Raw genomic sequence first — 45,036 nt, 5'->3', positions numbered from 1 at the left:
CAGACCAGGGACATGCGCATCGGGCCGTCGCGCGTCGAGATCAACCGCAACTTCGCGACCAAGCTGTGGAACGCGGCGCGGTTCTGCGAGATGAACGGCTGCGACACGCGCGAGGATTTCGATCCCGCCAAGGTCGCGCACACCGTCAACAAATGGATCGTGGCGGAAACGGCCAAGGCCGCCGCCGAAGCGACTGATGCGCTGGAAGCCTATCGCTTCAACGATGCGGCCGGCGCGGTCTACCACTTCATCTGGGACATCTATTGCGACTGGTATCTCGAGTTCATCAAGCCGCTGCTCAACGGCACCGACGAGGGCGCCAAGGCGGAAGCGCGCATGACCGCGGCCTGGGTGCGCGACACGGTGCTGAAGCTGCTGCATCCGTTCATGCCCTACATCACCGAAGAGTTGTGGGCGCGCACCGTGGAACATTTGACGCCGCGCCCGACGCTTCTCATCGAAGCCGAATGGCCCAATCTGTCGAGCCTGCCGGCCAATGAAGCGGCGCGCGCCGAGATGAACTGGGTCATCGAACTGGTGCAGGGCGTGCGTTCGGTCCGCTCCGAGATGAACGTGCCGCCAGCCGCCAAGATCGCGCTGGTCTTGAAGGACGCGAGCCCGGAAACCAAGCAGCGGCTCGATACCCATATGTCGCTGCTGTCGACGCTGGCGCGCCTGTCGACCACCGGCACCAGCGACGGCATCCCGCCGGGCTCGGCGCAGTTCGTGATCGGCGAAGCGGTGGCGGCGCTGCCGCTCGGCAACGTCATCGATTTCACCAAGGAGCGCACCCGTCTCGAAAAGGAGCTGAAGAAGGCCGACGACGAGATCGCCCGCTTCCAAGCCAAACTCGGCAACGAACAGTTTGTGTCGCGCGCGCCCGAAGAAGTGCTTCAGGAACAGCGCGACAAACTCGCCGACGCCGAAGCGCTGGCGCTACGGCTGAAAGAGGCGGTGGCGCGGCTGCAATAACTGCCGCCGCGTCAGCCGTCACAGGAATGCCCAATTGCACGCCGGAACGGCGGGCTCGGCGCGGCCGTTTCCACCTCGAACCATTCGAGGAGCAAACCATGCGCAAAACCTTGTTGGTGACGGCGGCGCTCTTTGCCTTCGCTGCAACGAATTCGGCCGCTTTGGCGGACGGCTGCAGTGGCCGCAGCCATGCGACGGGCAGCATTGTCGGCGCGGTCGGTGGTGGCTTGATCGGCAACGCGGTAACCCACGGCGATGCTGTGGGGACGGTTGGCGGCGCCGTTGCAGGCGGTCTGGCGGGTAACGCAATCGCCCGCGATGTCGATTGCGACCGCGGCCGTCACTACGACCGCCATCGCCGCAGCTACTATTGGTATAACCACCATGGTGATCGCGTTTACGAAGAACATTACGACCGCGATCGCGATCGGCACGATCCGTATTACGATCGGTAAGTGATTTTCCCGTTTCAGCGTTGTAAAATGCCCCTCGTCCGAACCTCGGGCGGGGTGCATTGGTATTCGGTGCCTTGCAGACCGCGATAGCGCTTCCTATCTTTTGGTCGCAGCATTGCTCAAGGATGTTCATGCCGACCCTGTTCGACCCGCTCAAGGCGGGTGCTTTCGAGTTGCCCAACCGCATCATCATGGCGCCGCTGACCCGCACCCGCGCCACTTCCGACACCCGCGTTCCGATTGAGTTGATGGCGGAATACTACCGCCAGCGCGCTTCGGCCGGTCTCATCATCACCGAAGCGACCAGCGTCGATCCGATGGGCGTCGGCTATCCGCGCACGCCGGGCATCTGGACCGAAGCGCAGACCGAAGGCTGGAAACAGGTGACCAAGGCGGTGCACGACGCCGGCGGGCGCATCGTGCTGCAGCTCTGGCATGTCGGGCGTATTTCCGATCCACTTTACCTCGAAGGTGCCGCGCCGGTATCCGCGAGTTCGGTGAAGCCGCAAGGCCATGTCAGTCTGGTGCGGCCGGAAAAGGAATACGTCACGCCGCGCGCGCTCGAACTCGACGAGATCCCGAGCCTGATCGCGTCGTTCCGGCACGGCGCCGAGAACGCCGAGAAGGCCGGTTTTGATGGCGTCGAACTGCATGGCGCCAATGGCTATCTGCTCGACCAGTTCCTGCAGGATTCGACCAACAAGCGCGGCGACCAGTACGGCGGCTCGGTGGAAAACCGCGCCCGGCTGATGCTGGAAGTCACCGATGCGGTAACCGCGGTGTGGGGCGCCGATCGCGTCGGCATGCATCTGGCGCCGCGCGCCGATGCCCACGACATGGGCGATTCCGACCGCCTCAAGACGTTTAGCTATGTCGCGCGCGAACTCGGCAAGCGCAAGCTGGCGTTCATCGTTGCCCGCGAGGCGCGCAAGGACGACTCCATCGGCCCGCGGCTGAAAAAGGAATTTGGCGGCGTCTATATCGTCAACGAAGGCTTCGACAAGGCAGGCGCCGAACAAGCGCTGAAGGACGGCATCGCCGATGCGGTCGCGTTCGGCAAAGCGATCATCGCCAATCCCGATCTGGTGGAGCGTTTCCGCACTGGTGCGCCGCTGAACGACTGGAACATGGCGACGTTCTACGCGCCGGGCCCGGAAGGATACGTCGATTATCCGGCGCTGGAGACCGTCTCCGCCTGATTGCTGGCGTTACTTCGAAAAACCGGCCCTGGCGATTGCTGGGGTCGGTCTTTTATTCCGTCTCCGGACGAGGCGAGACAATTTTGATGCTGAATTGGGGCCTGAAATGCTTGCCAGGGGGACCTGGGGGAGCTAGGGAACGTGCGCCTCAGGCCGAGATATTCAGGACCGCAAAATGCCCACTTTCGACAAGTCCAAGCTTCCCTCGCGTCACGTCACCGAAGGCCCTGAGCGGGCTCCGCATCGCTCCTATTATTATGCCATGGGCCTGACCGAGGAGGAGATTCACCGTCCCTTCGTCGGCGTCGTATCGGCCTGGAACGAGGCGGCGCCGTGCAACATCGCTCTGATGCGGCAGGCGCAGGCGGCCAAGAAGGGCGTCAAGGAAGCCGGCGGCACTCCGCGCGAGTTCTGCACCATCACCGTCACCGACGGCATCGCCATGGGCCATGAGGGCATGCGCTCCTCGCTCGTCAGCCGCGAAGTCATTGCCGACAGTGTCGAGCTGACCATGCGCGGCCATTGCTACGACGCGGTGGTCGGCATTGCCGGTTGCGACAAATCCCTGCCGGGCATGATGATGGCGATGCTGCGCCTCAACGTGCCGAGCGTGTTCCTCTATGGCGGCACCATCATGCCTGGTCGCCACAAGGGCCGCGACGTCACCGTGGTCGACGTGTTCGAAGGCGTCGGCAGCCATTCGGCCGGCAAGATGGACGTCTGCGAACTCACCGAGCTTGAGCGCCATGCGTGCCCCGGTGCCGGTGCTTGCGGCGGCCAGTTTACCGCCAACACCATGGCCTGCGTCTCCGAAGCGATCGGTTTGGCGCTGCCGTATTCGGCCGGTCCTCCGGCGGAAATCCTGGCGCGCGACGACTATGCCTTGCTCAGCGGCAAGGCGGTGATGAACCTGATCGACAAGCGCATCCGCCCGCGCGACATCTGCACCAGAAAAGCGTTCGAGAACGCGGCGGCGCTGGTGGCGGCGACCGGCGGCTCGACCAACACCGCGCTGCACCTGCCGGCGATGGCCAACGAAGCCGGGATCGACTTCGACCTGTTCGATGTCGCCGAAATCTTCAAGCGCACGCCCTATCTCGCCTCGATGAAGCCGGGCGGCAAATACGTCGCCAAGGATTTGTGGGAAGCGGGCGGCGTGCCGATGCTGCTGAAGGTTTTGCTGGATGGCGGCTATATCGACGGTTCGTGCCTGACCGTGACGGGCAAGACGGTGGCGGAAAATCTCGCCGATGTCGTGTTCAATCCGAAACAGAAGGTGATCGTCGATCTCGATCATGCGCTGGCGCCTTCGGGCGGCGTCGTCGGGCTCAAGGGCAATCTGGCGCCGGAAGGAGCGATCGTGAAGATCGCCGGCCTCAAGCACATCAAGCACAAGGGCCCCGCGCGCGTGTTCGACGGCGAAGAAGCGGCGTTCGATGCGGTGCAGCGCCGCGACTACCAGTCGGGCGATGTCATCGTCATCCGCAATGAAGGTCCAAAGGGTGGGCCGGGCATGCGCGAAATGCTGTCGACCACGGCGGCGCTGTACGGGCAGGGCGTCGAAAACATCGCGCTCGTGACCGACGGCCGCTTCTCCGGCGGCACCCGCGGCCTCTGTGTCGGCCATGTCGGGCCGGAAGCGGCTGACGGCGGACCGATCGCGCTGCTGAAGGACGGCGACATCATCACCATCGACGCCGAAACCGGGCGCATCGACGTGGAGGTGTCCGACGCTGAATTCGCGGAGCGCAAGAAAACCTGGAAACCGAAGGCCCCACTCTACGCCTCGGGCGCGCTGTACCGCTATTCGAAGAACGTCGGCCCGGCCCGCTACGGCGCGGTGACGACGCCGGGCGCCAAAGACGAAGTGACCTGCTACGCGGATATCTAAAGGCTGAGCTTCAATCCGACCATCACGTTGTGGGTCCGGTATTCCACCGGGCCTATGACGCTGAAGTCGGTGTGGCCGGCATCGACGTAGCGGTATTCACCGAACGCCGATAAGTGGCCGACCAGCGGGTATTCGACGCCAGCCAGCGCCTGATAACCGAACTTGGTCCGCGTCTCGTGCGGCCCGGTGACGGCATTGCCGAAATTCACCGCAACAGCGCCGACGCCGGCGCCGATGTACGGCTTCAGCCGCATGCCGAGATCGACGTGATAAATGAGGTCGGCCATCACGCTGGTGCCGCCGAGATGGGCCGAACAGCAGTCGTACTGGTTCTGCGAATGCATGATGTCGCCGCGCAGATCCCACGATGAGCCGAGAAAATTCACCAGATTGAGGCCGGCGGAAACGCCGATATTGTAGCCGGTGTTGAGCTTGTAGCCGACGCCCCCGACGTCGAGCCACGACGTCCACGAGCCGCCGGCAGAGCCTTGGATGTAGCCCTGGCCGGGTGCGGCCGCGGTGCAAACCGCTACGCCGAATACTGCCGCCAGGAATTTGGCCGAGGCCCGCATCTTAACCACCGCGCTTGACTGGCAAAATAACTGTCAAGAGGGGGCGCAAGTTCCTTGAAAGGCGTGGCGTCCCGGCATCGGTCGTCTCTCGACTTGAAGCGTCCGGCGGCTACAATTGCTGTCAAATGGTCCGGGGTGGGGCATGGGGCATCATTGCGGGTGGGATCTCGACTGCGTGCTTGGCCGATTCATGGCCGTCGCGACAGCGGTCCTCTGCGCCTGCGCGATCGTGCTGGCGACATCCTCGGTGGTTCAGGCGCATTACCGAGCGATATCTTATGGACCGCCGGCGCCGCTGAAAGCGGCCATCCTTGCCGCGCCGGCACCGCCGCCGGGTACGCAGCTTTGGTTCTCCGACCAGTACAGGCCCGGCGACCCGCATCTTGTCAGCATCGTCGCCGGCGGCGACGTGATGATGGGCTCGAGCGACATTTCGCTGAATCCGGCGATCGTGCCCGGCGTCGATGCCGCCAGCCTGATCGGCTCCGAGCTCGCGGCGATCTTCCGGCGTGCTGATGCGTCGTTCATCAACCTCGAGGGCCCGCTTTACGACGGCAGCGAACCGAGCCCCAAGGCGGGCTGTGGGCGCTGCTATGCATTCCACAGTCCGCCCTATTATGCCGACGTGCTGGCGTCGCTCAGACTGGCCGCGGTCAGTCTCGCCAACAATCACAGCGGCGACTACGGTGCGGCTGGGCGCGCGGCGACCATCGCCGAACTGAAGCGACGGGGCATCGGTTTTGCCGGGCTCGATCAGAACGGCGCTCAAACGGCACGTTTTGCCTTGCGCGACGGGCGGCAGGCGGCGGTGATCGGTTTCGCACCCAACGACGGCACGCTCGACATCAACAAAATTGAAGACGCTGCCGCTCGGGTGCGCGACTTGAAGCAATCGCAGGCGCTGGTGATCGTGTGGTTTCATGGCGGCGGCGAGGGCTGGGACCATGCCCACGTCCCGCAAGGGCATGAGGAATTCGCCGGTGAGGATCGTGGTGACGTTATTGCCTTCGCGCATGCGGTGATCGAGGCGGGCGCCGACATCGTGATCGGCTCCGGGCCGCATGTGCCGCGGGCGGTAGAAATCTATCGCGGCCATCTGATCGCCTACAGTTTGGGCAACTTTTGGACCTATGAAGGCGTGTCGGTCACCGAAACGCGCGGTCTTGGCCCGGTGATGGAAGCCTGGCTGGCTCCCGACGGCACCATTGCGGGGCTCACGCTCCATTCCACCCGCCAGACCGGCACCGGCGTGCCGCGGCTCGATCCCGATGACGAAGCGGCGCGCTATGTCTATTACCTGACACGCACCGATTTCCCCCAAACCGCCGCGATCCTCACGCGCGCCATGGGCGAAAAAGCCAAGGCACTCGCGGTCGTTACGCCGACGAATTGAAGCAACTCCCTTCGATGGTTACGAAAATGACGCGGGAGCAGAAATAGGGCCCGCCGTCGGGCAAGTGAGTCGCCGGCGACGTTAAGCATGGGACGGGTGGGTCTTGCCCTCCCGCCGGGGCCCCCGTAAACTTGCAGTAGAATGAAGGGGTTTCCGGGGGCCATGAAACTGTCCACCGTTGCTGCCGTCGTGGCGGGCGTGATGGCGTTCAGCGCCGCTCTCGCCAATGACGACCAATTGGCCTGGTTCCAGAGCTCGAGCATCTTCCACTCGGGCCTCAGGGATGCGCACACCATCGCGCTAACCTTCGACGACGGTCCCGCGGGCCGCACCAACGATGTTCTCGACGCGCTGAAGGCTCATAACGTGCGGGCGACGTTCTTCGTCGTCGGCAACACCGCCAAGACGCACCACGCCACGCTGGCGCGCATCACGGCCGAGGGCCATCTACTCGCCAACCACAGCGCCACCCATCCGATGCTGAGGGGCTCGTTCGACGCCGAACCGGAAAAGCTGATCAGCCAGATCCGCATCACCCACGACGAAATCGCGCCGTTCATGAAGCCGGGCGACAAATTCTATTTCCGTGCCCCCTATGGCTACTGGCGTTCGGCGCACGCCAAAATCCTCAACGCCGATCCGGTGCTGAAGAACTACATCGGCCCGATCTACTGGGACATCGGCGGCCAGATTTCGATGCGAGACGGCTACATCATGAGCGCCGCCGACTGGGATTGCTGGCGCCACAAATGGACGGCGCAGGCCTGCGCCAAGGGATATTTGCGCGAAATCCGCCGCTCCGACGGCGGCGTCGTGCTGATCCACTCGATCTACGCGAAATCGGCCGAACTGACCGACACCATCATCGAAGCGATGCTGGAAGAAGGCTATCGCTTCGTGCGGCTCGACGACGTGCCGGAATACCGCCAATACGAGACGCCGCAAACGCCGCCTGCCGTCGCCGCCAACGAAGACCTCAGCCGCAAGCTGACGCTCGTGCGCAGCGAGGACATCAAGTAATTACGGGAACAGCTGGTACAGCCAGGTTTCGGTGAGCGCTTTGCCGTTCTGCTGCAGCACGCAGCGCATGTTGACCGGATCGTGGCCGTCGAACACCGCGTCGAACACGGCGCGCCAGCGCTTGGTGCCGACGACCTTGACCGAATAGGCACTGGTGACGCGTCCGCGCGACAGCGTAACGACGGGCTTGAGATCGTAGCGCGGCGCCATGTCAGACAGCGCTCCGCCTTCGAAATCGATGGCGAACTTGAAGCCGGGCTGGCCCTGCGATCCGGCAATCCCGGCGCGGCCGCGGCGCGTCGCCACGACATGCGCGACCGACTTGGGCAGGAACGGCTCGGGGTCCTGCCAATAAAGCCGGTAATCGAGCGTCAGCGATTTGCCCGCCGCCAGCTTGGTCTTCGGCACCCAATAGGCGACGATGTTGTCGTGAATTTCGTCGCTGGTGTTGATTTCGATGAGTTGAACGGCGCCTTCGCCCCAATTGCCGCGCGGTTCGACCCAGACGCTCGGGCGCTTGTTGTAGAAGGCGCCGTCGTCCTGATAGTTCTCGAAGTCGCGATCGCGCTGGATCAGGCCGAAGCCGCGCGGATTGTTGTCCATGTAGGAGTTGGTCTGCACGCCAGGCGGATTGGCGAGCGGTCGCCAGATGCGTTCGCCCGAACCCGTCCACAAGCACAGCCCGTCGCTGTCGTGAATCTCGGGGCGCCAATCGTTGCCCTGATGGCGGTTGCTTTCGCTATACCAATACATGCTGGTCAGCGGCGCGACGCCAAGGCGTTCGATGTCGGCGCGGGCGAACAGCTCGGCGTGAACGTCCATGACGTCGCCATGTCCGTGGCGCACATCGAATTTGTAAGCGCCGGCAATGGAGGGACCTTCGAGCAGGGCATAGATGGTTACCGGCGCATCCGGTGTCGCGCCTTCGGCGATCCAGAAATTGGTGAAGATCGGAAATTCTTCCCGGCTCGCTGCCGCGGTGTTGACGGCGATGCCGCGGGCCGATAGCCCGTACTGGTCGTCGCTGCCGGCGGCGCGGAAATACGAGGCGCCCTGAAAGGCGAGCCAGTCGCGTTCGACATTGCGCCCGTTCATGACGCGAAAACCGGAGAAGCCGGCGTTGTGCGGCAGCGTCTTGTTGAGGCCGGTATTGCCCCAATCGAAATAGCGTGGGTCGTAAACGATGGGACGGGCACTATCGCCGCCGATCAGGTTGATGTGAACGGGTTCGCGCACTGTTTCACGCAGGTTGAAGAAGCGGATCGGGTAGGGGCCTGGGCCGTTCGCCCATAACGCGAACTCAGGACGAAAGCGGATTTTCTGGGCGACGTCGAAATTGATCGTCTGCACAATTTCCTGGGCCGGGCGATCGGGCGATTTGTACGAGGATCCCACGCGCGCCCGCGCCATATTTCGCAAACGTTCGAAGCTGAAAGGGTGCGCCAGCCCCAAGCTGAGGCTCGCCGCCTGCGGTTTGGGCGCCGCGGAGGCCGCAATCGACCACGGCACCAGTCCGGCCACGAAAGAACGTCGGGAAATCGGCAACGCGTTATCCTTTTTGGTCAGATTGCGGCGTGATTCATCGAACACCGAATGTCCTTAAAGATAATCGAAGGAATGGGACATTTCTGTGTAGTGCACCCGTGTACCCAAAAATCTCCCAATACGGACGAATTGTCGCCACGAGCGGTCTCTACATACGATTGCGTCACAGCGTAACAAGCCTCTGTGACAGGTGACAAATCTGTGGCATTTGCGGACCTCACCGCCGCACCGGTGTTTATTAAACGACGCACCGCGCCAACGAGAAGGAGAGACCATTGGAACGTGCGCCCGATACCGCTCGCCGACTGCCGACGGCCCTGACCGCGCCGCCGCCGCGTCCGCGCGCGATGCCGACGCAAGAAATCCTCATCTGGACTCCGCGCCGTATGCTGGGCGTCCTCTATCGCGCCTTCATCGAAGGGCTGGTGCCCTCGCGTGACGTGCGCGCTTCGCGGCGGACGTGACCCGCAACGCTGGCGGTCTTTCCACACTTCGCTGGCTCTTTCTCGGCTTGGTCCTGGCGACCACGGCCGCGGCGATGTCGCGCCTCTGGGAAATCCTGAGGATCGACGGTCTCACGGCCCTCGAAACGGTCTTTCTGGTGCTGGTCTCGATCCTGTTCGCCTGGATCAGCGCCTCCTTCTGGGTCGCTGCGCTCGGCGCTTATGCGCGCTGGCGAGGGTTGGTCGACTTTACGCTCGATCGCCCCCTCGCCGACACCCCGTTGCACTCGCGCACGGCCTTGCTGTTTCCGGTCCGCAACGAAGACACCGCCCGCCTTATCGCCGGAATCCGCACGGTGCGGGAATCCGTTTTGTCGGACGGCTTCGGCAACAGCTTCGATATCTACATCCTCAGCGACTCCAACGAACCCGCCAGCATCAGCGCCGAAACGGCCGGCTGGGAGATGTTGCAGGACGAAAGCGGACCGGCCGTCTTCTATCGCCATCGCGACGATAACAGCGGCAAGAAGGCCGGCAACATCGCCGAGTTCTGCCGCAACTGGGGCGCGCTCTACGACTACATGGTCGTGCTCGACGCCGACAGTCTGATGACCGGCGACACGCTCGGCGCCCTGGTGCGCCTGATGGATGCAAATCCGCGCGCCGCACTGATCCAGGTCGCGCCCCAGCTCGTCGGGCGGGATTCGCTGTTCGCCCGCATCCAGCAATTTTCCTCCAGCGTCTACGGACCGATCTACGCCACTGGATTGTCGCTGCTCCAAGGCCCTGGCGGCAATTATTGGGGCCACAACGCGATCCTGCGCATCCAGCCGTTCATGGAACATTGCGGACTGCCAAAACTGAACGGTCCGGCTCCGCTCGGCGGCGAAATACTCAGCCACGATTTCGTCGAAGCGGCGTTGCTGCGGCGGGCCGGCTGGCATCTGCATCTCGTTACCGAGCTCGAAGGCAGTTACGAAGAGCCGCCGCCGACGCTGATCGATCACCTGATCCGCGACCGCCGCTGGTGCCAGGGCAATCTGCAACACCTGCAGCTCATTTTCGGACAAGGCTTCACGACCGAAAGCCGCGGCCATTTCTTCAACGGCGTCATGAGCTATGTATCGTCGCCGCTGTGGCTGGTGATGCTGATCGTCTCTGTGTTCGTCGTCACCGAACAACCCGACATCGCGCCCGTCATCTATGTCGGCCGTTATCCGGTTCTCGCGCTTGGCGTTTCGCATACCTTCGATTTCGTCTCGCTGGTCGTCGCGATGGTGGTGCTGCTCTATGGGCCGAAGCTCTTTGCCCTCGCCCTGGTGCTGCGCGATCCAGCGCTGCGGGCCGCGCATGGCGGCGGTTGGAACACCTGCGCCAGCGTGTTGCTGGAAGCGGCTTTCTCGACGCTGCTGGCGCCGATCTCGATGCTTTCGCAAAGCGCGTTCGTGGTGCGCATCATGCTCGGCGAGACCAAAGGGTGGGGCGGTCAGTTCCGCGGCGAGCGACGCGTCGAAACCCTCGTCATCGCCCGCGCCTTCGCGCTCCATACGCTGATCGGATTGGCTTCCGCGGTCGCCATCTACGAATGGGTTCCGGCAACGTTGTGGTGGTTCGTGCCGCTACTCGCTGGGCCGATCCTCGCCATTCCTCTCGTGCGCGTCACCAGCAGCACGAGCGCCGGGATCGCAGCTCGACGTTTGGGCCTGTTCATTACTCCGGCAGAAACGGGGCGAATTGCCGTCGCCGATCGGGTGCGGGATTTGATGGCCGCCTAAGCGGTCTCGCGAGCACTGCGCCGACGAACGAGGCCGGCGATGGCTTCCACAAGTTCCATGGTTGGGGCCGGCTTCTGCACCAACGGCACATGACGCCACGCCTGGAAAACGGGATCGTCCGTTTTGACGCTGTAGAAGATGAAGGGGACCTCGCGCTCGGCCAACAGGCTCGCCACCGGCGCGGCGTTGTCATGGCCGAGGTTCAGGTCGAGAGACGCCGCGGAGATGTCGTCGCTTCCGGCGTGTTCCAGTGCTTCCGCAAGGCTGTGGTAAGGCCCCAGAACCTGCGCGCCTTCTTCTTCAAACAGCGACTGCAATTGCATGGCGATGACAAACTCGTCCTCGACAACAAGAATGCGGGCACCGCTCAGCCGCCCTGCCTCGGTGGTGCCGTCGGCTGCGATCGTCGGACCCAATGGACTTCTCCTTCTTTCTCTTCGCCTAACAATTCACCACATCGCCGAGCGTTCCCATTTCCTTACGGAACTTCGAAAATATGACGCGTTACCAGGATGCAGGAATACAACAGCCTTGGCGCTGGGGGCCGCCTATCATCGATATCGGACCGACTTGTCCTGACGGCACAGGGGTGTAGCCTCACGGCACGATCTGAAGGGGGATTCGTCCATGAAGAACACCGGTGTTGCCGCCGCCACGTTGACCGCCGTCTTGGTGATGACGGGCGCGTCCGCCGTGGACGCCAGCGAGCAGGTCGCGGTGGGCTACGATCACCTTTCGCAAGGTGATCTCAATGCCTTCAGCGGGCGCGGCGATATTTTGGTTTCGTTCGGCAATCCCGGGCTGCAGGCGCAGATTAGCGGCGGCGACAAGCATCTTGACGTCAAAGGCGTCTCGGTCGACTTGACCGACGTTTCGGCGGACGTGTTCTTTCGCGACCGTATGGGTACTTTCGGCGCGTCCGTCGCCTATCACCGGCTTGGCGCTGGTGTGAACATCAACGGCCTCACCGCCTCCGGTTCGGTCAGTGCGGAGAGCTATGGCGTATTCGGCGAGTACTACTTCAACAAATTGCTGACCTTGCGTGTTAAAGGCGGCGCCTACAGCGGTGATTTTGAAGGCTGGTACGGCGGCGCCGGGGCCTCGATCTATCCCGGCAGCAACATGGCTTTGGCCGTGACCTACGACTACGTCTCGATGACCCACGGCGGCCACACGTCCATGCCGGGTGCGAGTTTCGAGGTGCTTCCCTACGAAGAGTGGCCGGCGACCGTGGGCCTCAATTACACCCACGAAGTCGAGGGCGGCGGTACCGATACGATCGGCATTGTGCTCAAGTGGCACATCGGCGCCAATGGCAGCGACCTCAGAGCTTGGGACCGCTCCGGCCCCGTGCAGTGGAACGGCGCACTGAACGTCCCATATTAGGTCACCGACGCGATTTCGGTCATTTTGGTGCCAGGCGACGCCTGTCGTTGGCCAAATTGGCCGCCCTGACGTTGGCCGGGCCGCAGATGATCGCCAGCAAATGCGTATCAGACGCAGATCGCGATGATGGGTTTAGCCGACGATGTCTGGTGGAGCGGCGACAGGTCGCCGGTTTAGTCGTGCGGGCGAAGTACCAGATCGGAACCATCGACCATCCGCGTCAGCCCTGCGGTCGCGCCCGATGGCGTTTGACCTTGGTCGGCCGGCGGTGTGCCGGCGGTCGCCACGTTGCCGTGGTTGACGGGCTGGAGCGCGACCCATTTGAAGGGATTGGACGCATCCTGACGCTCGATCCAAAGGAACCCGGTTGCGTTCCACGACACGATGTCGTTGCGCAGGTTGTCGAGCACCAAGTCCCCTCTGTCGGTAGCAATCGTCAGCACGGCATGGCGCCCAGCCGTGGGGGAATAAACCACAGCCAAGCGCAGCGCTGGCGCCGGGAAGCCCGCATCGATCAAGGTCTTGCGCTTGGTGACCGCATAGTCGTCGCAATCGCCGTAGCCGTCGGTTGGGATCGTCCAGTATTCGGCGCGTCCGTAATGGCGTTCATCGTCCTGGGGCCAAATGTCGTTGTTCACCTGGCGGTTAATGCGCTGGAGGCTGCGCCAGACCTGATCCGTCAGGACGATCGTCGCAGGAGCGTCGGCGGGGCTGGTGCACTGGCCAGCAAAGCGCAAGCAAAATGCCACAAAGCCGGGCGGTGCGGGCGCCTGAGCCAAGCTCACGGGCATTGCCGTGGCCTCGGGCATGGCATCGGGCGCGTATGTGGCACATCCGCCCAGAAGGGCTGCCGCTAACACGACGGCGTACTTCGCGACCCAGTTCATCGTCCGCCCCACGGATTTCGCAGGGACGAGCGTAGGGGCGGGGCTTTTGCGGCTGAGTTAGGCTATGCCGTTGTACTTGAAACGAAGTTTTCCATTGTTTGTTTAAAATCCAAGGCATCGGATCAACCATTAAACCGAGACAAGGTGCGCCTAGAAGGGGTTGCGCATCCGATTGGTTTCGATTTTCGAGTTGGGATATGTGTAAGCGGGGCTTGATGATCGACCGCTATGGAAGATTTTTCGCGTTGGCTGAGGCGACTGATCGGAAAATCGCGCGCACCAGCCCGTGTTCCAGATGGAAGCTGCGTCTACGCCGTGGGCGATATCCACGGCCGCGCCGATCTGCTTGAGTTGCTGCTGGAGAAAATCTGGGCTGATGCCACCACCGGCACACTTATTTTCCTGGGTGATTACGTTGATCGCGGCCCAGCGACAAAAGCAGTCGTCGATTGCCTGATCGGCTTAGAGCGGCCGGGCTGGGACATCATCAAGTTGCGCGGCAATCACGAGCAGGTCATGCTCGAGTTTCTCAATAATCCCGAAACCTACCAGGCGTGGCGCAGTTTTGGCGGTGCCGAGACGTTGCTGAGCTATGGCATCCGGCCGCCGATGTTCTCCGATGCGAAAGAGCTGGAGAAAACACGCGACGCCCTCGCCGCGGCGCTACCCCCGGCACACTTGGTGTTTCTAAACGGCCTTCCGTACTTTCAATTGGTGGGAGATTACTATTTCGTCCACGCGGGGATACGCCCGGGCGTTTCACTTGAGCGGCAGTCCCCTGACGATATGCTTTGGATTCGAGAGGAATTTCTTCTTTCCACGGTCGATTTCGGCAAAATCGTCGTTCATGGCCATTCGCCAAGTGAACGTCCAATAGTGAAACCTAATCGCATTGGTATCGACACCGGCGCCTATGCGACCGGAAGACTTACCGCGGTCAAGTTCATTGCAGAGAGTTGCACGTTCCTTCAGGTTGATGACAAATAATCGCCGCGAAATTCTGGCAGAACACTTGCACCAGTTTGATGGGTGTCCAATTCAGGTACATTAGACAAACATGAGCCGCTTCCTGCACTCTCGGATCGCGATCGCCGTCATGTTTTTTTTGCTGGCGACGCTGCACGCTACGATCGCGCAAGAATTGCCTGGTCCGAGCCGGATTTTACCGCAGACCACACCGACGACATCGGTGCCGGCGAGCTATATTCCGGTTGCGCCGGCAGCCATCACCGATGAGCACTATCGCCTCGGTACTGGCGACAAACTGAAGATCACCGTCTACGGCGAGGAAGATCTCAGCGGTGAATTTCTTGTCGACGGCTCGGGGCAGGTGCAGATTCCGCTGGTCGGGCAAGTCAAAGCGGCGACGTTGACCATCCACGAATTTGTCGCCGAGGTCGTCAAGGCGCTGCAGGAAGGGTATCTGAAAGACCCCAAGGTCAGCGTCGAGGTCTTGAATTACCGGCCCTTCTACATCATCGGCGAAGTGAACAAGCCCGGCGAGTATCCGTTCGAAAGCGGCTTGAACGTGCTGGGAGCCATCGCGTTGGCGGGGGGCTACACCTATCGCGCCAACGATAATGAAGTTTATGTCCGCCGCGCCGGCCACGACAACGAAGAAGAAGTCCCCGCCAGCGCCAACACCAAGGTCTATCCCGGCGACATCATCCGGGTGAAAGAACGGCTGTTCTAGCCCACGGCCGTTCTCTCCCCGCGATATCCACGACTGATTATTGTCTCGGATGGGGTCCTGGCCGCAGAGGCGAGCCAGCAAGTCTTTGAAAATAAATCGACAAGATTTTACCGAGACGTCTTCGCAAGTCGCCAGGACTCGGCATTCCCGTCGCTTTGCTTTTCCCTGTCTTTGAATTCCCGAGGATCAAGGCTATCTTCGGGTGGTGATGGCGGCCGTTGGCCAGCACCGGGGGGAACAAGATGGCGCAATTCGGATTGGCGCGGTCGGTTGGGTTCGTAGCCGCGGCGACGCTGTTGCTGTCGGTGGCGCTTCCCGGTGATGCTACGGCCGGCAAGCGGTCGACCCCCTTCTCGTCGGCACCCGTCAACAACGTCGTCGACCTTCCGCCGAATTGTCCGATGTCGTGCGTTCTTCGCATCGCCGGCAAGGCCGCATCGTCCAACGTCTCGGTGGTCGGGAAACAAGCGACGAGCGTTCCGCGCTACCTGAAGGAGCGGTGGCCGTTGCTGGATCAGATGCTGGCGAACCTTCTGAATGGCCAGAGTGGCGCCTGTGAGCAGGTGGAATTGGCGTTATCGACTACGCTGCAATACGGCATTTCCCAATATGGCGTTAGCCAGACTCGCGACATGACCGCGGCATTGATCGTCGAAGCGGAACACGCCGGCATCTCGCCCTATATTGTCGGATCGGCGCTGGCGCGCGCCGCCTCGGCTTTGAAAGCCACCAACCGGGTTGCCGCCGACGCGATTGCCGCCACCGTGGCGAACGAAGGACTTCCCTGCGAGCGGTACGGTTTCGACCAGAACTCGAAGTCACTTGGCGTTCCCGAAATTGCCAAGGTGACCGAGGTGACGCCTGAGGTAACACCGGAACCGACAGGCGGCACGGAATCCGGCGGCGGCGGTGGTGGCGGTGGCCCGCACGATGGCGGCTTCATCTTCGTTCCAGGCGGTGGCGGTGGTGGCCCGGGTTGCTTGACCGCATCCTGCACGTCCTATTGATGCGGTGACATTCCCGAACTTGGATCATGAACCCCGCTGCTGCCGACATTATTGCCGATTTCACCTATGTGCGGCGGCGTGACAGCGGGATGGAGCGCGTCGCGCGGACGCTTTTCTCTCCCACGGCGCTTCATCCGCTGAATTTGGAGCAGGTCTGGGCAGGTGCCGGCACGCTGCCAATTCTTGTGGCGCAGTTGTTTCGCCTTCCGGCGTTGGCGCGGCGCAATACCGAGAAGACGTTTCTGTTCACCGGCTATCCGCCCTCATTGTTCTTCCCGCTGAACAAGGTCGCCTGCGCCCTCTATGTTCATGACATTTTTCTTCTGACGCGTCCGGCCCCGTTGAACCTGGCGGCGCGCCTGTATTTGGCGCCGCAATTTCGCCGGGCCATACGAAAGATGCGCCTCTTTCTGTGCAACTCACAGAATACGGCCGATCAACTGCGCGAGGTCTGCGCCCCTGACGCCACCGTTCTGGTGTTCCGTCCCGCCGTCGAAAATTTGTTCGCTTTGACGGATGCCGGGCGCGATGACCGACCGGCGCGGCCAGACGTGCTGAAGATCGTATCTTTGGGAACCGTCGAGCCGCGCAAGAACTACTCCGCCGCCGTCGCGATCTGCCGGGCCCTGTCACGCCTGACCGGATTGCCGGTCCACTACGACATCATTGGACGGAAGGGGTGGGCAGGCCAATGGGAGGCGATCAGCGCCGCTCAGGATGTGACGCTCCACGGCTATCTTGATGCAGGCCAGATCAAGAAAATCGTTGAAAGTGCCGATATGGTGCTCAGCACCTCGGTGGCGGAGGGCCTGGGTCTGCCGATGTTGGAGCTGCAGTATGCGGGAATGCCGGTCATCGCACCGGACGGTCCCGTATTCCGTGAGGTGCTCGGCAGTTCGGGTCTTCACATCGACACCGCGAATCCCGATTCAGCTGCGTCTGCGATCGCCGGCATGCTGCTCGATGGCGAATGGCGCACGCTTGCTGCCACCGCCGCCCGGCAGAATATCGCGCGCTGGAACGCGATGGCGCACGACGACCGCGCGGGTGTCGTCACGCACCTGCTTTCGTTGCGCCAGGATCGCGAGGTCGATCCTTGTTGATCAGATCGACCCTCCAGTACGCCCCATCCGTCGTGCTTCCGCGGCTGTCGTCCTTCGTGCTGCTGGTCTATTTGGCGCACCGGTTGACGCCGGTCGAACTCGGTCTTTATGCGCTCGTCATTGCCATGGGCGAGATGATCGACATGGGGTTTTCCGGCTGGATCCGGTTTGCCTTGCTGCGGCTCGATATTGCCCAACCCCAAAGCTGGCGCAAAGCGCTGGCGATCTCCTACGTCCTGTATGCGGGCTCCACGGCGTTGGCGCTTTTGGCGTCCTTGGGTATTTCGGCCCTGGTAGCGCTTGCACGCCGGCCGGAATTTTCGCTGGCGCTCGGAGCATACGTCCTCACCACGGCGTTGCAGCGCATCGGCCTTTCCTCGCTCCAGATGCAGCAAAGACTGGTCGTGTTCAGCGTTGTCGAATCCGCCCGCGCCGTATTGCAGGTCGTGCTTGTCTGGTTGACGGTTCGATCCGGCGCGCTGAACTTCTGTGAAGTCAGTCTCGCCGCGTCTGCCGCAACGCTGGTGTGCGGCCTCATCGCTGTGGCGGCGAGCCTCGTCGGATTGGCGCCGGACACGCAACAGCCGGCAGCCGGGCCATGGCAGCGATTGCACTATGGCTCATCGCTGATCCTCGTCTCGATCGTGACGTATCTGGCGACCAGTCTCGATCGGGTTCTGCTGAATGACTTGGGAGGCGCTGCGGCGCTCGGTGTCTACTCGGCAGCGTACGCGTTGGGACGCCAGCCGATCGACGTCATCGCCAATTCGATCAACCAGGGCTCTTTGCCCGAGTTGATAAAGAAATATGATGAACGCGGGCCCGTTGAGGCGAAAGCATTTCTCGCCCACATGCTTGAACTCACCAATCTGCTGTTGCTCGGCACCTTCGCCATGCTCTGGGCATTGGCGCGGACCCTGGCCGAAACATTCCTGCCGCCCGCCTATCATGCGGCGACGGTCGTCGTGTTGCCGTTGGTGGCGTTGGCGTTCATTGCCCAGAATTTGAAATCGAATATTTTCGACAATGTGTTCAATCTGCACAAGAACAACTGGGTTCAGGCCGGGTCCTACGTTCCAACCTTGGTGGCCTTGTTTGTCCTGGCAAAGTTTCTGATCGCGCCATTCGGGGCCGCCGGGGCGGCGATGATGTTATTGGCCGCGATGATTATCGGGCTCGCCGCAAGCCTCGTTTTGACGCGCCGGCGAATGGCTGTGGCCATCGATCTCCGCGAGTTCATCAAAGCGGCCGCGATGGCGCTGGCTGGGGGCGCCGCGGCGGCTGGTGCGGTCATGGCGGTTGGAGCCTGGCCCGCGGTGATGCGTTTGCTGGCGGGCGCGGTCGTTGGGTCCAGTGTTTGGGTGGTGGCGGCAGCGCTCGTTCGGCCCGCGGCCTTGGAGCCGATCCGCAACCGCTTTGCTCAGGGTCTGCGGCGGGCGAGATAGCCCTTCCAGGTGCCGACAATCCACACCTGTTTGAACCAGGCGAAACGCCAATCCAGCCGGAGCAATGCCAGCAGCGCCGCAACGGTGTTCTTGAACGAGCGATAAAGCACGTAGTGCATCGGATAACCGTTCAGCCGCAGAATGCGGCCATTGCCGCACGCATAGGACTGGGTGCGCGACACGGTCGATGCATCCATTCTGCTGACGACCTGGGGATGGTGCGTGTACAGCGTATCGATGAATTCGACCATCACACCGGCGGCGATCGCCCGCAGAAGAAGATCGGTTTCTTCGCCGGAGCCGTATTGTGTTCCCGACCCGACGCCGAGTTCTTCGTTGAACATTCCAATCCGCGCGAACACCTCTCGGCGGGCGAAGATGCAGTTGGAATTGCCAGCCCACCACACGTTGGCGCGCGTTACGGTTTGCCTGCGACGCAGGAATGCGCCGTTGGAGTCGCGCCCCGCTTCGTCATGTGTCGGGCCCGTGAGGATGGAGAGATTGGGCTGAGCCCGGAAATGGTCGAACACGCGATCGATTACGTCGGGCGGATACCAGCAATCATCATCGGGAAACGCCACAATCGTGCCAGCCGCGTGAGCCAGCCCAAGATTGCGTGCCCGCGAAAGCCCTGGAATGCAGTGGACGTGCTTCAGCGCGACGTCCTGGGGAAACTCAGCGAGCACGTCATCGAGATAGCCAGGCGGGTTTTGGTCCACCAGGACGATCTCGAAGGCACGAGAGGTTTGCAGCCGCAAGGAGTGGGCCAACCGGGGCAGGGGCTCAATCCGGCCGCGCGTGCAGACGATCAGCGTCAGCAATTCGGCATAAGTCGCTCCCTCACGCATCCGTCTGGTCGTCCTCGCGGTCGCGCAGACTGGCGATGGTGTACCCGAACAGGGACGCAGTCTTCACCGACAATGGCGCGCAACTGAAAACAAGGGTGATCAGGAGGTAAAAGAGGCCCATAACCTCCACGCCGGGATGCAAGTTTCTTCGGGGCAAGATGCCTGCCGCGACCAGCGGGTAGACCAGCATCCCGCCCAGTCCCATGTTGGCGATGAGATAAATGATGCCGCTGTCATAGGCTTCACGCGCATTGACGCCGCCGAGGAGTATGCTGCTCACCGAGCTGTGGGAAAGCGTCGCGACGGTGATGGAAAGGCGCAGTCCAAGGTCGCCCTTCATGTGCGCGGTGAATGGGTAGATGAGGAAAAGGAGGAGCAGCAGAATAAACGGGCCGATGAGAAGGGCGCCGCGCATCCCGCGTAGCGTTGAGCCTGACAGAAGTCGCAGCAAGCCGAACGCCACAACCATAAACGCCGCGACGCGGGTATCGGTGGCAATGGCGATAGCGAGGCACATTATGTAAAGCGATGCGCGAAGCCAACGCGGCCAGCGAGGTGCATTCAACACTGCAATTGCCGTGACCAGGCAATAGTAGCCCAGCGATATCGGCTCCAGATAGAACGAGCCAAGGCGATGAAAGGCGCCGAAGAAGCTGCCGCCGGCCCGGTTTGCCCCGATGTATACGCCTGCGTCGGTGTAGACGGACGCGTTGGGACCCATGTCCGTCGCCATCCAATCGCGTGTGAAATAGTAGTACTTCATTGGGTTGAAAAGCGCGGCATAGGTTTGCGGCAGGACCATTTCGAAGGCGGCGCCGGCCGCCATGACAAGCAGAATGCCAACCAGGAACGCGCCATTGAATCGTTTTGCCGTGCTGCCGAGCAGAAGAAAAAGCGGAATAATTGCGATGTCGTAGAGAAAGCGGAAGTTGACCTCGCCGGTGAAGACGATCTTTATCGCGGCAAAAAAGAGGAACACGCCGAACCAACCGGCGATCCGCCAGTCAATTCTGCTCCAGCGCGCGGCAAGGTATAGGACTGCGCCGAACGTCAATGCCATCTGCACCGACATGACGGTTCCGGCGGTCAGCGTGTCAATGTTCTGATTGATGAAAGCTAGAGCAGCGTTTTCAAAGACAAAGGCTGCCAGCAGAAGGTAGAGGAACGCGTCGCTGCGTTCATCTGCGGTGTCCGGGCTTACGTCGATTGTCGGTTCGGATGAACTCACCGTGTTTGCCTCGCTAGGCTTGATCGAATTCCTGCGTGTCGATGCCGAACAAGCGCAGGAACAGTTCGAGGTTCATCAGGGACCATAGGGTTTTGACGTCGGGCTGTCGGCCGGTCAGGAAATCGCCGACCAACGCCGCCAGAATCCGCTTATCGAACAGGTGTGCGATGCGCGAGTTCTCGCTTTCCGTGAAGTCGCGCAGCATGTCGCGGCATGGCCCATTCTTCAGCCAGACATCGAACGGAACGCGAAACCCGACTTTTTTCCGGGTCCGTATTTCGCGCGGCAGAATATCGCGGAGGGCTTGGCGCAGCACCGACTTTCCCCCGTTTCCTCCGAGCAGGAGATGATCGGGCAGGCTCGCCGCCACTTTGGCAAACTCGGTGTCCATGAATGGCATTCGGCCTTCGATCGAACCGGCCATCATCATGCGGTCGCCGCGCTCAAGGAGATTGTCCGGCAGCCAGGAGGTCTGGTCGAAAAACAGCATGCGCCGCAGTGCGGATGCGCTTTGGAGCGAATATGGGAATGGATTGTTTGTGGCGAGGGCCGGCTGGCCCCGTAATAGCGAGCGGGCTGTCTCGTCAGGGGTTCCGCCGAACCAGAACTGCATGCGCCTGGAGAAATCCCGCTCTCCCGCAGCCTCGAACGCAATCTTCAGTCGCCGCGCTGAACCGAATACACGCTTGAAGGCGGGAGCGAACAAATGCCGGTGCAGCGGGGCCGGGATCATTTTCTGATACCTCCGCACCCACGGCTCGGCGCCATGCTTGGGATAACCGGCGAGCATTTCGTCGGCGCCTTCACCGGTCAGCACCATTTTTACGTGGCGAGACGCCTCGCGCGATAAAAGCAGGATCGGAATATCCGAAGCTTCGGTAACGGGCGCGGCGCGATGGCGGACGGCGTCGGGCCATGCCTCCAGAAACATCTCCGGGGTCACCACCAATTCGTGATGATCGGAGCCAAACTGATCGGCGACCATGCGGGCGCTGGCCAGCTCGGAGTAGCGCTGCTCGGAAAAGCCGACGCTGAAGGTGCGGACCGGCGACGAGCTTGTCGCCGCCATGATGGCGACAACCGCTGAGGAATCGATGCCGCCCGACAAATAGGCGCCGTACGGAGCATCGCTGCGCATGCGGATGCGAACAGCATCTTCCAGGACGCTCCTGACGCGCGCCGCGGCATCACGCGAAGTGATTGCTTGCGGTTCGGTTGTCGCCAGCGGCGGCGCGAAATAACGTCTGATGCAAAGGCCGGCATCGCTGAAGGTGGCGTAACTGCCGGGCGGAAGTTTTTCAATATTGCGGAAGAAGGTCTCGGGGCCGGGAACGTAGCGGTTCGCCAAATAGCCGCCGAGCGCATCGCGGTTGAAGCGCCGGCGCTGCCCGGGAAACTGCAGCAGCGGTTCGATTTCCGAAGCGAACAGCAGGTCGTTTCCCGCGTGCGTCAGGAACAGCGGCTTCTTGCCGAAGGGATCGCGTGCCATCAGTAATGTGCGCCTATCGCTGTCCCACAGCGCAAAGGCAAACATGCCGCGCAAGCGGTCGAGCGCAGCCGCTCCGAAAGCACGATAGGCTTCGATCAGGACCTCGGTATCAGACGATGTGCGGAAAACATGCCCGCGTTGGATAAGGTCCTGGCGCAGTTCGACGTAGTTGTAGATTTCGCCGTTGAAAACCAGCGTGATGCGGCCATCGGCGGATTGCATCGGTTGGGCGCCGGCGGAGAGATCGATGATGCTAAGTCGGCGATGGCCAAGTGCCACCTGATTGTCGCCGCAATTCTCGATGAACACGCCCTCGGCGTCGGGACCGCGATGCCGGATCGTGCCCAGCAACCGTCGGAGCACCGCGTCATCTTGGCGGCGGCTATGCGGCAGAACCCATCCGAGAATGCCGCACATTAGTCCCCGCTCTGCAGGCTGCGATAGGCGGCAAGGAGCTTGGGCGCTTCGTATTCCCAGGCAAGTTCCTTGAGAATCCGGGTCCGGCCGAGTTCGCCCATCGTTTTGCGCCGCTGCGGATCATCCAGCAGGGCGATGATCTTATCGCCGAAGTCCTCGCAATCGCCGTTGTGCGCATAAAGCGAGGCGCCTTGGGCAGAAACGCGTCCCTCGGTCAGATCGAATTGCACGATCGGCCGCCCAAGCGCCATATATTCCATGATTTTATTCATGGTGGAACGGTCGTTCAACGCGTTGGGCCGGTCGGGATTGACGCAAACGTCGGCGGTGGAGAGCAGGGAAAACAGGTCATCGTCGCTGATGCGGCCGGTAAAGGTGACGATATCGTCGACACCAATCTGGTGTGCCAACTGTTCGACTGCGCCGCATTCCGGGCCCGATCCGGCGATGACGAACTGAACATCGTTCCGCCCACGCGCGATCTTGATGTAGCGCGCCGCGTCCATGAGCAGGTCAAGGCCTTCTTGCTTTCCGATCACGCCGACATAGGCGACCAGGAATCCGCGGCCGCGCTTCCAGGTTTCATCGGGCGCAACCTCGCGAACTTTCGTCATATTGGGGCCGGACCGAACAATATGGACCTGCTTGGGGTCCATGCGATCTCTTTCGATCGCAACCGCACGATAGGATGCGTTGGTTGCGACCGTCATGTCGGCAATTGAAAAGGTCAGGCGTTCGAGTCCGACCATCAGGCGCCAGAAAAAATCCTTACGGCCGAACTTGGCCAGATAGAGCTCCGGGCTAAGATCGTGATGGTCAAAAACGAACTTGCAGCCAAACAGGAATTTGAAGAAGCCACCAATCAGGAAGATCAGGTCCGGGGGATTGCAGGCGTGGATGATGTCAAAGCCGTGGGTGAAAAAGATACGGAGGCTCAGGACGAATTCCCAGAACAGGGCGGCGGAATATTCCAACAGATACCCAAAGGCGCCGTTACCTTCACGCGGCAAGGGATGGCGATAGATCCTGATGCCGTCGATCTCTTCCAAGGATTTGGTCGCGTCATATCCTTTCGGACAAATTACGCAAACCTGATACCCGGCGCGGGCCAGCGTTGTTGCTTCGGACCAGGCGCGGCGATCGAACGGCAGCGGCAGATTTTCAACAATGATGAGCACGCGAGCCTTCGGCACGGCCGGCGCCGAAACGGTCGAGATTGCTGAACTATCCTGCCAAGCCGAGCTCATGGTCCCCGCATCAATTCGGTGTAGAAGGTGCGCGTGGCCTGAAGGCCCATGCCTTTGGTCCAGTTGCGGTGGTCGATGATGAGGTCGAAGCGGCGCGCCTGGGCGTCTTCTTTCGAAATCAAAAGCTTGCGCAGTGAGGGCAGGCTTGAAAACGCGTAGCCCAGGTTTTGCCCCAACAAGCGCGACGGCACGACGTAGGGATCGTAGATCGACAGGTCGTATCGCGCGTTCAACAATTTGCGCGCCAAGTCGATGTTTGGGCTTTCACGCAGATCGTCGGTGCGATCCTTGAAGGCAAGGCCGAGCATCAATATCGATGCGCCGGGCGACAGCCCCTTCGTGCATTCGGTAAACAGGAAGTGCTTGTGCGCTTCATTGGTCTGGATCAGCGAATCCACGACATAGGTCGCAGCACCGAGATCGGCGGCAATCTTCTGTAGTGCGCGTACGTCTTTGGGCAAGCACGAGCCGCCGAACGCATTGCCCGGGTTGAAATAGTAGGGAGAAATGTTGAGTTTGGTGTCGGCGACAAAAATGTCGTGGATTTTCTTGGTATCGAGGCCGAGGTGGGCGCCGACGCGCCCGACCTCATTGGCGTAGCACACCTTCAGCGCATGAAAGGCGTTATCGACGAATTTGACGAACTCCGCATCGCGGTATCGCGTATAGAAGGTCGGTGCGGTGATTGTGTCGATCCACTGATCGATTGTGGAATTGTGATTGCCGTCCGCAGTGCCGACGACGACTTTCGGAGGCTCGAAAAAGTCCCGTATAGCAGTGGATTCCCGCAAGAATTCGGGATTGTAAACCAAGTCGACCACGCCCGTGTCGCCGTTCAGTGTTTCGTGGAAGATCGGCGCAATAAGCTCCTCGGTCGTTCCGGGCCGCATGGTCGAGCGATAGACGACCGTCAAGGGTTGCGTCCGTCGGCAATCCACTGCCGCCGCGATTTGGCGCGACACTTCGGCGATGAAGCTCATATTGTGGGAGCCGTCTGGCGTGCTTGGCGTGCCAACGCAAACTATTGCCAAAGAGCAGTCGTTCAGCTCAGTACCGATGTCGATCATGGCGCGCAAGCGGCCGTCACGGACGGCAGCTGACATCATCTCGTCCAATCCAGGTTCCGCGACGGGCGAGCGGCCGGCGTTAATGTCGGCGACTTTGGTCTCGCTGATGTCCACACCGGTTACGTCGTGGCCCAAACTCGCGGTGCAGGCAGCCACGGTGGCGCCCACGTACCCAAGCCCGTACACAGCGACACGCATACGCCCCCCTAGTCCATGACGCTCGTTCTTGATTTTTGCCCGCAATCGCGGACCGACGTCAGCGCCACAGAGACCTGAGCGTATAGTTGATGTTGATGTTCCACCTGGATTCAACAAAAAAAAGCGCGCAGTGAAGACGAATATTGAGAATGTCTAGAACTATTCAATATGTCACATGTGTTGTCGGTTTGTTACGCTGTTGTCATTCGGACTGGTGCGACAGCGAAAGAAGTAATGATCTGCTCGGCGAGCGCGTTGGATCGCTTTGTCTTGGTTGGACAGTTCGCTTTCGAACAATTCATTTCACAAACAGTCATTCGCATTGACAGCGCATGTTGGTGTCTGCGCTGATACTTTTTTTCGGCGATTTCTTCTGCTAGAGTTTGGATAACGTGGCCTCAAAAATAGTCCGACAAAGAGATCGGGTAGGCTTGGTGAGTGTTGATTTTGGCCTTGGTGGCGTGGAGTAAATGGGGGGAAGCGTTCCTGCATTGCGGCAATGAATTCAAATGCCTGCATTGCGCGGAATTCAGTCAAGAGCATTCGTTGTAGCGCGCGATACCGAACCCTTCCTAGGGGGGGGCGGTACTTCCCACTCCATGCAAAAGCGTTTCGTGCCCTGGCTTGCTGCCGCTGGGATGCGGTCGTGCACATGGGGAACGATGAAGGGGGATGTGCGCAATGCCGGCAGATAGCAGTCGTCCATCCGATCCGCGCAAGCAGCCTGCCGGCTTTGATGCGACCGATATTTTGCGGATGTTTCGCATTCGCTCCCGATTGATCTTCGGGACCATGGTGTTGGTGGTCATAGTGGCGACGGCGTTCGTTCTGCAACTGACGCCGCAGTATTCGGCCACGGCCGTCGTCATGTTGGACCAGCGCAAGAATAATGTCGAAGACACATCGGCTGTTCTTTCAGGGCTGCCGGCCGACCAAGCTGCCGTCCAAAATCAAGTGCAGATCCTGCAATCGCAACGGCTGGCGGGCCGTGTCGTCGACAAACTGGGATTGGTCAACGACGCGGAGTTCAATCCGGCCTTCCGGGGATGGCGTGCCGCATTGCGCTATCTTTCAGGCTTCAAGCAGCTGTCGTTCCTGGCGACTGCAGCCGGATTGCAGGACGACGCCAGCAGCCGCGACGAAGTGCGCCGACGGACGGTTGAAGCCTTTCTCAAACATCTTGATGTCAGTGCCGTCGGCTATTCGACAACGATGAATGTCGCGTTCCAATCCGAAAGCCGCGACAAAGCCGCGGAAATCGCCAATGCGATCGCTACCGCCTATGTCGACGATCAGCTCGAGGCGAAATACGAGGCCACCCGCCGGGCGACACAGTGGCTCGCCGGGCGCATCAAGGAGCTTTCGGTACAGGCTCAGGCCGCCGACGCCGCAGTGCAGGCGTACAAAGCCGAGAACAACATCACCACGACCGGCAACAGCTCGGTGGTGGAGCAGCAGATCGCCGACATCAACAGCCAGCTGATCCTGGCCAAGACGGTGCTGGCCGAGAAGGAGTCGGTCTACGACCGGCTGGCGCAGCTGGCGCGCGAAGGTCATGCGGCCAATGCACCGCAGGTCATGAATTCGACTTTGGTTTCGACATTGCGGGAGCAAGAGGCGGAGCTGAATCGGAAAATTGCCGACCTGTCGACGCGTTACACGCCCAATCACCCGAAAATGTTGGATTTGCTGGCCCAGAAATCAAATCTGGAATCCAAGATCTCGGAGGAAGTGCAGCGGGTCGTCGAAGCCAGTCGGAACGATGTCGAAACCTCCTATGCGCACGTCGCGTCATTGCAGCACAGCCTGCGCGACTTCGAGGATCGGGGCGCGGGCCAAAACCAGGTCTCGGTAAAGCTGGCCGGGCTGCAATCCAACGCCGTCTCCGCGCGGGCAATGTACGAAGCCTTCCTTGGAAAGCTGAACCAGACACAGAACCAGCAAGGCATCCAGACTTCGGATGCGCGCCTGGTGTCGAGTGCCGAGCCGCCGCCGCACACGAGCTATCCTAACATCCCGTTGTCGATTGGCGCCTCCATTCCAGCCGGTTTCCTCCTCGGCCTGATGCTGGCCGGACTTGCGGAGCGCCTCGGCCGCGCGTTTCGCTCGACCATTCAAATGGAACGTGAGTTCGGCATTCCCGTTCTATCGACCGTCCCGGAAGTACGCTCGCGCCGGGTTGCCGACATCGTCGTCGATCGGCCGACCTCGTCCTATGCCGAGGCGGTGCGCGCGGCGATGATCGGGATTGCCGTTCCCTATCGGGGGCAGCCTCCGAAAGTGCTGCTGGTCACGTCGGCGATGCCGTCGGAGGGCAAGACGACCTTGGCGATTTCGCTGGCGCGCGTTGCCGCAAGCCGTGGACTGAAGACGGTGCTGGTTGACGGCGATTTCCGCCGCGCGCGGGTCATTCGGATGCTTGGATTGTCGCGCTCTTCGGCGGCAGCAGCGGCGATGCGCAACGATCCCGATGCACCGATCGAGCAGTTCCTCGACAAGGATCCGCGCAGCAATGTCATGGTGATGGCGTGCCGGACCACATCGGCCAGCCCGGCGGACGTATTGACGTCGCCGGCCATGCAGGACCGGCTGCAAAAGCTGCGCAGGATGGCGGATTTGGTGATCATCGATTCCGCGCCGATCCTGCCGGTTGCCGACACCAAGATCATGTGCCGGCATGTGGATGCGGTATTGTTGGCAATTCGCTGGAACAAGACGCTGCACGATGCGGTCGAAAGCGCCATCCAGGAGCTCAAGAAAGTGGAAGCGCCCATCATCGGCATGGTCGTGACCCGGACCAACAGTCGTCAATTTTACTATTACAATTACGGCTACGAATCCTACAACACTTACAACAAATATTACGACACCTGAGATGCGGCTGGCGAGACGGATCATTCTATGTTTGGTGGCGCTCGTTCCAATAGCGCTGCTGGCGGATGCGCCAATCCGATTGCAGGATGGGCTCGCACTCGACGCGGCAGTCCCAGTCCCGACGATGATGATCGCGCAGGTTCGTATGCCAGAACGCGCCTACGCCAATGCACAACGGGTGCTCGCCGGTGCCGACGACCGGGACGGAACGGCAGTGATCGCGCGCACCGAAGCGGCAATTCACGCCGGTGCTCCAGCGCTGTCGGTGGTGCCCGATCTGGAAAAGGGTCTGGTGGCGCAACCCGCGTCGGCGCGCGGTTGGCTGCTGCTTTCGCATATCTACGCCGACCGTGATCGCCCGAAAGCCGCGCGCTGTCTTGCAATTGCGCTGCAACTCGCGCCGCACAATTACTGGCTGTCCGGATCGCTCGCGCGCCAGTCCGCGGCGCTGTGGCCGCTATTGGATGCGGCGAGCCAAAGTCGCGCCTTGGATCAGGCCAGGGTGCTTTGGCGAGAGCCGACCCTGCGGCCGCAGCTGCGGGTGTTGCTGGCCAGCGCCGGCGGAAGTGCGCTCGTGACCCGCGCGTATTCGACAGACCCCTTGGAAATTACCTTCATCAATCGCTGGCTGTCCTACGAGCGCAGCCATGATTTGCAGGCGTCTGAGCGATGAGCGGAACCCAGTTCAAGACGGTCTCGCCGCTGCGATGGGGTGCCTTCGCCCTCCTGCTTTTGACGCTTGCCTGGGCGCCGTTTCCGTTTGGTGGCGCCGTCGCCTGGGCGCCCGGCCTGCAGCATCTTTTGATCGCGGGGTGCTGGGCACTCTGGGCGTTTTCGCTCCTCCGCGGCGGCGACGAGCATCTGCGGATCAACGCCGCCGTCGTTCTTCCTTTGGTCCTGATCGTTCTGGTGCTCGCGTGGGGTTATGTTCAGACTGTTCCCCTCACGCCGCCAAATCTGGCCCATCCGCTATGGCACTCCGTGTCGGAAACTCTGGGAAAGCCGGTCGCGGCGGTGATTTCGTTGGAGCCTTGGCGCAGCCGGTTCGAACTCGAGAAGCTCGTCAGCTACGGGCTTGCCGGATGTCTCGCCTACTTCCTGACATCCAGGACAAAATCGGCAAAGCTGTTGCTGTATGGGGTGATCTTCATCGGCGCTGCGTATGCGCTGTATGCCTTTGTGCAGGCAATCTTGGGCACCGACCAATCGCAGCTCCTTTATGGCGCGCCGAAACAACTTGCCCGCGTTTCCGGTCCTTTCTTGCTTCACAACAGCTTCGCGACTTATTGCGGCATGGCTGCTGTGGCGGCACTTGCGGCGTTGATTGCAAGCGCCTCGGAACATCGCGGCGCATCCGACGATCCCGAGGATGATACATCGCCATCGGTGCGCCTTTCATTCGAAACTCTGTTCCTTGCGATCTCGGCGGCGCTGTGCCTGGGAGGCGTGCTCATTTCCGGGTCCCGGGCCGGATTTGTTGCCACGCTTTGTGCACTCGGCGCGATGACGGTCGCATCTATCCCGGTGGCGCGCTCCACCAATGCGCGACGGTTGCTTGCGGGTTTCCTCGCCGCCGGACTGGGCTTGCTGGCCTATGGCCTGGCCTCGGGCGAGGGGACGTTGGCTCGACGCTTTGGTTTGTTGTGGAGTTCAGACAAGGCCGATGAAATCCGCTCGGTGCTGTGGTCGGCGTCGGAGCGTATGATCCACGATCATATTTGGTTCGGGCAGGGCCTCGGCACATTCCAGGACGCCTATCCGCAATACGAAGTACAGCCCCTGCCGTTCGTGATGGACAAGGCCCATTGCGACTATCTCGAACTGGCCGCGGGGCTTGGCGTGCCCGCCGCGATCGTTCTATGGACTGGTCTGGCGTGGTTGGCGCTTGTATGTTTGCGCGGCGTCTGGGTGCGTCAGCGCAACCGCGCCTTCCCATTGGCAGCCTTTGGCGCCGCCGTCCTTGTCGGTGTCCATTCCGCTGTGGATTTCAGTCTGCAGTTGCCGGCGGTCGCCCTGACGTTCGCTGTGATATTGGGTGTCGGTACGGCGCAGGCCTTCTCACGGCATCGGAACGTCTGACGAGGTTCAGAAGAAGCGTTCAGGAATACGAACGATATCGCCCGGCATGATCCTCGTTGATCCATCGGCCGGCAGCGTCCGTTCCATTTTCTCACCCTCGTGGCGGACGTAAACCTCGTCCTCATTGGCGCGGTAGGTATAGCCGCCAGCCAGAGCAACAGCGCTGAGAGCCGTGAGGCCGTTCTCGAAAGGATATTCGCCCGGCTTGTTGACCTCGCCCAGTATGTAGAACGGGCGGTAATTCAACACCTCGATGTTGATCCGTGGATCTTGCAGGTAGCGGACCAGGCTCGAGTGGATTTCGGCATTGAATTCGCTGATCGTCAGGGCTGCCGCCCTGACCGTGCCGATGAGCGGCAATTGCACCTGACCGGTGCTGTCGACGACGAATTCGCCGCTGAGGTCCTCTTCGCCGTAGACCGTAATTCTCAGCTTGTCGCCGATCCCCAAGCGATAGTGCGTGTCGGTGATGCTCGATGGGCCGCGTTGCTGCGGGGCCGTGACTCTCGCAGGCGGCTGCGTCGCTGTCTGGGTTTGCGGAGAGGGGCCGGGCAGGCTGCCTTGCGCGAAGCTGGCCCCAACATTCATTGGCGCGCCAACCAGGACCAGCGCGAAGAAGACAGCCAGGGTCAGAATTCTGGACGCCGATTTCATGACATCACCCCCACGACGCCGCCCCCGATGTCTGTTGCGCGCGAGCAAAAGTACATCGTTTTGCGCCGTCAGCCTACCGAACTGTCGGCCCTGGGCGCTTGCGGTTTTAAGACGCGCCAACAAGTGTCGCCCGCCAAAGAACGAAATGCGGCGGCCGCTCAACCTGTCGCCAAAGACGCTACGGACTGCCGTTATTGCGAATTGCATTCACTAGAAATGACGATGAATGCGCACATGAGAGATAGCCAGTGAAGCCAACGAGTTTCAATGTGCCGTGTCGCAACGATGCCAGCATAACTGGCGGATCGGCATTCCCGCACCGCTATGGACTGTAAAAACGGGGTTCCCGCGGATAGGGTGTAGAGTTGGAAGTGGGGGCGCGCTCGAGGACTGATACTCGGGCGCGACGTTGTGGGGGGAGGGGAGCGTGAGCGGTTCGAAAGTGGCTGCCGGCATGGCTGCCGTTGTGTGCATGTCTGCGGTCGGCGCTCAGAGTGCGTTGGCGGCGCAAGACAACCAGCCCGTTTCGACCGGGACGCCGGCGCAGAATGAAAGCGTTACCAGCCGGGCCCGCCCCGATTTCGATCCCGTCGGCCTGCGCGTCGGAAGCTTTACCTTCTACCCGTCAACCGACCTTGCCGCCAATTTTGACGACAACATCTTCCGCACCAACGATGGCAAATCGGATTGGATCCTGACCGTATCGCCGAGTGCGCGGTTGAAATCGAACTGGCGCCGTCATTACCTGGAACTCTATGCCGGGCTCAATTACTGCAATTACCTCGAAAACAAGGATCAGAACCTTGTCGACTGGAACGTTGGGGCTGACGGCATCCTTAATATTTCAAACACCGCGCTGGCGAAGGCGCATGCCAATTTCGGCCAGTTTCATGAATTCTGGTCGTCTGTCGATGCCGACCGCAACGCCCAGGCGGCGCCGAACCGCTATTGGCAGGCCCACGGCGACGTGACGGCAAGCTATCAGCCGAACCAGCTTGGGGTTGAAATCGGCGGCGCTATCGATCGCTATAACTGGACCCGGACGCCGCGGAATTTGGGCGGCTTTCTTTATAACGACGATCGCGACAACACCGAGTATCAGGCCTATTCCAAGGTCTACTACGATTTCGCGCCGGGCTATGCGGCGTTCATCAAGGCGAGCTACGACGAGCGCGACTACGACCGCTACTTCGATCGTTCGGGACTGCATCGCGGATCGCACGGCTATCGTCTCGACGGCGGTGTCGAACTCCAGGTCACCCATCTGATTGCCGGCGAAATTTATGCCGGCTATCTGAAACAGGATTTTTCGTCACCTTACTTGAAGGATGTTTCAGGTTTCGATTATGGCGCCCAGCTCGACTGGTATGTGATGCCGGTCCTCACGGCGCATCTCAGCGGGCGAAGAGTATTGAACAACGTCGCGCTGAATGGCGTGTCGGTCTCCGATGACAGAGGGGTGATGCTGAGTGCCGATTATGAATTCCGGCGCGACGTCATTATCCATGCCTATGGTTCCTACACCAACAGCCGCTACGTCGGGTCGTCGCGCAGCGACGGATATCCCGGTGCCGGCGTCGGGGTGAGCTATCTCGTCAACCGCTATATGAGCCTTGATGCGAATTACAATTACAGCAGCCGCACGACCCGAAACCTGCCGGTCGAATTCACCGACAGCCTGTTCAGTATCGGGCTGAAGGTACATCTGTAGCGCCTGGAAGTGGGATCAACGCGACCCGCTTGTTCGCTCCATTCGGCGAAAGTCTATTGGCAATCGTCGGGCGGGTTGGCGCCATAGGATTTGCAGGCAATCACCCGGTAGATCGGCTTGCGGTCGAGACCCTGTCCAGGCGCCGCATAGACCATTTGATCGGCTTCGAATGCCCATTGCGGATCGTCGGCCATTTTCACGGCGGTCGACGCCATATTCAGTTCCATAAACGGCGCGGCGACGTTGGTGCCTTCGAATTTGTGGGCCGCATCGACGTCGAACGCGCCGACAATCTGGGCGCCATTCTTGTCTTTCAGCGTCACGGTCCAGCGCCCGGCGCCCAAACCATGCGGCACGTCGAGATACGCGGCGCCACCAGGAAGCCCCGTCAGTTCTTTGACATTGGTGCCTTCGCTATCGCTCAGCGTCAACGCGAACGGCCCCGAGCCGCCTTTCCAGCGCACATAAAGGCCCGTATGCCCCGATGCCATCTTCGCCTGGCTTTGGGCCAGCGATTGGATGTCAAACGACATCTTGAGATCGGGCGCATCGCGCCCCACCGTCATGATGCTGTAGGGCTCCACACGCGGCACGATTTCGTTGATCCAATTCACGATCAACGACCAGCCCTTCAATTTTGTCCCGACTGCGCGCACGACGTTTTGCTTGGACTTCGGGCTGTAATACGTAATTTTACCATCGGCGCGTTGAATGCCGATTTTTCCTTTGCCGCCCATCGGACCAACCTTGTCGCCGTCACAAATCACCTGCGCCACATAGACCGCGATCTTGTTGCCGCCGCGAAGGAAATAGAGCGTCCCATCGCTTTCCGCCAACGTCATCACCACACCGGCTACCGCTTTCTTCGCCGGGCAAGCGGCAGTCGACGGTTCCGCGGCGCAGAGGAGCGTTGCAACCAGAGCGGCGGATGCGGCCGTGGCACTAGACAGTGTCATTTCGGGCTCTCCATGCTTCGTAAAGCTCGTTGAAAAGGGAATAGAGAACGACGACGAATCCCATGATGGCGATGCTTTCCCACATCGCGTAAGGCGCCAGCCACAGGCCTGTGAAGCGGCCTATGAGGAACACGCCGACCAGGGCGACAAATTTTGCGCCCTCGGCGGATGTTGCGGCCCGCAAGGCGTTGCCGATCCGGGTGGGCGATTGTCCGGCGCGCAATCGCAGATGTTGGTGGTGATGATGCATCAAGAGCGTGAAGGCGTGCATCCCGACGCAAGACACCAGCAAGAGCCAGCCACTGAGCCACGGCCCCAGGCCCTGCATTGGTCCATCAAGAATCAGGCTTCTGGCGCAGTTGGCCAGGATCAGGCCGCCCGCCATGCGCCCATAAGGCGACCAGTGGATGTCTTCGAAGGTCGGCTGCGACGACGACAGCACGAGGATCGCGTTATCGGCAACATCCGCCCGCGCGTTCGGGGCAAAGAGAACCCGGACCGGTATCACCTGAACGGCGCGACTTCCGGGGGCGCCGCTTTCCGCGGTCAGTACGGGGGATGCGCCAAATTCCGCCGGATCGGCGAGATGATAACCGATCAGCGCGACGCGATCCTGAACGTGATAGGTCGCGTCAGGTGCAATCGCAATCGTGAACGGCGCCGGCGTGTCGCTATCCGGCGTTCGACACTGCCCCGATACGCTGCGTTCGACAGCCGCTTTGGCGTCGTTGGGCTTAGAAGCCCATGCTGCCAGCGCGTAGAGCGCGGCGTGGGGCAGGGCCATGGCCTTATCGGAGCCCGGAGGATAGACGCAGGTATAATAGGCGTATTGCCTGACGACGCCGTCTTCGCCCGCGAGGGCCTCCCCGGCTGCCCAAGTCAGATTGGGGGCCGCTTGGACGATGGCGTCCCAGGACGGCGCGGGCGCGAGGACAAAACGCGATTTGGCGCCATCGAGCGCGCCGCTATCCCTCCATTCCGGCGCCCGCGCAAAGGCAACCAGCGGCAGGCGCGGGTTACCGGCCCAAGCTTTCAATGTTTGCGTAAAGCCGGCGACTTCCTGCTCCGTTCGCTGGGCGCCAATTGCGTCGACGTCGATATCGACGATGACGACGCGTGGACAGGCTCTTTCCGGTTCAGCGCGCTCACATCCGGCCTTCACCAGATCCAACACGCGTGAAACGATCGCCAGCGGTGTGACGGTCGGCCACCGCGAGAATGACGCCCCAGGCATCGCCTTCGTCCAGTATTCCGCGCGGGACTCCCGGTCGAAAGCCAGATTGACGACGGGGGGCGCCTCGCCGCCGACGGTATTGCGGCGTGATTTGACGAGCTGGTCGAAGAGTTCGGTTTTTGCCGGCGTCAGCACCACGCCGACGCCCGTGCACTGCAAAGCGTGGATGACCGAAATCACCAGCAGGGTCAGGAGAAAGCGGCTATCAAACAGCCATGTCAGCGCGCGCCCTTTCACTGATCACTCCTGAACGGATGTGACAAAGAGGGATGCCCAGAAGAACGGAGCGGACTGGCTTTTGATCTGGTCCAGTTGGGCGTCGCGCAACGCATCAGGTGGCGGCTTGCCGGCCAGGTACGAGCGATAAAAGCTCTTCATGAACGTGGCTGTTTTGCTGTCATCGACCGCCCATAGCGACCCAACCACCGTTTTCGGACCGGCATACAGAAATCCGCGGACCAGCCCGATGACATCATCACCCGTGGTGATCTGGCCTAGGCCGGTGCTGCAGCCGCTTAGCACCGCAAGATCGACATCGAGCCGGGTGTGGAACAGATCGCCGGCGGTCAAGGGCGACAATCGTCCGGACGAGGGCGCCAACATGATGGCAGAGCGGAGCGGGTCATCTTGATCGTAGAGGCCATGTCCGGCGAAATGGAAAAAGCGATACCCCGTCGCGCTTGTGCGGATGGCCTGGATTGTCGCCTCGGGGCCAATCAAAAGCTTCGAGCCGTGGGCATAAGACGCGACGGCGCGCGCCTCTTCCTCGGCTTGTGGGAGAGCGAATTCGCCACCCTTGCCCGGATCACCGATAATCAGGCCGCCCGCGCCCACACGGTGCGGGTACGAAAGCAGAAACGTGCTGAGCGAAGGAACCGTGTTGATCGCATATCGCTCGACCAGATACTGCTTGCCGTCATGCAACGCCGCCATCGCAATATGATGCAGCGGGCCGGTCGCGACAATCACGAGGCGTTTTTCTTTCAAGCCGCGCAGCGGCTCGGCCAGCAAATCGGCATAAAGCTGCTGCGCTTCAACGACAGATTTGCTGGCGCGCGGCTTGATCAGAATACTGCGGAAGGACGCTATATCGGCTTCAAGGTTGGCGGCCGTGATGGGATGGATTGAAACCGAATCCGCCCGAAGGACGAATACCCACCAGCGGCGGCCCGATTCAAAAAAGACGATGGCGGCCTCATCGGAACCCAATTTTGCTTGAATATCGTTGATCTGGGCGGGCGGGACGGTGATTAGAGGCGCCAGGCGCGGTGCGCGCTGTCGAATGAGCGCATGCTGGCTGTCCACCGCGGCCGTGCGCGCAGTGATCCCGTCCGGCGCGATCGCGGACGCTCCGACCAAGTCAGCTTCGACGCGATCGTTGTCCGCAACCAGGGTGGCGTCCTCCGCCGTGATGCCGATCTGCTGGCGTGACGACAACAGGTCAACGAAGGCGCGACTGCGTGAGCGCTCGACGTATTCCAGCGCCGCTTTCGATTGTTTGGTCTGGATCAGAAGCTCGACCAATCGCGAATAGACCGTATGCTTATCGTCGACGAAGGCGATGCGTCCGTGTTCGGTGGCAATCGAGCTGCGAACTGCCTCGATGGTGTCGACGCTCTTGCGCAAGTCCTGGATAGCCGAGACGGTGTCGTGATCGGCGGCAGCCAATTGGGCGCGATCGGCCAAGGCGCGCCAGTAGATGTCGCGGTATGCCTGGACGTTGGGATAATCGAGAAGTGTGTCGTAGCGCTGGCGGGCTTCGCCATCGCGATGAACCTCATGCAGGCAGCGCGCGGCGAGATATTCCACATAGACGTTTGCTGCCGGCGCGAACGTGACCGGCATCAACGCGCCGAACGAGAACTCACCAAATATGTCCAGCCGAAACGGCTTGACGTGTATCGTCGAGCCGAACGCATTTTGGCTTGACGATAAGCCATAATCCCGAAGCAGGCGCCGTTCGGGTTCGTTCAGCAGTGCCAACGATGCTTGGCAATCACCGGCCGCAGCATACAAGCTGGCGGCGTAATAGACCGGTGCCGGATCGAATTGCATCGCCAATCGGGCCGCAATGGAACGCACGTCCGCATTGTACTTGGTGGCATCGGGACTGCCACGATCGGCGGCTTGGCGGGCCAATTGGAGGGTGGCGAGGCCCCATACGTATTGAGCGCCCTGGCTTGCCTGACCGGTCAGCAACGCGCGTGCCATGTCCGGATTGCCGATGGCGAGTTCGATCAGCGCGCGCTTGCCTCGGATAAGTTCCAGTGCATGCGCGGTGTTTTCTGTGTTGTCGCCGGATTGAAGGCGTTGACCGTAGCGGTCAAGGCAAGCTTTTGCGCGATCGAAGGCGCCGAATTTGATCTCGACATCGCATAGCAGCGACAATTGGGCGATCGTAATGCTGCTCCAATCGGCATTGGCATATTTGTCCCGGATAAGCGCGAGGTTGCCTTGGTTCAGAGCCTCGCGGTCGTCCTCGCCGATACCCGCGTTCGTCGCTTGGGCGCGGGCCGAAACCTCGCTTGCGACATAGGTCGCACTGCAATTGGAGAGCAGTACCGCGCCGGCCACGATCAAAGCCGCGGCAGCCGACCGGCTGGCGCCAATACCAGACGTGGTCATCTAGAGCTGTGTTGTTAAGTTGAGCTGGACTGCCCGATAATTGGAATCGCCAACCGCCACCGACACGCCGACCTGGAAGCTCTCCCAAATCTGTTTTCCCATCCGGCCAGTGGTGCCAAGGTTGACGCCAAATTCCTCCCAACGCGTCACCAGAGAATGCGTGCCGGCGATTTCATTATCTTGAGCATAGGCACTCCACGCCGTCGGGTGGCCGAAGAGGGTGATGTCGGATGCGGTTTCGGCACTCAGACCGTTGGTGTAGATGTTCGTCGAGATCTTCGGGTCGAGCGTGTATTTCTTCAATTTCACATCAAGCGATTTGTAGTAACCGTACGAGTTGATGATTGAAAACTTAATCGTGTCGTCAAAAGCGAAGAGATTGTACTTGCTGCGGACTCCGAATGTGTAGACCGCAGAGCCGTAGTTGCCGACCCCAAACGGGCCACGATCCAAGCTGACCACGGCACCGAGGTGAGCTTGCGGCGTAACATACCAGCGTTCCGTCAGCGGGATGCGAACGCCAAGCCCGATCGCGCCGCTAATCGAGTCCGAGGAATTTTGGCGCACGAAGCTGAGCGGCATGTCGAGCGTAATCGCGTAGCCGGGGTTGTCTAGAAACCACGTATAGGCGAGCGGGACGTGGACGGCGATGCCATCGACACCGTCGGCGGCAAAGTACTGCGGCTCCATGGACATGGAGAATACGGGATCAAGATGAGGGACATCTGCCGGCGACTTGGTCGGTGCGGCGGTTGCTTCGCCGACGGCTGTTCCGAAGCCGTAAGTGGTCGATGAAAGCTGTTGAACGAAGGACTGCGGGTTGCCGATGACGGGATCGACGGCGGTTGCGGCTGCAATTGCATTGTGCAGCGAATTCAAAACGTAGCTGCTGTTGTTGTCCATATAGCTGTTAAGGTTTTGCAGCGAGGCATATCGCGAGGTGCCAGTAAACGACTGGTGCAGGCCCGCCTTTGGCGCATCGATCACGATCGTATTGGAGTTTGCCGCTGCCGAAAGCGTCATGGTTACGCCGTCGATCGTGGCCGACGCCGTAATCGGAAGTGTGTTCAACAGGGGGTAGTTGGTGAACAAGGTGGGATGCAGTGCGACGTCGCCCGCTCCGCTCGTACCGAAGACGCCCGGGAAGTATTGCTTGGTGAACTTCTGGGTCGAAGTGGTCCCGCCGGGGGACATGCTCGTATCAGGAAAGAGCGTGTTGAATTTTGTGATCAGATCAACTGTGCCCGACGCGTTGAAGCTCGCCGTTTCGCCGCCGGCCGTGATGGTGGCCGACATGGGGCTATCGTAGAACCCATAGTCATTCAGACCCTGAATGATGCACGCGGCCTTCTGGGCATCGGTCGTCGCCGAGCAAAAATTGGCTTGTGCCGTCTGGGATAGCGCCAACACCGTTGCTGCGGAGACCATCAAAAAGGACGTCTTGAACTGGCTCACAGGCTTCCCTCCCTCGAAAAGTATAACCCAAGATAGAAATATGGGTATTTTTGAGCGCGGGAACAGCCTCAACACAAGTGTAAGTAGATGTTAGTGCGATTGACAATTTGTATTGTTACACAGTGAATGGGAGGGTGCTGGCGTCATTGGTTAATCGGCGTCTGGGGTAATACCGCGGTCGGATGTCGCATGGTGGGCGGCTTGAACGCGTCGGCCCATCGCCGCCATCGGGCAAGCCCTACGGAGCAGGACTCTGTTGTCGGCACACCGCAGGTCCGAACTTGCTTGCAATCGATCAGGCTGTTCCGAAGGTCACTGGCTGGTTAGCGGGCTGCTCGCATCAATCGGGCAGGTCTTGGCGGAATATCGTCGTTTCGAAGAAGTCGAATGGCTCCTCGGTCGCGGCGATCTCGCAGAGCCGGACCGGATCAAGGATGGCGAGGCCGCAATAACGCGGCTCGACCACGCCTTCCTTGGCCAGGACGGCGAACTCCTTGTTGACGGTCGAGCGGCTGAGCCCCCAGAAGGCGCCGATGTCTTCCTGGGTCAGGCTGAGGGGCATTTCGACCGCGACGACCTGGCCGTCAGTCAAGAAATGCGCCCAATAGACCAACAGCCGGGTGATCTTGGAGCGTGGCGACAGGAATGCCGTCGCGCCGATGCGAACAAAGTTCAGACGCCGCGCAAAACACATGTGTTGAAGGATAGCGTGCCCCATCTCCGCCGAGGAGGTCATTGTCTGTTGGAATGCCTTAACCGGCACCTGAACAAGAAGTGTCGGCTCGGAAGAGACAAAATCAAACGATGAAGGCAGGCCATCGAGGGCGCCGGTGGGGTCAGCGAGATTGCCGGGAAAAACCAAATTATAAAGGAACTTGCGGCCATTCGACTGTTCGCGGCGCAGTTCCAGCATGCCGCGGATCACAAACCACAAGCCGCTTGCGGGCTCGCCGAAGCGTTGGACAACGGTGCCGGAGTCGAGCTGGCGCAGATCCGCCATACTGCAAAGCTGGGCGACCTCTTGCGATCGGACCGGCAATCGCAAGGCACCGGCGACCTTGCCGATGACTTCGTCGGAACTCATGGACAACGATTGCACGCCGGTCGCTCCATCCCCAAGGACCAGACCAATTGGGTGCAGGGCTAACTCTTAGTTGCGCGTGTCTGCAATAGAAATTCCTGTAACGCGGCACGCCGTGGCGTCGGTTCCGCTTGCAAACGCGGTTGCGCGTTACTTTGCGACTGATGAATTGTTGTTTGTAGACGCAGACTTGGTTGCTTTTCTCAACAATGCGAGCCAATTCGTTTGGAGACAAACGAACCGTTGCGGTGCAGTGTCGCTGCCGGTTGCGACGGTGGTGCGTCAACTTGGACAGTGTTGATTGTGCAGCACGCGACAGACAAGTGTGTGCCGCATAATATCTAATATAGCGTGTTGTGAGCCGTTACTGTACAGTACAAATACAGTAGAAAAACAAACGCTCTTAAGACTGTGAGAATCGATATCGTCGCGATAGACCGTAGTAAATGTGGTTAATATGGCGACGTGCACAAGTAATAACGTTGTGTGGGTACTGTGGACAAGGGGGAAACCGTGATTAAGACTTTCCGCGACTTTGCAATTTCGGAAGATGGCCTCGTGACGGTGGAATGGGTTGCGCTGGCAAGCGCGCTCGTCGTCGGTGCGATCGCGATCGGGTGGCTGGTGCTGGGCAATCTCAAGGCGCCCGCCAACACCATCGGCACGCAGATCAACAATACCGCGAAGACGACGCCGACCGAGACGGCTCCGTAAACCGGTCTGCGTCTGGCAAGACATTGCGGCGGCGGTCGTCGGGACTGCCGACCGCATTGTCGTGCCGTCGTCAAATCCGTCGTATCTGCGGACAAAATGCCAACAAATGTCCGCAGATGTCGTGTGTTGCGTAGTGTGTTCGTGTGGGGGGCAGTGATGCGGCGCGCGATTATCAGCCTCGTCGTCGGCGTGGTTTTGGCCGTGGCTGCGATTGTGGTCATGCACCTGTACATCGGGTCGGTGACGCGTCCGGCATCCGACGGCGATTTTGTGCCGGTCGCTGTGATGCTGAAGGATGTCCCGAGCGGATATGTCCTGAAAAGCAAGGACATGCAGTTGGTGGCGTGGCCGCGGGCGTCGCTGCCCAGCGGCGCCTTCAGCTCTATCAACGACATTTTCAAAGGTGCCAAGACGGCCGACGATCGCGTTGCCATCGTCGCGATGGTTCGCGGCGAACCGGTGCTGCGCAGCAAGGTGTCAGGCCTTGGCAACAAGCCGGTTCTCTCGACCATGGTCGGGCCGGGCATGCGGGCGGTTTCGGTCAAGATCGATGACGTCAGCGGCGTCTCGGGGTTCATCCTGCCCGGAGATCATGTCGATATCCTGCTCACCCGTCATATCGGGCGGTCAACGGAATCGGACATTGTCACCGATGTCCTGCTGCAGCACGTCAAGGTTCTGGGCATCGACCAGCTGGCTGATACCGATCACACCAAGCCGGTCGTCGGTCACACGGCGACGGTGGAAGTCACTCCGGAGCAAGCAAGCAAACTGGCGCTGTCGCAACAGGCCGGCACGCTGAGCCTGGCGTTGCGCAATCCTGAAAACGGGCAGGCGGACGAGATGGCGCGGATCGGCGAATCCGATCTCGCCCGTCGCGGCTCCCTGCATGGGGAAGGCGGCAACATCATCGTGCGTTACGGCACGCAACCGCCGCAGCCGCAAGCCTCAGACAACCGCTGAGTTCGGGAGATGGCCATGACCACAACGCTCCAGGCACTTGCCGCCGCCGCCATTCTCTCGCTCCTGCCGCTTGGGGACGCTGCCGCTGCCCCGGCGCATCCGTCGGCGGTTGAAATGGTGTTGCACGCCAAGCAAATCCGGGCACGCATGACCGTGCCGATCGATCAGTCCCGCATGTTGCGGGTAGAACGTCCGTTCGGCGAACTGAACGTCGGCAACCGCGACGTTGCCGAGGTCCAACCGCTGTCAAACACCAGCATTTACATTCTCGGCAAGCGCATCGGCACCACCAATCTGACCATTCTCGATGCCAACGGCGGCGTGGTCGGCGTGGTCGACGTCGAAGTCTCCTATGACGTCGATTCTCTCAGGGCGCGCATTGCTGAGCTCCTGCCGACGGAACACGTCCGGGTTCGCCCCTCCGGCGATTCCATTGCACTCAGCGGAGTGGTGTCGAGTGCGGACCGGCTGAAGGCGGTGCTCAATCTCGCCGAACGTTTCGCTCCCGGAAAGGTCGCCAATCTCATGACATTGGCTGGCACCCAACAAGTGCTGATCGAAGTCAAGTTCGCCGAAGTCGAACGGTCGGCTATGAAGCAGCTCGGCATTTCCACGTTGTTCCAGTACCAGAGCGGCACCGATGCGGTGTCTTCCACCGTCGGAGCGGCCAATGCGGTGAGCCCGCTGGGATCGCTGATCGCCGGCGGCACCTTCGGCAATTTCACGCTCAAGGCCCAGCTTGACGCTTTGCAGCGCCATGGCCTGATTCGCACGCTCGCCGAACCCAATCTGGTGGCGCTGTCCGGCGACACCGCGAGTTTCCTGGCCGGCGGCGAAGTGCCCATCCCTGTGGCAGCCTTGCCGCAAGGCGGCACGTCGGGTGTCAACCAGGTCTCGCTCGAATTCAAGAAGTATGGAGTCGGGCTGGCGTTTACGCCCACCGTAGTCGGCCAATCGCTCGTCAATCTTGCGATCGATTCCGAGGTCAGTTCGATCGACGACACCAAGTCGTTCAAGGCCGGCGGCTACGATATCCCGGCATTGAAGGTGCGCAAGGCCAAGACGACCGTCGAACTGCAAGACGGCCAGAGCTTCGCCATTGCCGGCCTGCTGCAGGACAATTTCACCAATGGCACCCAGCGCTATCCCGGCCTCGGCGATGTTCCGATCCTCGGGGCGCTGTTCCGCTCCACCAGCTTCCAGCACGACCAGTCGGATCTGGTGCTGATCATCACCGTTCATCTCGTCAAGCCCACAACCGCCGATCGGCTGGCTTCACCCACCACCTCGGTTCATGTGCCGACGTCGGAAGAGCATTTGCTGACCGGCAATGTGGAAACGGCCCAGCCCGACAAGCCGAAGTCCAATTAGGGAGCAGAGCCACGATGACGAAAAATAACCTTCTGGTGATGCTCCTCGTTCTGCCGCTGGCGGCGTGCAGCGCCTGGGAAGTCCCCGAGGACCAAAGCGTGCCCGAGGCAGGGCAATCGGTCCGCCAGAACATCGCGGCGCAAATCGCCAATCCAAACGCTCCGCAGGGTGCAGGCACTCAGGTGATGGACGGCGAACGCGCCGGTCGGGCGATCGACCGCTACAGCAAAGGACAGACCATCCCGCCCGAAGACATGGACCAGAGCAAAAGTGGCAAACCGGGAGGCAGTGATAGCGGCAGCGCTACACACTGAACGCAGCGTCTGGGTGCCGCTGACCCAGGCCTGACCGCGGAGTTTACGGCCATGACCAAGACGTCGTTGATCTCGCGGATGCTGGGGCCGGGTCGGAGCGCGCGTTTGGGCGGCGGGGCCGCACCGCATCGTCTCATTGCCTTCGTCCATGCGGTCGGCGGCGCCGGTGCGACCACGCTTGCAGTCAACACCGCCGTTGCCTTCAACCCGTCCAAGGTCGCGCGTGCCTCCTGCCTGATCGATCTCGACATCCAGTTCGGCCGCGCCGCCAGGCTTCTGGATATGGCGGCGACGTCCGGCATGGAACTGCTGATCGAAAACCAGCGGGCCATCGAAAGCAGCCTGTTCGATCGCGTCCTGACCGCTCACAGCAGCGGATTGCAGGTGTTGACCGCGCCGCGCCAGCCGATGCCGCTGACCGCCCTCAGGCGTGCGGCGCTGAACGCGTTGCTGCAGTCGTGCGTCGCCCGCTTTCCGGCAGTGACGGTCGACCTGCCGGTGGCTCTGACGGCCTGGACCGACGTCGTGTTGAGGGCTGCGAGCCGCATCTATCTCGTCACGCCGATCAGCGTGCCCGCCGCTCACGCCACGCGCGGCTTCCTGATCCTGCTCGAACAGCACGGCCTCGACCGGCTGCCGCTGCGCATCGTCGCAGCTCGCCGCCAGATGGCGGAGAAGAAGTACGCCATCGCGCCGGAAAAATTTTGTGCCGCGATCGGGCGCCCGATCAACATCGTGGTGCAGGACGATTTCGAATTGATCCAGCGGTCCCATAACGAGGGCGTTGCCGCGGTCGAGCTGGCGCCGCGGTCGCGATTTGCCAAGGCGATCGCCGAATTGGTCGACGATGCCGTGCATGCCGAGGTTCCGGAGCAGAAGGCACCGGTCATCGAAGCGCTAAGGAGCTGGTGACGGTGCTATGTTCAATCTCTTTGCCGAAGAAGATGATGACAGTTCTGCCGGGACAGCGCGTCCGGCACCGTCGAGCGATTATGCGGCGGCCGCCGCCTGGACCGAACTGAAGGTCTGGCTGCATCAGAAGCTGCTGGAAGTCTTGAACCTTGCCGCCCTCGACAAGCTGACACGCGCCGATCTTGTGCGCGAGCTCTTGCCGATCGTGCGATCGCTGCTGGAAGCCGAAGGCATCCAGATGGACCCCGACGATGTGCGTCGCCTCACCGAAGAGGTGATCGACGAAATGCTCGGGCTCGGGCCGCTCGAACCATATCTCAAGGACGAGACCGTAACCGATATCCTGGTGAACACGCACCGAGCGATGTTCGTCGAGCGCTACGGTCAGATCGAGGCGACACCGTCGCACTTCAAGGACGAAGCCCACCTGATGCGCGTGATCCAAAAGATCGTCGCGGCTGTTGGTCGGCGGGTGGACGAGTCGCAGCCATGGGTCGATGCCCGCACCGCGGACGGCAGCCGCGTCAACGTGATGGTGCCGCCGTGTGCAGTCGACGGGCCGCTGCTGTCGATCAGAAAATTTGCCAAGACGCCCTATACCATGCCGCGGCTGATCGACAACGGAACGTTGACCGCCCAGATGGCCGCGGCGTTCTCGCTGATCGTGGCGGCGCGCCGCAACGTCCTGATTTCCGGCGGCACCGGTTCGGGCAAGACGACTCTCCTCAACGCGATGTCGAGCTATATCAGCAACAAGGAGCGCATCCTCACCATAGAAGACACGGCCGAATTGCAACTGCAGCAGGCCCATGT

Annotated in this window: 39 protein-coding genes; 24 read left to right on the top strand and 15 right to left on the bottom strand. The window is 61.0% G+C overall.

All coding sequences use genetic code 11. The features are described from left to right. From AC1P6P_RS06575 to ilvD, 4 genes are all read left to right on the top strand, one after another. The coding region (locus tag AC1P6P_RS06575; RefSeq protein ID WP_481401635.1) for a class I tRNA ligase family protein at positions 1 to 972 on the top strand (972 nt) is incomplete at its 5' end. A gap of 98 nt (positions 973 to 1,070) precedes the next feature. Further along, entirely contained in the window at positions 1,071 to 1,427 is a 357-nt protein-coding gene (locus AC1P6P_RS06570) for a glycine zipper domain-containing protein (protein ID WP_481401634.1), read from the top strand. A 131-nt stretch (positions 1,428 to 1,558) separates the two neighbouring features. Next, complete coding sequence (locus tag AC1P6P_RS06565) at positions 1,559 to 2,626, top strand: alkene reductase (protein WP_481401633.1); 1,068 nt, start codon at positions 1,559 to 1,561, stop codon at positions 2,624 to 2,626. A 175-nt stretch (positions 2,627 to 2,801) separates the two neighbouring features. Continuing rightward, on the top strand, positions 2,802 to 4,517 hold the full coding sequence (gene ilvD, locus AC1P6P_RS06560; RefSeq protein ID WP_481401632.1) for a dihydroxy-acid dehydratase: 1,716 nt from the start codon (positions 2,802 to 2,804) through the stop codon (positions 4,515 to 4,517). Here the strand turns inward: ilvD and AC1P6P_RS06555 are convergent. After that, complete coding sequence (locus AC1P6P_RS06555) at positions 4,514 to 5,089, bottom strand: outer membrane protein (RefSeq protein ID WP_481401631.1); 576 nt, start codon at positions 5,087 to 5,089, stop codon at positions 4,514 to 4,516. The genes ilvD and AC1P6P_RS06555 overlap by 4 nt on opposite strands. A gap of 190 nt (positions 5,090 to 5,279) precedes the next feature. Here AC1P6P_RS06555 and AC1P6P_RS06550 point away from each other — a divergent pair, with 190 nt between their 5' ends. After that, a complete protein-coding gene (locus AC1P6P_RS06550) occupies positions 5,280 to 6,482 on the top strand; it encodes a CapA family protein (RefSeq protein WP_481401630.1) in 1,203 nt (400 codons plus the stop codon). Between the two features lie 162 nt (positions 6,483 to 6,644). Beyond that, positions 6,645 to 7,502: a polysaccharide deacetylase family protein gene (locus AC1P6P_RS06545; RefSeq protein ID WP_481401629.1), complete on the top strand. Its 858-nt coding sequence runs from the start codon at positions 6,645 to 6,647 to the stop codon at positions 7,500 to 7,502. Here AC1P6P_RS06545 and AC1P6P_RS06540 read toward each other — a convergent pair whose 3' ends face one another. Beyond that, complete coding sequence (locus tag AC1P6P_RS06540; protein ID WP_481401628.1) at positions 7,503 to 9,092, bottom strand: OpgD/OpgG family glucan biosynthesis protein; 1,590 nt, start codon at positions 9,090 to 9,092, stop codon at positions 7,503 to 7,505. A gap of 230 nt (positions 9,093 to 9,322) precedes the next feature. Here AC1P6P_RS06540 and AC1P6P_RS06535 point away from each other — a divergent pair, with 230 nt between their 5' ends. Further along, entirely contained in the window at positions 9,323 to 9,511 is a 189-nt protein-coding gene (locus tag AC1P6P_RS06535; RefSeq protein WP_481401627.1) for a hypothetical protein, read from the top strand. Next, the gene (gene mdoH / locus AC1P6P_RS06530) at positions 9,508 to 11,265 is read left to right on the top strand and encodes a glucans biosynthesis glucosyltransferase MdoH (RefSeq protein ID WP_481401626.1); all 1,758 of its coding nucleotides are present in this window, start codon (positions 9,508 to 9,510) and stop codon (positions 11,263 to 11,265) included. The genes AC1P6P_RS06535 and mdoH overlap by 4 nt, the downstream gene beginning before the upstream one ends. Here mdoH and AC1P6P_RS06525 read toward each other — a convergent pair. Next, the gene (locus AC1P6P_RS06525; protein ID WP_481401625.1) at positions 11,262 to 11,681 is read right to left on the bottom strand and encodes a response regulator; all 420 of its coding nucleotides are present in this window, start codon (positions 11,679 to 11,681) and stop codon (positions 11,262 to 11,264) included. The genes mdoH and AC1P6P_RS06525 overlap by 4 nt on opposite strands. A gap of 211 nt (positions 11,682 to 11,892) precedes the next feature. Here AC1P6P_RS06525 and AC1P6P_RS06520 point away from each other — a divergent pair, with 211 nt between their 5' ends. Further along, the gene (locus AC1P6P_RS06520) at positions 11,893 to 12,651 is read left to right on the top strand and encodes a hypothetical protein (protein ID WP_481401624.1); all 759 of its coding nucleotides are present in this window, start codon (positions 11,893 to 11,895) and stop codon (positions 12,649 to 12,651) included. A gap of 173 nt (positions 12,652 to 12,824) precedes the next feature. On the opposite strand, the gene AC1P6P_RS06515 is transcribed toward AC1P6P_RS06520, so the two are convergent. Beyond that, positions 12,825 to 13,538 (bottom strand): transglutaminase-like cysteine peptidase, encoded by a 714-nt coding sequence (locus tag AC1P6P_RS06515; RefSeq protein ID WP_481401623.1) that lies wholly within the window; start codon positions 13,536 to 13,538, stop codon positions 12,825 to 12,827. A gap of 228 nt (positions 13,539 to 13,766) precedes the next feature. On the opposite strand from AC1P6P_RS06515, the gene AC1P6P_RS06510 reads away from it, so the two are divergent. The 5 genes from AC1P6P_RS06510 (at position 13,767) to AC1P6P_RS06490 (ending at position 18,786) form a co-directional block, all read left to right on the top strand. Beyond that, positions 13,767 to 14,525: a metallophosphoesterase family protein gene (locus tag AC1P6P_RS06510; RefSeq protein WP_481401622.1), complete on the top strand. Its 759-nt coding sequence runs from the start codon at positions 13,767 to 13,769 to the stop codon at positions 14,523 to 14,525. 109 nt (positions 14,526 to 14,634) lie between these two features. Beyond that, positions 14,635 to 15,231, top strand: a complete 597-nt coding sequence (locus tag AC1P6P_RS06505; protein ID WP_481401621.1) for a polysaccharide biosynthesis/export family protein — start codon at positions 14,635 to 14,637, stop codon at positions 15,229 to 15,231. A 296-nt stretch (positions 15,232 to 15,527) separates the two neighbouring features. Next, positions 15,528 to 16,238 carry a hypothetical protein gene (locus tag AC1P6P_RS06500; RefSeq protein WP_481401620.1) on the top strand — a complete coding sequence of 237 codons (711 nt, stop codon included), beginning with the start codon at positions 15,528 to 15,530 and terminating at the stop codon, positions 16,236 to 16,238. Between the two features lie 26 nt (positions 16,239 to 16,264). Further along, complete coding sequence (locus AC1P6P_RS06495) at positions 16,265 to 17,341, top strand: glycosyltransferase (RefSeq protein WP_481401619.1); 1,077 nt, start codon at positions 16,265 to 16,267, stop codon at positions 17,339 to 17,341. Continuing rightward, the gene (locus tag AC1P6P_RS06490; protein ID WP_481401618.1) at positions 17,335 to 18,786 is read left to right on the top strand and encodes a lipopolysaccharide biosynthesis protein; all 1,452 of its coding nucleotides are present in this window, start codon (positions 17,335 to 17,337) and stop codon (positions 18,784 to 18,786) included. Before AC1P6P_RS06495 ends, AC1P6P_RS06490 begins: the two co-directional genes overlap by 7 nt. Here the strand turns inward: AC1P6P_RS06490 and AC1P6P_RS06485 are convergent. From AC1P6P_RS06485 to AC1P6P_RS06465, 5 genes are read right to left on the bottom strand one after another with little or no spacing between them, the layout of a single operon-like run. After that, positions 18,762 to 19,607, bottom strand: a complete 846-nt coding sequence (locus AC1P6P_RS06485; RefSeq protein WP_481401617.1) for a glycosyltransferase family 2 protein — start codon at positions 19,605 to 19,607, stop codon at positions 18,762 to 18,764. The two genes, AC1P6P_RS06490 and AC1P6P_RS06485, sit on opposite strands and share 25 nt — an antisense overlap. A gap of 19 nt (positions 19,608 to 19,626) precedes the next feature. Further along, positions 19,627 to 20,862: a hypothetical protein gene (locus tag AC1P6P_RS06480; RefSeq protein WP_481401616.1), complete on the bottom strand. Its 1,236-nt coding sequence runs from the start codon at positions 20,860 to 20,862 to the stop codon at positions 19,627 to 19,629. 13 nt (positions 20,863 to 20,875) lie between these two features. Continuing rightward, a complete protein-coding gene (gene asnB, locus AC1P6P_RS06475; RefSeq protein ID WP_481401615.1) occupies positions 20,876 to 22,768 on the bottom strand; it encodes an asparagine synthase (glutamine-hydrolyzing) in 1,893 nt (630 codons plus the stop codon). After that, complete coding sequence (locus AC1P6P_RS06470; protein ID WP_481401614.1) at positions 22,768 to 24,015, bottom strand: glycosyltransferase family 4 protein; 1,248 nt, start codon at positions 24,013 to 24,015, stop codon at positions 22,768 to 22,770. The genes asnB and AC1P6P_RS06470 overlap by 1 nt, the downstream gene beginning before the upstream one ends. Beyond that, complete coding sequence (locus AC1P6P_RS06465) at positions 24,012 to 25,280, bottom strand: nucleotide sugar dehydrogenase (RefSeq protein ID WP_481401613.1); 1,269 nt, start codon at positions 25,278 to 25,280, stop codon at positions 24,012 to 24,014. Before AC1P6P_RS06465 ends, AC1P6P_RS06470 begins: the two co-directional genes overlap by 4 nt. 681 nt (positions 25,281 to 25,961) lie before the next feature. Here AC1P6P_RS06465 and AC1P6P_RS06460 point away from each other — a divergent pair. From AC1P6P_RS06460 to AC1P6P_RS06450, 3 genes are read left to right on the top strand one after another with little or no spacing between them, the layout of a single operon-like run. Beyond that, positions 25,962 to 28,154, top strand: coding sequence for a GumC family protein (locus AC1P6P_RS06460; protein WP_481401612.1), 2,193 nt, complete (start codon positions 25,962 to 25,964; stop codon positions 28,152 to 28,154). Positions 28,155 to 28,185: 31 nt separating this feature from the next. After that, the gene (locus AC1P6P_RS06455) at positions 28,186 to 28,827 is read left to right on the top strand and encodes a hypothetical protein (protein WP_481401611.1); all 642 of its coding nucleotides are present in this window, start codon (positions 28,186 to 28,188) and stop codon (positions 28,825 to 28,827) included. After that, on the top strand, positions 28,824 to 30,233 hold the full coding sequence (locus AC1P6P_RS06450; RefSeq protein WP_481401610.1) for an O-antigen ligase family protein: 1,410 nt from the start codon (positions 28,824 to 28,826) through the stop codon (positions 30,231 to 30,233). Before AC1P6P_RS06455 ends, AC1P6P_RS06450 begins: the two co-directional genes overlap by 4 nt. A gap of 6 nt (positions 30,234 to 30,239) precedes the next feature. On the opposite strand, the gene AC1P6P_RS06445 is transcribed toward AC1P6P_RS06450, so the two are convergent. Continuing rightward, complete coding sequence (locus tag AC1P6P_RS06445) at positions 30,240 to 30,887, bottom strand: polysaccharide biosynthesis/export family protein (RefSeq protein WP_481401609.1); 648 nt, start codon at positions 30,885 to 30,887, stop codon at positions 30,240 to 30,242. A 427-nt stretch (positions 30,888 to 31,314) separates the two neighbouring features. Between AC1P6P_RS06445 and AC1P6P_RS06440 the strand changes: the two genes are divergently transcribed. Next, positions 31,315 to 32,598, top strand: a complete 1,284-nt coding sequence (locus AC1P6P_RS06440) for an outer membrane beta-barrel protein (RefSeq protein ID WP_481401608.1) — start codon at positions 31,315 to 31,317, stop codon at positions 32,596 to 32,598. A 53-nt stretch (positions 32,599 to 32,651) separates the two neighbouring features. Here the strand turns inward: AC1P6P_RS06440 and AC1P6P_RS06435 are convergent, their stop codons facing one another. The 5 genes from AC1P6P_RS06435 to AC1P6P_RS06415 all read right to left on the bottom strand — a co-directional run bounded on the left by AC1P6P_RS06435 (position 32,652) and on the right by AC1P6P_RS06415 (position 39,967). Continuing rightward, positions 32,652 to 33,554: a hypothetical protein gene (locus AC1P6P_RS06435; protein WP_481401607.1), complete on the bottom strand. Its 903-nt coding sequence runs from the start codon at positions 33,552 to 33,554 to the stop codon at positions 32,652 to 32,654. Further along, on the bottom strand, positions 33,541 to 35,025 hold the full coding sequence (locus tag AC1P6P_RS06430) for a CHASE2 domain-containing protein (protein WP_481401606.1): 1,485 nt from the start codon (positions 35,023 to 35,025) through the stop codon (positions 33,541 to 33,543). Before AC1P6P_RS06430 ends, AC1P6P_RS06435 begins: the two co-directional genes overlap by 14 nt. A 3-nt stretch (positions 35,026 to 35,028) precedes the next feature. Next, on the bottom strand, positions 35,029 to 37,413 hold the full coding sequence (locus tag AC1P6P_RS06425) for a CHAT domain-containing protein (protein WP_481401605.1): 2,385 nt from the start codon (positions 37,411 to 37,413) through the stop codon (positions 35,029 to 35,031). After that, complete coding sequence (locus AC1P6P_RS06420) at positions 37,414 to 38,868, bottom strand: hypothetical protein (protein WP_481401604.1); 1,455 nt, start codon at positions 38,866 to 38,868, stop codon at positions 37,414 to 37,416. A gap of 340 nt (positions 38,869 to 39,208) precedes the next feature. Beyond that, the gene (locus tag AC1P6P_RS06415; RefSeq protein WP_481401603.1) at positions 39,209 to 39,967 is read right to left on the bottom strand and encodes a Crp/Fnr family transcriptional regulator; all 759 of its coding nucleotides are present in this window, start codon (positions 39,965 to 39,967) and stop codon (positions 39,209 to 39,211) included. Between the two features lie 495 nt (positions 39,968 to 40,462). Between AC1P6P_RS06415 and AC1P6P_RS06410 the strand changes: the two genes are divergently transcribed. From AC1P6P_RS06410 to AC1P6P_RS06385, 6 genes are all read left to right on the top strand, one after another. Then, the gene (locus tag AC1P6P_RS06410; protein ID WP_481401602.1) at positions 40,463 to 40,663 is read left to right on the top strand and encodes a hypothetical protein; all 201 of its coding nucleotides are present in this window, start codon (positions 40,463 to 40,465) and stop codon (positions 40,661 to 40,663) included. Between the two features lie 156 nt (positions 40,664 to 40,819). Next, entirely contained in the window at positions 40,820 to 41,626 is an 807-nt protein-coding gene (cpaB, locus tag AC1P6P_RS06405; RefSeq protein WP_481401601.1) for a Flp pilus assembly protein CpaB, read from the top strand. 15 nt (positions 41,627 to 41,641) lie between these two features. Continuing rightward, positions 41,642 to 42,997 carry a type II and III secretion system protein family protein gene (locus tag AC1P6P_RS06400; RefSeq protein WP_481401600.1) on the top strand — a complete coding sequence of 452 codons (1,356 nt, stop codon included), beginning with the start codon at positions 41,642 to 41,644 and terminating at the stop codon, positions 42,995 to 42,997. Between the two features lie 14 nt (positions 42,998 to 43,011). Next, complete coding sequence (locus tag AC1P6P_RS06395; protein WP_481401599.1) at positions 43,012 to 43,311, top strand: hypothetical protein; 300 nt, start codon at positions 43,012 to 43,014, stop codon at positions 43,309 to 43,311. A gap of 51 nt (positions 43,312 to 43,362) precedes the next feature. Further along, complete coding sequence (locus AC1P6P_RS06390) at positions 43,363 to 44,223, top strand: CpaE/TadZ family protein (protein ID WP_481401598.1); 861 nt, start codon at positions 43,363 to 43,365, stop codon at positions 44,221 to 44,223. A 7-nt stretch (positions 44,224 to 44,230) separates the two neighbouring features. Then, positions 44,231 to 45,036: TadA family conjugal transfer-associated ATPase (locus AC1P6P_RS06385; RefSeq protein ID WP_481401597.1), on the top strand; the 806-nt coding region annotated here is incomplete at its 3' end.

This window comes from Rhizomicrobium sp. (assembly GCF_056722145.1).
The sequence above is the reverse complement of the archived record's forward strand: the minus strand, read 5'-3'. Positions and strand labels throughout refer to the sequence as shown.

Excerpts from the sequence above, each read along its gene's own strand:
- AC1P6P_RS06570 (WP_481401634.1), top strand. The coding sequence starts at position 1,071 with ATGCGCAAAACCTTGTTGGTGACGGCGGCGCTCTTTGCCTTCGCTGCA.
- AC1P6P_RS06565 (WP_481401633.1), top strand. The coding sequence starts at position 1,559 with ATGCCGACCCTGTTCGACCCGCTCAAGGCGGGTGCTTTCGAGTTGCCC.
- ilvD (WP_481401632.1), top strand. The coding sequence starts at position 2,802 with ATGCCCACTTTCGACAAGTCCAAGCTTCCCTCGCGTCACGTCACCGAA.
- AC1P6P_RS06555 (WP_481401631.1), bottom strand. The coding sequence starts at position 5,089 with ATGCGGGCCTCGGCCAAATTCCTGGCGGCAGTATTCGGCGTAGCGGTT.
- AC1P6P_RS06550 (WP_481401630.1), top strand. The coding sequence starts at position 5,280 with ATGGCCGTCGCGACAGCGGTCCTCTGCGCCTGCGCGATCGTGCTGGCG.
- AC1P6P_RS06545 (WP_481401629.1), top strand. The coding sequence starts at position 6,645 with ATGAAACTGTCCACCGTTGCTGCCGTCGTGGCGGGCGTGATGGCGTTC.
- AC1P6P_RS06520 (WP_481401624.1), top strand. The coding sequence starts at position 11,893 with ATGAAGAACACCGGTGTTGCCGCCGCCACGTTGACCGCCGTCTTGGTG.
- AC1P6P_RS06515 (WP_481401623.1), bottom strand. The coding sequence starts at position 13,538 with ATGAACTGGGTCGCGAAGTACGCCGTCGTGTTAGCGGCAGCCCTTCTG.
- AC1P6P_RS06510 (WP_481401622.1), top strand. The coding sequence starts at position 13,767 with ATGGAAGATTTTTCGCGTTGGCTGAGGCGACTGATCGGAAAATCGCGC.
- AC1P6P_RS06505 (WP_481401621.1), top strand. The coding sequence starts at position 14,635 with ATGTTTTTTTTGCTGGCGACGCTGCACGCTACGATCGCGCAAGAATTG.
- AC1P6P_RS06495 (WP_481401619.1), top strand. The coding sequence starts at position 16,265 with ATGAACCCCGCTGCTGCCGACATTATTGCCGATTTCACCTATGTGCGG.
- asnB (WP_481401615.1), bottom strand. The coding sequence starts at position 22,768 with ATGTGCGGCATTCTCGGATGGGTTCTGCCGCATAGCCGCCGCCAAGAT.
- AC1P6P_RS06470 (WP_481401614.1), bottom strand. The coding sequence starts at position 24,015 with ATGAGCTCGGCTTGGCAGGATAGTTCAGCAATCTCGACCGTTTCGGCG.
- AC1P6P_RS06465 (WP_481401613.1), bottom strand. The coding sequence starts at position 25,280 with ATGCGTGTCGCTGTGTACGGGCTTGGGTACGTGGGCGCCACCGTGGCT.
- AC1P6P_RS06460 (WP_481401612.1), top strand. The coding sequence starts at position 25,962 with ATGCCGGCAGATAGCAGTCGTCCATCCGATCCGCGCAAGCAGCCTGCC.
- AC1P6P_RS06450 (WP_481401610.1), top strand. The coding sequence starts at position 28,824 with ATGAGCGGAACCCAGTTCAAGACGGTCTCGCCGCTGCGATGGGGTGCC.
- AC1P6P_RS06445 (WP_481401609.1), bottom strand. The coding sequence starts at position 30,887 with ATGAAATCGGCGTCCAGAATTCTGACCCTGGCTGTCTTCTTCGCGCTG.
- AC1P6P_RS06435 (WP_481401607.1), bottom strand. The coding sequence starts at position 33,554 with ATGACACTGTCTAGTGCCACGGCCGCATCCGCCGCTCTGGTTGCAACG.
- AC1P6P_RS06425 (WP_481401605.1), bottom strand. The coding sequence starts at position 37,413 with ATGACCACGTCTGGTATTGGCGCCAGCCGGTCGGCTGCCGCGGCTTTG.
- cpaB (WP_481401601.1), top strand. The coding sequence starts at position 40,820 with ATGCGGCGCGCGATTATCAGCCTCGTCGTCGGCGTGGTTTTGGCCGTG.
- AC1P6P_RS06400 (WP_481401600.1), top strand. The coding sequence starts at position 41,642 with ATGACCACAACGCTCCAGGCACTTGCCGCCGCCGCCATTCTCTCGCTC.
- AC1P6P_RS06395 (WP_481401599.1), top strand. The coding sequence starts at position 43,012 with ATGACGAAAAATAACCTTCTGGTGATGCTCCTCGTTCTGCCGCTGGCG.
- AC1P6P_RS06390 (WP_481401598.1), top strand. The coding sequence starts at position 43,363 with ATGACCAAGACGTCGTTGATCTCGCGGATGCTGGGGCCGGGTCGGAGC.